Below are 57,671 nucleotides of genomic sequence, written 5' to 3' on the forward strand. Positions count from 1 at the left end.
ACTGAGGATCAGAAAGCTTGTTTGAATCGATGTATTTCATCCGCAGATTATGCACGAATGCTAAGAAATCCGGAGTGCAAATATTAACCAAAAAGAAGATCGTTTTTTGATTTATGAAAGAGATCTAATATTTCCAAGAAATTCTGCCAAGTGCTTCACTAAATTGTGATTTTTTGTAGTTTTAAAATTGAGCTGCCCGCCTAAACAAGGTTAAGATATAGTCAACAAGCAGTTTAGCCTGATCTAAAACTGCTTAACGGGGTAATGTTGCAAGATGCAATCTCAATTTTCATGGAGTTGGTTTAAAAATGATAAGTAAGCAAATTTTAGGGCAGGGTCTGTTAGTAGGTACTATGATCATGGCATTAACAGGGTGTGATAAAAAACAGGAACCCGTTAAGGCAACCGATGCACCTGCAGTACAACAAGCAGAGGCTAGTAACAAACATAAAAGTGAAAATGACCTATATATTGAGCGGTTAAATAAGGATGTTAAGGTTGAAAATCCGGATGCACTGCTGGATGAAGTGAATCAGGAAGCCAAAACTACCCCTTAAATTGGTAAGTTGTGCTTTATTTAGCCGTTAATGATTGATTTATGTTGAGTGCGGCTGAATATTGATCAATGAGGGCTTGCTCAAGCGGCCAGCTTTTTGTAATATGGCGACCTCGTTGCGGTGAGATGGGTGAGTGGCTGAAACCACGTCCCTGCTAAGGACGCATACCTGTTATGGGTATCGAGGGTTCGAATCCCTCTCTCACCGCCAATTTTATAATGTTTGCAAAACTTGATGTGTTTAATAAAACGACAGATAGTTAGCAAAAATTAAAAAGAAGTTGACGAGGCGCAAACTGCACTGTAGAATGCGCGACACAAAACGACGCGCCCATAGCTCAGCTGGATAGAGCACCAGGCTACGAACTTGGGGGTCGGGAGTTCGAATCTCTCTGGGCGCGCCATCTTCTTTCTTTAAAGAAGAAATAAATTAAAATAATTTACTGTCTAGTTCTATTGTTTATTCAAATTTTAAAATTAATTCCTCTTATTTAGCACTTATATATTCCTAGTTAACGAGCTCATTAATCCTATTTTTAAAATCTAATAGCCAGATTCATCACAACTTTTAAAAATTCTGATGATTCGCGTGTTGGCTTTTGTAACCCAAAGTCTTTTTTAGACAACTGTATATTGTTTAAAAAATATCCTGATGATAATTTTTCCGCAGTTTTCATGGAGCTGAAACTGGAAAATTATATGAAATACAATCAATCATGCTTAAAAAACACGCTATTTACCACGCTGGGCATAAGCGCTTTGGCGCTGCTGGGTAGTCAGGCTGCTTTGGCCGCCACCTCTAATCTAAATACACCGCCCAATAGCCAGCAGGTCTTTTTTGTGGGCAATAACTGGGATGGCACGGTGACGGTAATTCGTCCTTCTCAGGATTATGCCAGAATTGGTGTCATCAATATGGTGCCTGACCGGGCAGCACGCCTGCGGGAAATCTACCTGAACCCAGTCAAGCTGGTTGCCTATCAATATATCCGTAATACAGCAGGCGAGGGTAATGATCAACTGGTTGATGCCATGTATTCCACGCCAGATGGTCAGTCTGTGGTAGCCTCACGTCCCAGTTTTGCCGATGTGGTGTCCATTAATATTGCGACTGGCCAGATTAACTGGCGCACGCCGGTAGAAGGTTTCCGCGCTGATCACATGGCCGTGTCGCCTGATGGTAAGCGGGTGGCGGTGTCTGCTTCATCCGGCAATGTGGTGCAGGTGCTAGACATTAATACGGGCAAGGAGCTGGGTCGTTTTGCCACGGGCGACAAGCCGCATGAAAACATTTTCTTTAATGGCGGTAGCAGAATTTTAAACTCAGCAATTGGCAATGTGGAAACTTCACTGGATGCGCCCTGGCAGGATTTCACCAAGGGCAAGCGCTTTATTACTATTGCTGATGCCAATACCTATCAAATTATTAAAAAAATTGATTTTCGTCCAGCACTGGATGCAGCGGGGCGCAAGGACTTGTCCAATGCGGTACGGCCAGTGGTATTTAGTCCGGATGAAAGCAAACTGTATGCACAGGTTTCATTTTTTAACGGGCTGGTGGAGTATGATTTAAATCAGGACAAGGTGACACGGATTGCGCAATTGCCGGGTAGCAGCACCATTCCATCTGACCGCAGCAAGTGGGTGAATGATTCACGCCATCATGGCTTATCCATAAGTGGTAATGGTGAAAAGCTTTGTGTAGCAGGCACCATGGATGACTATGCCACCATTGTTGATCGTAAGACGCTAACGGCAGGCAAGCTGATTGGTGCGGGCAAACCCTACTGGGCTACCCAAAGTCCGGATGGCAAATACTGTGTAATTTCTGAGAGTGCAAATGATGTGGTTACCGTCATTGATTTTGAGACGGGTAACAAGATGCTGAGTGTGCCAGTGGGCAATCATCCGCAACGGGTTCGACTGGGTTATGCGCCCGCAGGCTGGTCAACGCGCTAATATAAAAAAGCTGGTTTATTCAGACAGACTGCATGTCTGTTTGAATAAACAGCATATTAGCGAGCACGGTCCATGGCATGCTGTACCGGAAACGATGATTGATATGGAGTATAGATAGTTAAAACCGCAAAAGCGGCCCAATTCATAAACGCTTGCAGTGCTGATCGCAGGTTATATAAAAGTTATGTGGGTTGATGGGGTGATTTTGCCTTTGCAAATGTGCGTTCCGGCTCGCCAAACAATCGGTCAAAAGCCCACTGAAATATAAAGGTATAGACCATAATCACTATCGTAAACCCAATGTCGGCAATAATGGCCTCTAGCAGGCTGATCTCAAGAAAATAAGCAATGACTGGCACGCCCACTACCAGCAGGCCGCCCTCAAAACCCAGAGCATGTAGTAAACGCTGTTTAAGACCTCGGGTATACCAGCCTTGCCGTACTTCCCATTTTTCAAAGCCATAGTTAAAAATCATGTTCCACAGCAGGGCAAGGATAGTCAGGCTCATCCCGAGCGCTGCACTATCCATGATAGCTTGCTTAAAACCTAGTGTCATAATAGGGATAAATAAACTTAGCAAGATGATTTCATAACTGATGGCCTGAATCACTCGCCGCTTAAGACCTTGCATAATTGCCTCTTGGATAAAACATGAGTGCTATTTTAAATAGTGTTATTTGATAGAAAAAGTGATTAACTTTCAGAAAAACTGAAAGGTTGATGCTATGAATGTCAGTAAGGAGCTGTTAAGCGTCTTTTTAGCAGCTATGGAAAAAGGCTCATTTTCAGCTGCAGCGCGCTATTTAAACCGCGCACCTTCAGCGGTAAGTATGGCAATTTCCAATCTGGAAGCAGAGTTAAACTTAAACCTGTTTGAGCGTAGCGGGCGTGAGCCTGTTTCTACTAAACAGGCACATGCTCTGGCTGCACAGGCACGCTTTCTGGTACAACAAATGCAGCAGTGGGAAGCGCAAGCATTGGCGCTATCACAGGGACTGGAAAGCAAGCTGAGTCTTGCTATTGAACCAGAATTGTTGTCCATGCACTGGGTAGATTATATTGCGCCAGTCGCCGCGCGTTTTCCGGCGCTGGACATTGAAATTATCACCGCGCCACATGAGGATGCCATGCACATGCTGCATGAGGGCAGAGTGCAACTCGCCTTGTTATATGAGCGCAGTGAGTTTGATGGCCGTGAAAGTTTTCGCGAGGTATTTAAAGAAGAACTGGTTGCGGTGGCTGCGCCCAGTCATGCCGTGTTGCAGCAGGCAGAAATGATTCATATGGACCAGCTAATGAACACGCGGCAAATTGTAGTGGCCAGCCGGGACAAGCCCCATCAGGCACCACGTTTGCTATGGTCGCATGTGTACTGGCGCACGGACAGCCATATTGCTGCTTTGAATTTAACCCTAGCAGGTCTGGGCTGGTCGATCTTACCACGCAGTTTCGTGGCACCTTATGTGGAAACCCGGCAATTGTATGTTCTGGAAATACAAAACCTGACCAATAGTTTTCCCCTGTGCATAGATTGGGTATGGTCACGTGAGCATACGCTGGGCATGGCGGCACAATATCTGGTCAGTCTGGTGGATCAGAAGCTGTAAAATGAATCTTTACTAAATCACGTAGCTGGTGGTGAAAAATAATTAAGCTGAACTGCGAACGGCTACAGCTTTTAGTGTAAAGCTTGGGTATGATTTGCGCATAACTAAAGGATTAAACACGGATATCTCGCAACGATGAATAAAACAAGCGCGGTGGCAGGTGCAGTGGTGGTAATCAGTGCAGGCTGGCTAGGGACTACCTGGTATAGCAGCCATCACATGGAAACCTATTACCAGAATACCATCCAGAAATTTAACGCCACCACCTTAAGTCCGGTCAGTATTAAACTTACGTCATTTAAGCAGGGCTTTTTTCAAAGTCGCGCCAACTGGGAAATTAGCCTGACGCTTGATCCCTGTCATCCTGACAATGCCATGGTGCTTACTGGGTATGATGAAATCCGCAATGGTTTTATTCCGTCATTAGGCTGGGCCAGTATTGATAGCCATATTATCTGGCCTGATAGTGTAGAAGCTAAGATTCGTGAAGTATTCAAGGGGCAGGAGCCTTTGACTATTCATTCACGGGTCAATGTGCTGGGCAGTATCAATACCACGCTAAAAAGCCCAGCAGCGCAATGGCAGGGCAAAGCCGTTCAGGTCAACTGGCAGGGCATGCAGGGCAGCCTTAAATTATCACCATCCAACAAAGTCAAATTTGATATCAGGGCACCCAAGTTACTGGTCAAGAATCTGGCTTCTAATAGCGACAGTATTTCTTTTGATGATTTGCGCTATCAGGGCGAACAAAAATCAGGGCAATCCAGATTACCGTTGGGCACTACCACGTTTTCACTGGACAGCATGCAGGCCAATCTGGCACAGCAGCAATGGGGCTTTCGTGATGTGAAGCTGAGCAGCAAGAATCAGGTTAACAAGGAGATGCTCTCAGCCGAGGCGAGTTATAAAGTGGATAAAATCCTGCTGGGTGAGCAAAATATTGGCAATTTTAAGGCCAACCTGTCACTGGGTCATATTCCGGTACAGGCTGCCCAGCAAAGTTATGTGGCCTTTAACCGCCTGCAACGCCAGTGCAACCCATCGGCTCAGGATATGTTAAAAGCACTTGAACCTGTGCTTAAGGAAGGTTTTCAGGTGAATTTAAGTCAGGCAGACCTGAATTTGTTCAAGGGTAAGGCACAAGCCAATGCACTGATTGTGATGCAGCCAATTGCAGCAGCATCCCAGCAGTCACCACAGCACATCCTGAAAAAAGTCATGGCCAATGGCAAAGTGCAGGTTTCTGACCAATTGCTAAGCGGTGTTTTTGAGCAGGTTAGCCAGCTCAAAGGTCAGCCGATTAGTCCGGCAGAAGCAGCCCAAACCGTGCAAATGCTCATGCAGGGTATGCTGCAACAGGGTTACTTTACCAAAACCGCGACAGGCTATCAGGCCACTTTTGCCTTAAGCGATGGCCAGCCCAATATCAATGGCAAGCCACTGGGTAATCGCACAGCAACAGGTGAGCTTTCAGCTACTCCGGCACCTGAAACGCATAAAACAGAAATGCATGAAACAGAAAGTATGCTGTCTGCTGCTGAGTAATGGGTTGTTAAAAAGCAAAAAGCTCAGAATGTTCTGAGCTTTTTTATGGGTAAAAGCAGGGTGGCAAGTGCGGTCAGCTATTAGCTAACATGAATGCCAAACAGGCCCAGCGCCTGTTCCGGGCCAAAACGGTACTGCGCATTACAAAACTGGCAGTCCATCTTGATTTCATTTTGCTCGTCCAGCAGTTCCTGTACAGTTTCCTGTCCCACCTGACGCAAAGCCTGTTCACAGCGCTCACGCGAGCATGTGCAACCAAAACTCAGGTTTTCCTGTTCCGGCAGGCGCACTTCTTCTTCGTTATACAAGCGGTACAGTACTTCCTGTGAGGGCAGGTAAATCAGCTCATCAGCTTTTAGGGTATTGGTCAGCAAAGTCAGACGCGGCCACAGGTCTTCATCCACCAGGGTTTCTTCTTCGTCATTGCGCGGCAATAACTGAATCAGCAGGCCACCCGCTTGCTCACCATCACAGGCTAGTGCTAGCCGGGTCGGGATTTGCGCAGACAGGTCATAATACTGGGTCAGGCATCCGGCCAGACTTTCTGCTTCCAGTGGCACAATGCCCTGATAACGCTCGCCATGTTCAGGTTCAATATTAATAAATAACACGCCATCTTTAAGTGTGCCCAGCGCCACATTGCCATTGTCGGCCTGCATTAGCACCGGATCATCATTCCATTCGGCCAGCGCACGTAGTTCGCCCAAATGATTGCATTCGGCCATGGCCCACTTGAGTGAACCGCTGCCCTGAATTTGCAGGCTCAGGCGACCCTTGATTTTCAGGGTGCTGGCCAGCAAGGCACTGCCCGCCAGCAATTCGCCCAGTAACAGCTCAATGGCTTTGGGGTAGTCACGCTGCTTGAGGATGGTGTGCAGAGTTTCTGCCAGATGTACCACCTCTCCACGCACAGGGCTATGTTCAATAAAAAAACGCTGACGAATATCGGTCATATTAATTCTCTCCACATGCAGTGTTTAATGGAGTTGCGGCTACTGAAAATCAAGGGGCCGATGACTGCTGACTTCTTTAGTGAGCAGAGTAATTGTGGGATATCTCGTCAATGATTGTTACTGATGTTTGCTTTCTGGGCCATGCTGGATATTCACGTCCCTGTTTTCCATGTCCATTTTGCGTGCTGTACGCATGTCGCTATCAAACAGGCTTTCCAGCTCCACCATGGCGGCACGGCTGCTTTCAATCAGTTGCTGTTCATCCTTGTAAATGGTTTGCTGATGACGCAGCAGGCTTTCATCATGCTCGCGGAACAGTTCAATCCCATCAAAGGCTTTTTTGTTATCAATGCCCAGACTCACCAGCGCCTCATAGGACATGCCCAGCGCAGACAAATAGGTTTCACGCCAGATGTGTTCTACACCGGCTTCGCGCAGGCGATACACATGCTGGCGATCCCGGGCGCGTGCCAGAATCTTGATGTGCGGATAGGCACGTTTGATGTACTTGGCCACTTGCGTGCAATCTTCCACTTCATCCATCGAGAGCACCAGCAGGCGTGCCTGAGCAATACCAGCCGCACGCAGGATTTCCGGGTTTTTGGGGTCGCCATAATAAACCGCATTACCAAACTTGCGCACAAAATCGACCTGATTGATATTTTTATCAATGGCAGTAAATTCAATGTTGTGCATACGCAGTAACCGTCCCACAATTTGTCCAATGCGGCCAAAACCGGCAATGATGACGCTATGCTCATTGTCGGGAATCTGGTCATATTTGGGCGAGACCTGCCGTTTTTTAAAAATCGGTTCGCCCCAGCGTTCCAGCACAAAAAAGGCCAGCGGGGTTAGCATCATCGACAGCGTGACAATTAAAGTCAGCGGTTCAACAATGCTGCGCTCCACAATCTGATACTGGCTGGCACTGTTAAACAGCACGAAGGCAAATTCGCCCCCCTGTGCCAGTGCAATGCCGAGCCGGATACTGGTTGACCATCGATAGCCATTTAAATGGGCAATAATGGCTAGCGTCAAAAACTTCAGCGCCATTAGGCCCAGCGCACCGCCAATAATAATCCATGGAATTTCACGCAGTAAATCCAGCTGGACGGTCATGCCAACAGTCATAAAAAACAGGCCCAGCAGCAAGCCCTTAAAGGGCTGAATACTCGCTTCCAGTTCATGCCGGTATTCCGAATCGGCCAGCAGCACGCCGGTTAGAAAAGCACCCAGCGTGGTGCTAATGTCCAGCAGGTTCATCAATTGCACCACCGCCAGCACAATAAACAGGGCAATCGCGGTAAGCAGTTCAGCGGCATCACTTTTGGCAATAAAGCGGAAAAAAGGCCGCATGACATAACGGCTAAACAGGAACAATCCTGAAAAAGCCGCCACAATGGCCGCAAAATGGGCAATGCCATGATGGGTGTCATTCATACCACTTATCAGCGGCAGTAAGGCCAGCAGCGGAATGACGGCCATATCCTGAAACAGTAAAATGGCAAAGGCTTGCCGCCCATGCGTACTGACCAGTTGCTGTTTTTCAGCCAGTAATTGCAATACAAACGCAGTGGACGACAGAGCCAGACCAAAACCAATCACCAGACTGGCATAAAAGCTTAAATCCAGAAACAGCCAGATCAGGGTGAGCAGCAGGGTTGCCGTAACGCCCACTTGCAGGCCACCCATTACAAAAATGGAACGGCGTAGTTCCCACAGGCGTTGTGGTCGTAATTCAAGGCCAATTAAAAACATCAGCATGATGACGCCGTATTCGGCCAGATGCATGATGGATTCGGGGTCGCGCTCAACTTTTAGGACATAAGGGCCAAGCAGAATGCCGGTAAACAAATAGCCCAGCACAGTGGCCAGTCCAAGGCGTTTGCCTAAAGGCACCAACAGCAGGGCAGCGCCCAGAAAAATTGTTATTTGCAGTAACAGCGGCATTGTCGTCATAACAACTAAAACATCTTTTATAGCAGTTTAGCGGCAAAGTTGCGGTAAAAATATGAAAATGGTCGCAAATTTTTGCTGAGGTTTAACCCAAGGCTGGCTTGATATCACTATATTGAGCTTAACTCATCTCCTGGGCATCAATGTCAATGCTACAGCGCACGCCACGACGTTCCGGCAGTTTACACACCTGTAGCCACCAGTGACCCAGCAGGTGATGCAGCAGACGGCGATCCTTACAGAAAATCAATGCGTGGGCTCGGAACACACCAGCCCGGCGTTCCATTGGTGCTGGCACTGGCCCCCAGATTTCAAGCGGTGGCTTTTCCAGTTGTTTTGCCTCAGGCTGGGCATACAGCAGGGTTAACACATGCTGTAGAAATTGCAGTGATTTTTCCGCTTGTGGGGTTTCAGCACGGATCAACGCGCAATAGCGATACGGTGGCAGCAGCATGGCCTTGCGTTCGGCCATGCAGGTTTTGGCAAAGGCAGCATAGCCCTGCTGGATTAAAATTTGCAGCAGCGGATTTTCTGGCTTAAAGGTTTGAATCAGCACCAGCCCGGCTTTTTGCCCACGGCCTGCACGCCCAGCCACTTGCATGATCAATTGTGCCGTGCGTTCCGGGGCACGAAAATCCACATTTAAAAAGCCGCCGTCCACATCGAGAATGGCCACCAGCGTGACATGCGGAAAGTGATGCCCCTTGGCCAGCATTTGCGTGCCCAGCAAAATGGCGCCTTTTTCCTGATGCGCGCGCTCGTAAATCCGCTCCCAGCTGCCCACCCGGCTGGTACTGTCGCGATCCACCCGCAGTATATCCGTATCGGGGAATAATTCCTTTAAACCCTCTTCCAGCCGCGCCGTGCCCATACCCGTTGGTGTTAGTGTCGTGGACTGGCAGGAGGGGCAAGCAGCGGGCAGGCGACTTTGATAATTGCAGTGATGGCAATGCAGGTGTTCGCTGGGCTGACGGTGTACGGTCAGGTGTGCATCGCAGCGCGGACAATCAGCCTGCCACGCACATTGTGGACACAGCAGCACAGGGGCATAACCGCGCCGGTTTAAAAAAATCAGTACCTGTTCCTGTTTTTTTAAACGCTGCTTGATGGCATCAATCAAATCACGGGCCAGGCCATGCTCGCGCGGCTGGTTTTTCAGGTCTATTAACTGGATTTTGGCCAGTGCAGCATTGCCGGCGCGCTGGGTTAGTTTCAATGACAGCAGCTTGCCTTCTTCAACCAGATGCAGGCTTTCCAGACAAGGGGTGGCCGAGCCTAAAATCACCGGACAGGATTCACGATGGCCGCGGCACAGTGCCACATCACGCGCGTGATAGCGAAAGGTATCCTGCTGCTTGAAGGACACATCATGTTCTTCATCAATAATAATCAGCCCCAGCTTGGGCATGGGTGTAAACACAGCCGAGCGCGTACCAATCACAATTTGTGCCCGGCCGGTTTGTGCGGCTTGCCACGCCTGCAAGCGCGCCACGTCGGTTAGGTTGGAGTGCATGGCCACAATTTCACACTGAAAACGTGAGCGGAAACGATCCAGTGTTTGCGGCGTTAAGCCAATTTCCGGCACCAGTACCAGTACCTGCTGGCCTGCTTCCAGCACAGGTTGCATGGCTTGCAGGTACACTTCGGTTTTACCGCTACCCGTGAGGCCATCCAGCAAAATGCCCTTAAAGCTAGCCAAATGCTGCTTGATGGTATCAATCGCCAGTTGCTGTTCATCATTTGGAATAAGCGGCAGTTCGGCCAGTTTCACCGGATGCGTCTGATGCTCGGTTTTTTGCAAAAAGCATTCGGCCAGTCCTTTTTCCTGCAACAGTTGCAACTGCTTTTTACTGGCACCCATCAGCAGTAGAGCACTTTCAGGCGCGCCAGGTTCATCGTGCAGTTTTAGCAGGTCAAAGGTTTCTAGTTGTTTTGGCGCACGCTTAAGGGCTTCGCGTTCGGCAGTTGCAGTTAAGCGCCAGTATTGTGCCAGCAGATTGTAAGGACGACCCTGACGCAGCAGCGTAGGCAGGGCACAACTGATTACTTCGCCAATTGGATAATGATAATAGCTGGCTGCCCAGTGCAGGAGTTTTAGCATAGATTCCGGTAGCAGGCTTTCATCATCCAGCACCGTATGAATCGTTTTAAGTTTGTCAGGCTGAATGCCGTCATTGGTGGCTTGCCCCAGATAAATCCCCACCAGCTCACGCTTGCCAAACGGTACGCACACCCGGCAACCCGGTGCAAACGGCCATTGCGCCAGCAAAGCATCCGGCACCAGGTAGCTAAATACATCAAACAGCGGCACGGGCAGCGCCACCTGAATAATGATGGGTCCTTTTGCAGGTGTCTCATCTGGAACAGCAACGTGCCCTAACAAATCTGGCTGATCCTGATTTTTTGTCTTTTGTGCATTGCCTTCAGCAGTGTTTTGGGTAAAAACCTGCTGTCCAAGTGATGTCATTAAGCTACTCCAGTTCAGGGCATTTTATGCTGAATTGCAGTCGTGGGAAAAGCGGTTTTCCAGCGAAATGGATAGCAGGTTGGTTTGGTAAAATGTGCGTGAATCCGGATAATTTGAGACAGTGCCAGCAAAATCAGCAGGCACAGCTCAATTGACGTCAAGAGCCACAGCGCTTGGCTTAAGAAAAATAATTTTATGGCTGGCAATGTCTTTCTATTTGCTTATAAAGCCACCATAATCCATTCCATCATTCTGGATTGATTTGAGCAATAACCGCAAATGCCTGCATATCAGTTTACTGCTGTAGACAGTATCGGAAAGCAACATAAAGGTGTGCTGGAGGGGGACTCTGCCCGCCAGATTCGCCAGCAGTTGCGTGATAAAAGCTGGATGCCGGTACTGGTCGAGCCGCTTGAGGAAAACAAAACCAGTAGTGGCAGCCAGCGTTTTTTTCAAAAAGGCTTAAGTGCCTATGATCTGGCACTGATGACCCGGCAGTTGAGCGTATTGATTGCAGCCGGCATACCCTTGGAAGAAACCTTGCGCTCGGTGGCACGGCAAACTGAAAAACGCCATGTGCAAAGCCTGCTGCTGTCGGTGCGCGCCAAGGTGATGGAAGGTCATTCGCTGGCACAGGGTTTCCGGCAGGCAGGCAAGTTTCCACCACTGTATATTGCCACCATTGCAGCGGGCGAAAAGTCAGGCCATCTGGATCTGATTTTAAACCAACTGGCGGATTACACCGAAAACCGCTTTGCCATGCAAAAGAAAATTCAGGGTGCCATGATTTATCCGGTGCTGCTGATGGTGATGTCGTTTGCCATTGTGATGGGCCTGATGACCTATGTGGTGCCGGATATTGTCAAGGTGTTTGCCAATACCAAGCAGGCGCTGCCATTTATCACCCGTGCGCTGATGGCCATGAGTGCGTTTATCCGTGTGGCCTGGCCATTTTTGCTGGTAGGAACCATTGCCTTTGTGGTGGTGCTGGTGCGGTTTGTACGGACAGAACCGGGTCGTTATGCGCTGGATCGCCTGACCTTGCGCTTGCCGTTGTTTGCCAAATTGAGCAAAGGCATTAATTCCGCCCGCTTTGCCAGCACATTGTCGATTTTGACCCAATCCGGCGTGCCACTGGTTGAAGCCCTACATATAGGGGCTGCGGTATCCAGTAACTGGCTGATCCGTGATGCCGTACAACAGGCTGCCGTTAAAGTGACCGAAGGCGGCGCACTGGCCACCCAGCTGGAGCGTAGCGGCTATTTTCCACCCATGATGGTACAAATGATCCGCAGTGGTGAAGCCTCTGGTGAGCTGGACAATATGCTGGCGCGTGCTGCCAACATGCAGGATCGTGAAGTGACCACGCTGATTAGTACGTTGCTAGCCCTGCTGGAACCACTGATGCTGATTTTTATGGCCGGTATTGTGCTCACCATTGTGATGGCCGTCATGCTGCCGATTGTGAATATGAACAATCTGGTTTGATGCTGTTAAAGATTGTATGGTTCGAATCGCAGGTCATGGCATCTGCCAGAATTTAGGCTACAATCAGCCAAGCTCAACATGGTTCTATTTTGCATAAGCATATCTTGAACCCTTGTATTTTGGAAAAACAGAGTAATGAAAAAATCGATAACTAAAGGCCGTTATGCCATGCAGCGTAGTGCCCAGCAAGGCTTTACCTTGATCGAAGTGATGGTGGTGGTGGTGATTTTGGGTATTCTGGCGGCCCTGATTGTACCCAATGTCATGGGCCGTGGTGAAAAGGCCAAGGTAGACACCACCAAAATTACTTTGGCCAACGTGGCCAGTGCGCTGGATCAGTACAAGCTGGATAACCAGAAATATCCGACCACGCAGCAAGGCCTTGATGCGCTCATCAATCAGCCTGCTGGTGCCAAAAGCTGGATGGCTGGCGGTTACTTAAAAGGTGGCATGCCAAAAGACAGCTGGGACAACGATTTGCAATATGTATCGCCGGGTTCCAGTGGCCGTCCGTATGACCTGTATTCCTTTGGTGCCGATGGCAAGGAAGGCGGTGAAGGCAACGATGCTGACCTATATTTTGAAAAGTAAACTTAGAAAACTGGTTTAATAAGTTCTTGTTTTACTCAAAAAGCTGCTCACCTCAAGCAGCTTTTTTTATTAGCCAAAATGCAACTGAAAGCCGGAATCATTCTTGTTTTTAAGGCTGCCTGAATTCTTGAGTTTGTCTAAGTTCTTAAAAGCACCCAGTTTCTTAGCCATGATAGTCACAAAATAAAAGCCAAAAACTAAACCAGAACAATAGGCTTAGGCTAGTGCTTACGGAATAATAGCTTTACAACAAAAGCTGCATTATCAAGGAAAGTAGGCATGAAAATTTTCTGGCTTCATGATCAACTGGATCAGTTGCATTGGCAGGTATTAAAAAATTCCTTGCTGACTTTACTGTTGTTGCCACTGATAAATCTGGGGCATGACTTTATTCAGCAGTTCCATAAGGCTGACCAGATTGTGGTTTATTTTTATGCGCTTAGTTTTGCCACAGTGGCTTTTATTCTGGCTTTTTATGGTGCGCTAAAAACGCTGCATATCGGTTTAGCCCTTACAACCAGTCGGTTAGAGCAGTATATGCTTTATGGCTATCGCCATTTGCCCATGCTGTGCTTAGCAGGAATTTTGATTTATTTCAGTTTGTATCTTTTTTAAAAGAAATGTAATTTATTTCAAAGGGTTGCAACTAGTTAAATGTATTTCAGCTTTTACAAGTACTACTAATTATAAAAAATTATTATGATTCAATCAGTTAACTCTACCTTTAAAATAAAATCAACCTAAAAAATAAAATTTAATCGGAAAAAACGATTAAATCAAAAAATAATTACTGTTTGAACAATTGTAAAACTGGGCTTACTCTTAGCCCTGCATCCACTCTTACCATACATTGAAACTTAGGGAGCACGATTAATGAGCTTGATTAATACCGAAGTAAAACCATTTAAAGCGACTGCTTATCACAACGGCAACTTTATTGATGTATCCGAAGCTGACCTGAAAGGCAAATGGTCGGTTGTATTTTTCTACCCAGCGGATTTTACCTTTGTTTGCCCAACCGAGCTGGGTGATCTGGCCGACAACTACGAAGAATTCAAGAAACTGGGTGTAGAAATCTATTCTGTTTCTACCGATACCCACTTTACCCACAAAGCCTGGCACGACACCTCTGACGTAATTGGCAAGCTGCAATACCCAATGATTGGCGACCCAACCTGGACACTGGCCCGTAACTTTGATGTACTGATTGAAACTGATGGTCTGGCTGATCGTGGTACATTCGTGGTTGACCCGGATGGCAAGATTCAGATCGTTGAAATCACTGCCGGTGGTATTGGCCGTGATGCTCAGGAACTGCTGCGCAAGGTAAAAGCTGCCCAGTACGTGCATGCGCATCCTGGTGAAGTATGCCCAGCCAAGTGGAAAGAAGGTGATGAAACACTGGCACCTTCCATTGATCTGGTTGGTAAGATCTAAGCTGGCTTAATCAATTGATCCATACATTGTGATCAGTTGATGGCATAGCTTGAAATAAAAATCCGCCTTGCATGGGTTACCAACAAGGCGGATTTTTGTTTTTAGGCATTTTGATTTAATAAAAATTTTAGGTGGATTTTTAAGCCTGTTTTGTAGCAAGTACTTGAAGATAGATTGCTGTGCTTATACATCCCTCTATGGGAGCACCCTGCCAGTAAATATTTTATAAAATTAATTCATCTAGAAATTCGATTAATTTTATAAAATTATTCTGTTTTACCAATCATGAAAGCTGGTCTAAGATAACCCTATTGAAGAATTAACTGCAACTTTGGAGATTGATAGATGTTAGAACAAGCTATTAAAGACCAACTGGCCACCTATTTACAGCGTCTGGAAGCCCCCATTGAAATCGTGGCTTCATTGGATGAGTCAGATAAAGCAGGCAAGATTCGTGAGTTTGTGACTGAGGTTGCCAGCCTGTCAGATCAGGTGACTGCACGTTTTGATGGCACAAACAGCCGTCGTCCCAGCTTTGGTATTGCAAAAATCGGTGAGCAGCCACGGGTACATTTTGCTGGCTTGCCCATGGGCCATGAATTCACTTCGTTAATTCTGGCATTGCTACAGGTGAGTGGTTATGCGCCCAAGATTTCTGATGAATTACTCAATCAGATTAAGGCACTGAACTTAAGCTCCAATCTGGAAGTGTTTGTATCCTTAAGCTGCCATAACTGTCCTGATGTGGTACAGGCGCTGAACCTGATTGCCATTTATAATCCCGGCACACAAGCCACCATGATTGATGGCGCGTTTTTTCAGCAGGAAGTAGAACAGCGCCAGATTCTGGCAGTGCCAATGGTATTTAAGGATAGTGAACAGTTTGGTCAGGGTCGCATGACGCTGGAAGAAATTGTCACCAAGCTGGATGCCAACAGTGGAGCGCGTGATGCTGAAAAAATCAATGCCAAAGACGTATTTGACGTGCTGGTAGTCGGTGGTGGCCCGGCAGGTGCAGCCGCTGCTGTGTATGCCGCACGTAAGGGCATCAATACTGGCGTAGTGGCAGAGCGCTTTGGCGGACAGGTGCTGGATACGCTGGCCATTGAAAACTTTATTTCCGTAGCAGAAACCGAAGGACCAAAACTGGCGGCAGCCCTGGAACAACACGTGCGTGCTTATGATGTGGATATCATGAACCTGCAACGTGTCAAACAGCTTAAAACCGGTGATCTGGACGACTTGATTGAAATTGAGCTGGAAAATGGCGCAACCTTAAAAAGCCGTACTGTGATTTTGTCGACTGGCGCACGCTGGCGTGAAATGAACGTGCCGGGTGAGGAACAATATAAAACCAAAGGCGTGGCATTTTGCCCACACTGTGATGGTCCGCTGTTTAAGGGCAAGCGTGTGGCCGTCATTGGCGGTGGTAATTCTGGCGTGGAAGCGGCCATTGACCTGGCCGGTATTGTAAAAGAAGTCACCTTGCTGGAGTTTGATGGCAAGCTGCGTGCGGATGCCGTGTTGCAAAAGAAACTCGCCAGCCTGCCAAACGTGCGGGTGATTACCAGTGCACAAACCACTGAGGTGCTGGGTGATGGCCAAAAAGTCACCGGTTTAGTGTATAAAGACCGTATTGGTGATTCACTCAATACCATTGAGCTGGAAGGTATTTTTGTGCAAATTGGCTTATTGCCTAACACCGACTGGCTTAAAACCAGTGGCGTTGAGCTGTCCCCACGCGGCGAAATTGTAGTGGATGCGCGTGGTGAAACCTCAGTGCCTGGTGTGTTTGCAGCGGGTGATGCCACCACCACACCGTACAAGCAAATCATTATTGCAACCGGTGAGGGTGCCAAAGCGGCGTTAAGTGCCTTTGATTATTTGATCCGTAGTAATTAGAATTAGTTACTGAGATAACTAAGCTGGGTAATGTGCCCAGCTTAATTTTTATAAGAAATGGAAGCATAATTTATGACAGAAATAATAAAGTTATTCCATTTGGGATTTTGGCGCTTTGAATTAGTTTTTCTGCTAATAGTTCTTGGAATATTTTTAAATTATTTTTCCATTAGAAGGGCTTATCAAAAGTATCCATTAAATCAAATGGGAAATAAAGTGATTTGGGTTTTTGCATTTTTATTTGGAGGATTAATGGGATTATTCTTATATGAAGTTAATAGTAATTTTGTGTCTTATATCTCACTTTGCTTATGGGCACCTTATATGTCAGTTAGAAAAGGTTTCTACAGTATAGGAAGATAGTATGGAGATTTTTTTAGCTTTATCCAATATTGGTATTACAATTCTTTTGATCCTATTTATCTATTATTTTATAACAAATAAATATGCTGATTACTTTGTTATAAGCTCACTCATATTGATCTGGCTGCTTAGCTTTATTTTATATATGGTGGAATATCCTATTATAAGTAAACTATAAAAAATATAGTTTTTAGAGTGTAGGGTTTCCATGTACCATAGCTGAACGTCAAGTTGTGTCTTAATGATCTTGTTAGTTAAATGACGCACATGTATAAATCATTACAACAATAACAGCCGTGAAGAAAATCATGCATGCTCATTTGCCCAGTATAAATCTTGATGCATTACCAAAAATTCTAAAACCACTGGAACAAGGCCTTCAAAACAGCTTAAAGCCTTATCTTGCGCTTGAAGCCGAGCTGGCTAGCCAGCTTAGCTTATGGCAAAGCAAGTTTGGGAGCTTGCCATATTTTCCAAAAGATCAGGCTTATCCTGTAGATAGTGAAGGCACGCCACTGATATTACTGGCACAATTTAATTTTGCTGAATTGCCCGCACTGGAAAATTTTCCCGAGCAAGGCATTTTACAGTTTTATATTGCCGCTGATGATGACTTGTATGGTGCTGACTTTGACCAGCCGTTTAATCAGGATGGTTTCCAGGTGCTGTATTTTGAAAACGTGATCGCGGATGAAAGCCAGCTAATCAGTGATTTTAGCTTTTTGCCGCAGCAGGAAGATCGTTTAACGCCCTTTACTAAACAATACAGTTTGCACGCCACGCTCAAGCAGGCACCAGTTTCTTTAAGTGACTTTTCATTTGCCCGCTTTATGCAGCGTGAGCCTTATGGCGGTGATGACGCTGACCAGTTTTATGAAACGTACCATGACCATTTTGGCAGCACTGGCCATAAACTTGGGGGCTATCCGTTTTTTACCCAGGCTGATCCACGGCAATATGACGAGAACATTCAGGACTATGTTTTACTGTTCCAGATGGATAGTGATTATGACTATCAGGATGGCGAGCAGGGGAAGGATATTATGTGGGGCGATGTTGGTGTGGCCAACTTCTTTATCCGGCCAGAAGATTTAAAAAATAAGGATTTCTCCAAGGTACTGTACAACTGGGATTGCTCATAACAAGCCTGACACGCTTGCCAGAGTCTTGATTGGTACAGGGCTTAGTCTCAGGAGCGGGACTGATAAAACCACCAGCCCGCATACAGGGCGGCAAGCCATAGCACAATGATAGCTGCTGCGCCCACATAACTGACTGGTCTGGCTTGCTTGTTGGTGATCCATTGCTCTGCCTGTATCCGGCATTCATCAATGATGGGTGGGGGCAGTAATTTAATTGCCAGCCAGATAAAAGCAGGCAGTAGCAGCACATCATCCAGATAGCCCAATACAGGAATAAAATCAGGAATCAGGTCAACCGGGCTTAAGGCGTACGCCACAGTGATAATACAAAGCAGCTTGACCAGCCACGGCGTTGCAGGATGGCGCTGGGCAAACCAGAGCATAATGACATCACGTTTTAGACGCTTGGCCCATAATTTAATTGAATTAAAAAATGTCATGCTTTGTGCCTTTGCTGGTTATGGTCATTCTACCAAGTCATCGCGGTTTGTAAAATTTTAAGCGGTTAAATCTTGTTGATAAAATAGCCCACTTAATTATTTTTAAGCATGGATGATTTTTATCATGGATCACTGATGCTGCACTGGAAAACTGCATAGCAATAAAAAAGCCAGACAGTGGGTGTCTGGCCTTAAAAAAGCGCTGGTTAAAAGAGCACAGCTTTTAGTGATAAAAGCCTAAGATTAAACCTTGGCCTTAAGCCTGTGCGGGCAAATCAAACCACAGCAAATGCGCATCAGTATCGGCAATAATTTCGGCATTGCCTTCAAACACAATGGCATCCCCGGTTTGCACCACACTGTCATTGACCCGAACCTTTCCTTCAATCACATGCAGGTAATTGAGGGCTTTTTGTGGTGCCAGTGCCAGGGTTTTGCCTTCATGAAGGTAAGCCGCTGAAATGACAGCGTCCTGACGGATAAACAGCGGGGTATCCTGCGTTGGCGATACAATATGATGCCACTGGTTGGGCTGATCCCTTGGATCAAGCTTTACCTGCTGGTAAGTTGGCTCAGCATTGCGCACATTGGGATATAGCCAGATTTGTAGCAAATGCACCGGCTGGTCAGTGGCGTTCATTTCACTGTGCTGTACGCCTGTTCCTGCGCTCATCAGTTGCCATTCACCCGCAGGAATATGCTCAATGTTACCCATGCTGTCCTGATGGCTTAAGCGGCCAGACAACACATAGGTCAGGATTTCCATGTTGTCATGTCCGTGGCGGCCAAAACCCTGATTGGCAGCAATAATATCTTCATTAATGACGCGCAGGGCAGACACGCCCATATAACGTGGATCTTGCCAGCTGCCAAACGAAAAGCTGTGTTTGGTGTCCAGCCAGCCCGCCTTGATATGACCACGATTTTCGCTTTTATGAATATAGCTGTTCACCTTGTTCTCCGGACTATTTATCGTTGCGATAAGTCTATTATGCGGATATTAAATCAGGCGACAAGGTACATTTTTGCAACGCTGCGTTGAAGCAATGTTTAATGATTGGCAACAGATTTAGGGGTTAATTGGAGAGGATTCATTTTTTAAGTTTTATGTTATATTATAACATTTGTGATTTAATGACGATCAATGCCATGCTAAAGCCGATTGTGCAGGCAAGCGCTATTCAAGCCGTACCAACCCATATCATTACCGGTTTTTTAGGCGCCGGAAAAACCACAGTGCTGAATGGCTTGCTGGCACAAAAGCCAGTAGGTGAAACCTGGGCAGTGCTCATGAACGAGTTTGGCAAAATTGGCGTGGATCAGGCGTTAATTCGCCAGCAGGATGGAATTGCCATTAAGGAAGTGATCGGCGGTTGCCTGTGTTGTACCAGTCAGTTGCCCATGCAGGTGGCACTATCCCGGCTGTTGCAGCAAACCAAGCCGGATCGCCTGTTTATCGAGCCCACGGGTTTGGCGCATGCTGATCAATTGATTGACCAGCTTGGTCAGGCGCACTGGCAAACCAGCCTGCAATTACAGGCTGTGGTATGTGTGGTTAGTGCAGCCATGTTGCTGGACGCGCGCTATCGCCAGCACAGTATCTTGCTCAGTCAACTGGAAGTGTCAGACATTTTGCTGGTTTCACACGCAGATGAGATGCAGCCAGCACATGAACAAGCCATGCAGCAGCTTATTGCGCAATATCCCAAGTTTGAGCAGCAGGTTTATCTGATTGAGCAGGGCAGGCTGGACTTTCAATATATTAACTATCGCCCTGCACATCACTCTATACAACCACGACCTTTGCTGAATCCGGTTATTGTTGGTCAAAAGCCTATTGGCCCCAAGTCTTTTGGCCATAAGTTGCTTGAATTAACCGAGCAGCCAGCAGATTCCAGTACCAGTGCGCTGGAACCGCCCTTTCATTATGTAGAGCAGGCCATAGGCCATGAGGTGGCAGGCTGGTGTTTGCCTGCCGTATGGCAATTTGAACAAAAGGCCTTAATTGATTGCCTGTTAACCGCCAGTAACTGGTTACGCATTAAAGGGGTGGTGCATACTGAGCAAGGCTGGATTGCCATTAATTTTAGCCCAACTCAGCTGAATTATCACAGCCATGACGGGTTTGGTGATAACCGACTAGAAATTATTGTTACCACTGAAAATAGCACAGAAAAATCAAGCAATACCACGGATTGGCAGACGTTTGAGCGCAAGTTACTGGCCTGCCTGCGCTCACCACAGGTTGAACAATTGATGCCTTAGTGCTTATTCAGCATAGGCATAGGCGCCGCCTTTTTGCAGGGCACGCTGGTAGGCTGGGCGCGCATGAATTCGATTGAGGAAATCCACCAGTCTTGGATATTGTTGCTTAAGGTTGGTGCGCTGGGACGCCGCTTCGAGTGGAAAACTAAGCTGGATATCTGCTGCTGAAAACGTATCGCCCACAAACCAGCCGGATGGTTGCAGTTCATTGCTTAAATAATCCAGATGCAGTTTTAATTGCGGATCAATATAAGCACCCAGCACCCGCTCAGTAATCTTGCGGGCAATCGGCCGTGCAAAAAATGGCATTTTCTGTTTGGGAATCTGGTTAAAAATTAGTTTCATTACCAGCGGTGGCATGGCAGAGCCTTCTGCATAATGCATCCAGTAATCATAACGGATGCGTTCCGGGGTATTGTCGGCAGGCATCAGACCGCCATTTCCGTAGGTTTTTACCAGATAATCAATAATGGCCGCGGATTCTGCCAAGGTGATATTTCCCATGGGATTGCCATCATCGGTAATTACAGGTGATTTGCCTAGCGGATGCACGGCTTTCAGTTCTGGCGGTGCCAGCATGGTTTTAGCATCACGCTGGTAAAACTTGATCTGGTAGGGAATCTCCAGTTCTTCCATTAGCCACAAGATTCGCTGCGAGCGAGAGTTATTCAAGTGATGCAGGGTAATCATGGTGTTGTCCTATTTTTGGTTCTGCGCTGTGTGGCAAATTAGCGTCGTCGTGGCGAACTACTGCGCTTCACCCAACCACCCAGCAATAACAGCAGACCACTAATAATTAAAATCGGCCAGTCGCCAAAACGCATGTAAGGGGTACTGCCCTGCATGGCTGGCAAGTCACCGCGTAATACCCCACGCACGTCCTGCTTGAGCATACGTTCAATGTGGCCTTGTGGATTGATAAAGGCTGTTACGCCAGTATTGGTGGCACGGATAAACCAGCGCCCATTTTCCTTAGCACGCATTTGTACCATTTGCAGGTGTTGCCACGGGCCATCAGTACCCGTAAACCAGGCATCATTGGACAGTGTCACCAGAAAATCACTGCGCTGTGCATTGTTGCGGGTCAGGTTGGGATAGGCCACTTCATAGCAAATCGCAGCAGCCAGACGATGTCCTTTCACATTTAATGGCTTTTGATGACTGCCACCTGCGCTAAAGCTAGTCATGCTCACGTCATTTTTAAGCGAGGGCAGTACCCATTTTAGGGTACCTGATAATGGCACATATTCACCAAATGGCACCAGTCGCTGCTTTTTATACAAGCCATGCGAGTCCTTGCCAGCCGCCATAATGGCATTATAAAACTCATCATAGCTGTTGGTGGCCGGGTTATAGGTATTTAATTCGGCATACGGAATACCAGTCACCCATGCGGAATTGGACTGCGCCGCATGCTTTGCTACGGCATCAATAAACGGTTGCACATCGGCCTGAAACAAAGGAATGGAGGATTCCGGCCAAACCACCAGATCACGTCCCCATTCCTTTTGGCTTAAGGTGGCATAAATGGCCAGTGTTTCGCCCTGATATTCCGTCAGCCATTTTAAATCTTGTGGAATATTGCCCTGAATCAATGACACCGTTAGCGGTGTAGACTTTTTTGGGCTGGTCCATTGCACTTGCCCCAAACCAACGGCAATCACCACTAATAACAGAGAAGGCAAAGCCCAGAACAGGCGGCCTCTGGCAATTTCTATTAAACTGGCAGCAATAAAAATTACCACAAACGATACGGCATAAATACCAGCCAGCGGCGCAAAATTATCCAGTTGATAAGTAGTAAACGCATACCCGGCAAACAGCCACGGAAAGCCGGTAAAAATCCAGGTCTTGGTCCATTCGGCAAACACCCACAGCGGGGCAAATGTGAGCGGGCTATGGCCAAAAAATCGCCGATACAGTGCTGCCTGAATTGCATTGAACAGGCCCATGCCAAGCCCCACAAAAGCAATCATACCAAGGGCCAGCGGCATAGGCGTATCGCCATACACATGAATCGAGGTGTATAGCCAGAATCCACCCACCGTCCATAAGCCAAAACCATAGCTTTGACCAATCCAGAAGGCCTGTTTGGTGCTACGGTTATTGAGCAGCACATAAAAAATGGCAGGAGAAATTAGCGCAAACCACCACCATTCATACGGTGATAGCGATAGTGGCAGCATGGCACCAGCCAGCAGCGCAAAAATCATGGCACTGATTAACGGCAGTTTGGGATCATTGGCACTTTTGCGGGATTTGCTGTTTTTTTTATTTAAGCGTGCAAATACATTTCTCATGCTTTTACAGCTCTAACCAGAATGATGCTGCGGGCATCCGCCTGCAAAATCTTGAACGTCCACTCATTCAGGTTGACCACCTGGCCTTCCAGATCGCTCACGCGACCAATTTCCTGCAACAGCAGGCCGCCAATGGTTTCCACCTCTTCAGTGGAAAACTCTGCACTTAATACATCATTAAAATGCTCAATCGGGGTTAAGGCCTGTACCAGCCAGGCACCAGAGACTTCATGGTCTGGCACGATATATTCGGCCAATGGGTCATCAACATCATGCTCGTCTTCAATCTCACCCACAATTTCTTCCAGCAGATCTTCCAGCGTGACGATGCCAGATGTTGTCCCGTATTCATCCACCACAATGGCAATATGGGTTTGGGTGTGCTTGAGCATGCGTAGCACCTGATCGGAACGCGCGGTTTCTGGCACAAACACCGGCTGGCGCATCAGGCTTTTCACATCAATCAGCTGGCCAGTCTGACCCAGCACGGGCAGCAAATCCTTGGCCAGCAAAATACCCACCACAGTGTCCTGCTCGCTGGCAGAAAACACCGGGAAACGGGAATGCGCCGATTCAATCAATACCGGCAAAATATCCAGCAGGGCGTCGTCTTCAGACAGACTCACAATAGCAGGGCGCGGCGTCATGATTTCGCGGATCTGGGTGGCAGGCAAATCCAGCACGCCTTCCAGCATATCCACCGTATCAGGCTCTAAAAACCGCCGTGAATCGTGTACCAGCTTCATGAGTTCATCACGGGTTTCCGGTGCCGTGGATAGCCACTTTTTCAAGCCACGCATTGTCCACGATGAGCCTTGCGGTACGGTATCCCTCACCTCAGCCATTTTTAAATCTCAAGTCAAAAACAAAAAAAGGATGGGCTATCATAGCCGAGCCTGCTGGTTCTTGCATTAAACTTGTTGCCTAAACCGTATGTACTCGGTAAGAGGCAGTGGGCATTGGCACGCTGCCATAAGCGCACGGAAATTTACAAATGATTAATGCTATGATGGCAGGCATGTTCAACCTGTCAACCTAAACCTGTCCAATTGATCATGCCTGAAAACTCTTCAAACCCTGCCGACAACCTAACCCTGGATAACGCCCATCTGGATAGCATTCATCTTGACACCAGCGGGCTAAATTGCCCTGAACCTGTCATGATGCTGCATCAGGCCATGCGAAAAAGCCAGTCTGGCCAGATCATTCATGTCGTGGCAACTGATCCTTCAACCACGCGTGATATTCCCAAGTTTTGCCTGCATCTGGGCCATGAACTGCTTGGCCAGCACCAGCAGGACAATAACGGAAAGACGCAGTATCTGTTTGATATCAAGAAAAAATAAAGGGCACAGCTTTACCAGATTATGCTGTTGGCAATATATACGCCTGAATAAGCCACATGATTTATCAATAAAGTTTGTAAATAAAGGCTGGTTTTTACCAGGCTTGGCAGATAGGCAATTGACCTGCTGTCATGGTTCATCCACTATAATCCGATCATGTGTTCGGATTCAATTGGGGTGTTTTATGGTTAGAAAGCCACAGCAAACCCGTGCCAAAATCACTGTTGATGCCATTATTGAAGCAGGATTCATTTGCATGGTGGAGCGCGGCATGGAGGGCACGACCACGCGGCATATTGCTGAAATTGCTGGGATTAGCGTGGGTTCACTGTACGAATACTTCAGGAACAAGGAAGCAATTTACGCGGCTATGGGTCGGCATTTCACTGATGAAGTGCTGATGATGCTCAAAAATGTTGCCCCATTGCTGGTTCAGGTGGAGCTGGAACAGGCGCTTGAAATCATGTTTTATGAGTTCAGTAATTTGCTCAAGCGTGACAATGAGCGTTACCTGAAATGCGTGCGTTATGTGGGCGCATTGGAATATGAGCAATACGTGGACAAGATGGAACAGGGCCTGATGGAACTGATCATGCGTTATGTGATGAACAATCCCAAATATCTACGCGTACCGAATATTCCGGCAATGGCCTACATTTGCATCAATAGCGGGATTTTTCCAATTATCCGTCACCTGATTATGCCCAATCCCAATATCAGCTTTGATGACATGATCAAGGGTGTGACCCGCATGATTGTTAGCTATGTCAATGCTGAACTGGCTGAAAGTGCCAAGAACACTGAACAGCAAAACTAGCGCAGGCAAGGGCAGTAGCTCGGAGCACAGCATGGATAAAGCCCTGCAACCCGTTCACTCCCGGTGCCAGCATGATCAACACGCTTACCAGCAGCACCATTACCAGCAACATGGCTATCTAGTGTTGCCGCAACTGTTAAATCCACTGCAAATTAGCCAGCTTCACCAAAGTGTTGAACCCATTTATACGAAATGGCTGGAACAAAACCAACCTAATCCGGGTTTTGATCAACGGGTGAATATGCATTCACTGACCTTGCCCAAGTATTTTGCAGGGCAGCCTGAACAGCGACTGGCATTTTTTCAGCAGTTGTCCTGCAAGGTTTTGGTTGATACTTTAAAAGCAGTGTTTGGCGAAGAGTTGTATTTTCACAATACCCAACTATTTTTTAACCCTGCTGATCCACAAAAACACAACTACTGGCACCGTGACCTGCAATACAGCCCCATTCCTGAGGTGCAGCAACAGCAGGCACATGCTGAACTGACTTCACTGCATGTACGTATTCCACTACGGGATGAAACCGGGATTGAGCTGATTCCGCGTAGCCATCAGCAGTGGGATTCAGACCTCGAAAGCAAGGTCCGTTTTGCCAAAGATGGCTACCAGCAGCACGATGATTTACCACACAGCCAGCTTATTAGCTTAAAGCAGGGTGATGTGCTGGTGTTTAATGCCCAAATGATTCATCGTGGCCGCTATGATTTTAATGCCGAGCGGCTGGCACTGGATCTTTGCATTGGCACACCGCATCCACTGATTCAGGGCTTTCGGGATAGCGCAGTACAGCCCACAATGGATGAACTGGCGCAGATTAAGAATAGGGAATGGTTTATGGAAGCGAAGAAGTTGGAATAGAAAGCTGATTAAAACTGACCTTCACAAGGTTCACCATCATTATCGCCATCCATCTTTGTACCCGGACAGTGATTAATAAAAAAGACTGCTTCTTCGTACGAGTGCATTTGACTGCAATGCTGACGACCATCACAGGTGAACTGGCTTGGTTGAGCTGCTACAGCTTGAGTTGATGTAGAAAGAGATGAAGTTTCAGGTTGGGAAAGTTTTGAAGGGGTAACCAGAGTAGGTTCCTGCTGCGCCAATTGATAGCGCTGATATTTTCCATAAATAGTATAAATAATGCCAATGACTACAAGTATCCCGATCAGGAGTGACACAAGACTCGATACGTTACCTGTTGTTGGGGTTCTCTTTGTATTAGAGTTTATCTTGACCTTTGATTTGTGTGTTATCGGCGTAATATCAAGCCTCTCAATATATGCTGCTTGAGGTTTTCCCAATTGCCCTGTGGTAATCTCATAACGAATTTTTTCACCAATACGCGGTGTGACGCTATCTTTTGGAAAGGCACTAATGTGAATGAAGATATCTTTGCCTCCGTCATCAGGGCGAATGAAACCAAAGCCCTTTTCAGGGTTCCATTGTTTTAATATGCCTTGCTGACGCATCGTCTTTCTCATTAAATATTTAAATATAGTATTTTAAAATAAATTAAGGCTGTCCTGTGGCTAAGTTTGAGTCATAAAAAAGCCCCAACCATTGTTGAGGCCTTTTTCATATCCGAATTACATATTCGGATATGAGGTACGACTAGCAAAGCATTACTTTGCCGTACCGCAAGAACAATCCTACATATTTGGATACTAATTACATGTTGGGGTAATTAGGACCACCACCACCTTCTGGAGTTACCCAGGTGATGTTTTGTGATGGGTCTTTAATATCACAGGTCTTGCAGTGTACACAGTTGGCCGCGTTAATCTGGAAGCGTGGCTGGTCTTTGTTGGCACCGCCATCGTTCACAATTTCATACACGCCAGCCGGGCAGTAACGCTGTGCAGGCTCAGCCCATTTCGGCAGGTTCACTTCAACCGGAATATTCGGATCAGTCAGTTTCAGGTGCGCTGGCTGATTTTCTTCATGCACGGTGTTGGAAATAAACACAGACGACAAACGGTCAAAGCTGATTTTACCATCAGGCTTTGGATAGTTGGGCTTGTGGTTGTTTTCCTGAACAGTTTGCAAAGACTTATAGTCCGGCATCAGGTCACGCAGCGTGAACGGAATGCGGAAAATATTCTGATCAATAAAGTTAAAGCCGCCGCCCACAAATGTACCAAACTTGTGCATGGCCGCACCAAAGTTACGGGACTTGAACAGCTCTTCACGCAACCAGCTATTGTTGAACTTGTCGGTGTAGGCAGTGACTTCATCACCAGAACGACCTGCCGCCAAGGCTTCAAATACTGCTTCGGCGCACAGCATGCCGGATTTCATGGCAGTGTGAGAGCCTTTGATTTTGGCAAAGTTCAGGAAGCCTGCATCATCACCAATCAGGCAGCCGCCCGGAAAGGTCAGTTTAGGCAGGGCATTTAAGCCACCTTTGACTACGGCACGCGCACCGTAGGAAACACGCTTGCCGCCTTCCAGATATTGCTTGATAACGGGATGGTGTTTCCAGCGCTGCATTTCTTCAAACGGATAGGCATGCGGGTTTTTATAGGACAGATCCATGATCATGCCCAGTGTCACCTGATTGTTTTCAGCATGATACAACCACCAGCCGCCACTGGAACCAGTTTCAGTCAATGGCCAGCCTGCACCGTGCATGACCAGACCTGGCTTGTGCTTGGCAGGATCAATGTCCCACAGTTCTTTAATGCCAATACCGTAATGCTGTGGATCAGAATCCTTGCACAAATCAAACCGGCTCATCAGGCGCTTGCCCAGGTGGCCACGGCAGCCTTCAGCAAAAATAGTGTATTTGGCCAGCAGTTCATAGCCGGGTGCAAAGTTATGGGTTGGCTGACCATCCTTGCCAATACCCATGTCACCCGTTACCACGCCACGCACACTGCCATCTTCATGGTACAGCACGTCAGCCGCAGCAAAGCCCGGGAAAATGGACACTTCCATTTCTTCGGCTTTCTGACCCAGCCAGCGCACCACGTTGCCAAGGCTAACCACATAGTTGCCAGGGTTGTGCATGGTTTTTGGCACGAAGAAATGCGGCATTTCCACGCTTTTTTCATCAGACAGCAGGAAATAGGTTTTGTCTTCAGTCACCGGAACATTCAGCGGCGCACCCTGTTCTTTCCAGTCCGGAAACAGCTCATTCATTGCACGCGGTTCCAGAACGGCACCTGATAAAATGTGAGCACCGACTTCGGAACCTTTCTCTACCACACAAACCGATAGTTCAGGCATGTTTTTTTCAATTGCCAACTGGCGCAGGCGAATGGCAGCAGACAGACCAGCAGGCCCTGCGCCCACGATGACCACGTCAAACTCCATCGCTTCGCGTTCGATGTGTTCCATGAAGGACTCCTCACATGATAAGGGTGGCAACCGTGAGATGCTCAATAAATGCCAAGCATGATCCGGAGCTGCCATGAGATATAGTGAGACACAAAAAAGGTGTGTCTTAAATATTGTCCTATAGTATAAAGTTATTCACGGGTTTAAGCCAATTGGCAATGCGTTGATTATTTAGTGTCAACTTGGACATATTAGACAATGAATGAAGTAAATCACCCTCAAACTCCATCAGAACAGCCGTCAGTTGACCCACAGCACAAGCACGTTGCAGCGGGTGACAGCCTTAGCAAAATCGCGGCTTTACTCAAAAATTATGACGGACAGGACAAGCGTCCTATCCCACCGCTTGAGCAATGGGATCCGCAATTTTGTGGAAGTATGAACTTGACAGTCAAAGCCAATGGCGAATGGTGGCATGAAGGTTCGAAAATCAACCGGGAACGGCTGATCCGGCTATTTTCCACTGTGCTATGGCGTGAAGATGATGGCCAGTATTATCTAAAAACGCCGGTTGAAAAGTTGCTGATTGAGGTAGAGGATGCTCCTTTGCTGGTCACCCGCATTGAAAAGGTCTGCACCGATGGTAAGGATTATCTCACCTGCATTACCCAAACCGATGATGTGGTGGTGATTGATGAGCAGCATCCGGTATTCTTGCGGGAGTATGCGGGCGAAATACGGCCCTATATCAATGTACGCTGGAATCTGGATGCCCTGATTCATCGCAATGCTTTTTACCATTTGCTGAATGAAGGTGAGTTTCTGGAGCAGGATGGCCAGACTGTTGTAAAATTCAGCAGCGGTGATTTTGAGTTTTGCTTAAATAGTGAGGCGCTGGCAGAATAGCGCAAATGCTTAATGGCCTGACGGGTTAGTAGCTGGATCTCTGGTACAGCTTTGATCTTGATTTAAGAGGAGATTAAAGCAAACCGTCGAAGTATTCAGTGACTTGCCAAACAAAATAGTCCTGATCAATTGCTGGCTTGTATCCAGTTTCCTTAACGTGCAAATGCTGCGCCTATGAAGTCTACGCTTACCGATTTTTCATCTCCTGCCGTTGCTGTCAATCCCTTAGAGCGCAGCGCAGCTCCCATTGGTGTGTTCGATTCTGGTATGGGTGGCTTGTCCATTGTGCAGGAGTTGCAGGCTTATTTGCCGCAGGAATCCATTATATATCTGGCCGACACCAAGCATGTGCCGTATGGCGAACGCAGTGATGATGAAATCTGTCAGCTCACCACACAGGCGGTGCAATGGTTGCATGCGCAGGGCTGCAAGGCGGTGGTGATCGCCTGCAATACTGCTTCTGCTTTTAGCCTGACGCCATTGCGTGAACACTACGGGCCGGGCTTCCCAATTATTGGGCTGGTACCAGCGGTTAAGCCTGCCGTGCTAAAAAGTCGCTCAAAGGTGGTAGGTGTGCTGGCAACGCCGGGAACCCTGCGTGGTAGTCTGCTCAAGGATGTGATTGCTGAGGTTGCGGTTCCTGCACAGGTACAGGTCTTGACAGCGGTCAGTCCGGCACTTGTGCCTTTTGTCGAGCAGGGCGAACAGGACAGCAAGGCCTGCCAGCAGGAATTGGAGCGGATTTTGCGGCCATTGCAACAAGCCGGGGCAGATCATCTGGTATTGGGCTGTACCCATTATCCATTTTTAAAAAACAGCATCCGTGCGGTATTTGGGGAACAGTTTGTACTGGTGGATTCTGGGCTGGCGGTTGCACGGCAAACCGGACGGGTACTTACTGACCAGCGGTTAAATAATGGGCAGATGCAGACGGCTGGCACTGAAATTGAAAGTGCAAAGCAGCCGGTAGTTAAGTTACAATGCTATGTGACCGGAAATGCGAATACTGCGCAACCGGTACTCAACAGTTTAATAAAATCGTTTTCACCTGTTTTCATCTCAGTGCAGCAGGCAGATATTGAATTCATGGCCGCCAGTTGCGTCGCGCAGCATTGAGCGGTAGACTGCCCAGCATTAAGGAAGTAAGCATAAATTGCTTGTAAATACCGCTATTGGGATGAAAGTGACCATTTTTGCAAGGAACTTGCAGTATAATGTGATGAATATCACGTGCTAACGCGGTATGCACTGATGGGTGATTTAGCAAGGATGTCGTTATGATTGACAAACGCTATCATGTTTTTATCTGTACCTCTGGTGTAGATATGCAAGCTGAACGCGTTGTATTGTCACAGGCGCTTGTCAGTCAGGGTTTTTTTTCTTGGGGTCTGGAACAGCGTACACCGCTCACCACGGCATTTGCCCGCCGCCAGATTGATGACTGTGATTATTTTGTGCTGCTGCTGGGCGGGTGCTACGGCGACCTGTCTGCGTCTGGTGTTAGCTATATGCACCTTGAGTACATTTATGCAGTGACCAAGCAAAAACCAATTCTGGTGCTGATGCATGAAGCGCCGGACAGCCGTGCGCCAGAATTACAGGAAAAAACCGGCGAAGGGAAATCCAAGTTCAGTGATTTTCGCCAGCAGCTCCAGCGTGAGCGCGATGTGGTGGTAAGCTACCGCAACATGCGTGATCTGGAAATGGCAGTGCGCCATGCCATGCCGCAAATGATTGAGCGTTATCCTTCCGCTGGCTGGATTCGTCCGCAAAATACCCAGAAACTTCAGGAAGAAGTTGACCAGTTGCGCCAGAAAATTGCCCAGCTGGAACTTAAAAATAATGTGTTTCGTGAAGAAGCCATCCAGATTCCGCGTGTCCATCCGGATGAGCTGTTTTCCTTTGATTATAAAGTACATGCTTATCAGGATGGCAATTTCAAGGAGCTGCGTCCCCAGCGCAAAATGAAGTGGGGGGAAATTCTTGCAGTGCTGGGTCCCGGGTTTAGTCCGGCAGCGCCTGAAGAAAACTTTTCCCGCGTCATTAACGAGTTTTTAAACCAGACCTCGCTGGGAGACGTGCGCCAAGTCATGCCGCGTGCACACGCCACTGCCCGTAGCCAGATCAACATCCGGGCGTTGCATACCATCAAGATGCAGCTCAAACATAACAACTGGATTGTGCCTTCCGGGCGTGATAATCGTCAGCGCTTGCTTTGGGAACTGACCCCACAAGCTGAAAAAACCTTAATGACCATGAATCAGGGCAAAAAAGCCATTTAGCCAGAAACTTATAACCGACCAGTATTTTTATAATTAAATAGACTTTGTATTATTTGCCATTAAAGCTTTTGTAATTTTAGCGCAGCCTTGCTAAGTTTAGATGACTTATTCCAGACAAGTCATACTGTCCATGCCTGTTTCTACCAAGCCTGTACTCTCAACCTCTGTTTTATCCAGCGCTATAGCGTCCAGCGTTACAGTATCTAAGCCACGTGTGGCTGTTGTGCTTATGAATCTGGGCACGCCAGATGCGCCGACACCTGCCGCAGTTCGCAAGTTTTTAAAGCAGTTTTTGTCGGATCAGCGTGTGATTGAAATTCCCCGGTTACTATGGGCCATTATCCTCAACCTGTTTGTGCTGCCATTTCGGCCCAAGCGAGTGGCAAAAGCCTATGCCAGCATCTGGCAGGATGGAGATTCACCTATGCGGCTGATCCTGCAACAGCAGGTCGATTTGCTGGCCGAGCGCTTACAGCAGCGTTTTGCGCATGTGGATGTTCGGGTATTACCTGCCATGAGTTATGGTGCCCCCAGTACTTATGGTGCACTGGATCAAATCAGGCAGGCCGGGATTGAGCATGTGATTGTGCTGCCGTTGTTTCCCCAGTACTCCGCCACTTCCACAGGGGCAGCAATTGATGCGGTTAATCAATGGACTTCAAAGCAGCGGGATATGCTATCGATATGCGTTATCAAGGATTATTACCAGCACCCGCTGCTGATCAAGGCACTGGCGCAAACTGTGCGGGAATATCAACAGGAGCACGGTCAGCCAGACAAACTGCTGATGTCTTTTCATGGTATTCCAAAGCCGTACGCCGATAAGGGCGATCCTTATCCCGAGCGCTGCCACGTCACGGCCAGACTGGTAGCACAGGCACTAGGTTTGACTGATGAGCAGTGGGCCATTAGTTTTCAGTCCCGCTTTGGTAAGCAGGAATGGGTTAAGCCCTATACCAGTGATTTATTACAGCAATGGGCGGCAGAGGGGGTACGGGATATTCAGGTAATTAGCCCAGCATTTTCTGCGGATTGCCTGGAAACACTTGAGGAGCTAGCACTGGAAAACCAGCATATTTTTCTGCAAGCAGGCGGCAAATCGTATCATTACATTCCAGCGCTTAATGCCCATCCCGTGCATCTGGACATGATGGAAGCGCTCACTGCGCCATTGATTGAAGGATTCCTAAATTCAGGGATTGTATCTGGCACCGAGCCTGTGCATTGCGCTGCTCAGACCTCTAGCCCTGACCTTTAAGCGCTTATAAACCTGTTGCTGGTTAAGCCAGCACGCTGTTAAAACTGTTTTTTGTTAAGAAATTGACCTGTAGAGAGAAAAGATAGCCATGTTGCACTATCAAATTCTGACCGTAACGCCCTTTGCGCAAAACTGTACCCTGCTGTGGGATGATGAAAGCCGCGAAGCCGTGCTGATTGATGCAGGCGGGGAGGCGTCGCGGCTCAAGCAGGCCATTGAACAGTTGCAGCTTAAGCTGGTCGCCCTGTGGCTAACACACGGCCATCTGGATCATGCCGGGGCAGTGGGTGAGCTGGCACAGTATTATCAGGTACCAGTTATTGGCCCACATGCAGAAGATGCATTCTGGCTGGACGCGCTGGAGCAGCAGTCAAAGATGTTTGGCTTTCCCGTGCCACAGCCCGTGGTAGTCAGTCAGTGGCTAGAAGGAAATGAAACGTTGTATCTGGGCCAGTATCCAATTGAAGTACGGTTTACGCCCGGCCATACCCCAGGCCATGTGGTGTTATATAGCAAGGATTTAAATCTGGTATGGACTGGCGATGTGCTGTTTGCAGGTTCGATTGGCCGCACTGATTTTCCGCGTGGTAACCATGCGCAACTGATTGCTTCAATCCAACGCGAACTTTTTAGCCTGCCGGATGAAACCCGTTTTATTGCCGGTCATGGGCCAATGGGCACAATTGGGCAGGAAAAACGAACAAACCCGTTTTTGGCAGGCCGTGCGGGTTAATAGCATGTAACATTTTGTCATTAAATATTTTTTTACAGGTGATGTCGTTTTTAAAATTGTGTAAGTTACTGGTAATTCATCAAAAAACCTATACTCTAGGTTTATTAAAAATTTTTAAAATGTCATCTGACTGGAGTAATGAGATGAAACACCTGCTGATAAAAAAACTGTCGTTCAAACAACTAGTACTGGCTGCTGTGGCATCTGGTACTGTCATCCTAACTGGCTGCCAGACCAATCAAGCGATAGATACCAAGGTGCCAGTGGTCAAAAATGGCGAGGTTAAAGCAGTCAAGGTAAAACCCATTGCTAGTTTCCTGATTGAAATTTCACCGCGTAAAGCCTTGTGTGACAGCATCAACGGCGGCCAGATTGAATGCCTGCAATATCGCAACCGTTATGAAAACAACTTTAATCCGTTGAAAACCAATATTGAAGGCTTTAATTTTGAACCCGGCTATTCCTATATTCTTGATGTCAGACAGGATGTGATGCAAAATCCCGCTTCTGGCCAACTGGAAACCAAATGGGTACTTAACCAGATTATTTCTAAATCCGTTGCGCCTCTGGCCAATTAACCAGATTTATTTTGAAAATAAAGAAGGCTAAGAAAGCTAGCAGTTAAAAATTTATTAAGAAAAATGCTGTAAGTTAATATACTAAGGTGATGACTCCTGTTGGCAATGACAGGAGTTTTTTTATTGTCAGGACTTATTCGATAATATCTCAGCAAAACAGCATCTTAAATATTTTATGGATTAATCACTCAAATCATCGTCAGCCTTGGGCTCTGTATGTTCAGGTGCAGTGGGGCTGGCAATCTTGTAATCTTCATTGGCCCATGCTCCTAGGTCAATCAGTTTACAGCGCTCCGAGCAAAATGGCCGCGAGGGGTTGTCATGCCATAGGGATGGCTTTTTGCAGTGTGGGCATGGAAAGGTAACAGGCTTGGACATGATGCGTACAAGTTTTTGGTCATGGAAAACACTAGTGTAAAAGCTTGAGATTTTTTTGCAATGTGGAGTTCTGTACAATGTTCCTACCGCCTGTCAAAGTCTTGCTAGACTGTGCGCAATGATAAGCACTTATTTAGCTACGCTACTACAAGGTTTTGCTGCCATATTAAAGTTCAACATACTTATAAAACGTAGCTATACAATGTATCTGGCGCCTGTTTATAGCAAGACAAACCTGAACAGCACCATAGGGCAGGTCTAGGAAGAATTGAGGGTGGTGAGTAAATTTGCCGCTAAACTGTTTTAGGAAATTAACCATGTCTGCGCGTTTATTTCAGCCCCAATACCTGCAAGCGCCGCGCAATTTTGTGCTGCCGCAGTTTAGTCAGGCCATTTGCCTGGAAATCGGTGCAGGCATGGGTCGGCATGCGATTCTGTTTGCGGAGCAAAACCCTAACAAAATCTTGGTGGCGGTTGAACGCACCAGCGCAAAATTCAAGGTGTTTGCCGCACGCCAGCAGGATCACCAACTGGAAAATTTATATCCGGTACATGCCGATGCCATTCCGTGGGTGGTGCATGCCTTATTGCCACAAACGGTTGAGCAGTTATTTCTGCTATATCCCAATCCAGAACCGAAAAACCCGGCGCAGCGCTGGCTGAACATGCCATTTTTTGAATTTTTATTATCGCGCTTGCAGGACAATGCCCGCATTACCCTTGCCAGCAATATCCCGGCCTATCTGGATGAAGCAGCTAGCCAGCTTGAGCAGGTCTGGAAATTGCCTTTTGTGCGGCAGGCCATTGCACCTGATTCGGCACGTACCCATTTTGAGGTGAAATATCTGGCGCGTGGCGAGCCATGTGAAGAATTGATAATTACCAAGCCAGCCGGATATCAAACCCGTTTTGATAGTTATATCAGTCCTGTGGCGCGCTGTTGATATGCCTGAAAATACTTGTTCATCAAGCGACTTACCGATAGTCATTGTGGGTGCCGGGCCAGCCGGACTGATGGCAGCAGAAGTACTGGCTCAGGCTGGGCATAGGGTGCAGGTCTATGAGCAAAAGCCTTCGGCAGCACGCAAATTTTTGATGGCTGGGAAAACTGGCCTTAATATTAGCCATAATGAAGTCTTTGAGGCGTTTGTGCAGCGTTATGACCAGCCAGACTGGCTCAAACCCATGCTGGCGGCGTGTGATGCATGCTGGATTCAGGACTGGATGCAGGGTCTTGGTATTGAATCCTATGTTGGTAGTTCCGGGCGGATTTTTCCGGTAGAAATGAAAGCCGCACCCTTATTGCGTGCCTGGTTAAACCGGTTAAAAACACTGGGGGTAGAGTTTTTTTACCGTCATCGCTGGACAGGCTGGCAAGATCAGCAACTGGAGTTTTTGCATCATGATCAATTAATTACAGTACAAGCGAAAGCTGTGATTCTGGCCACTGGTGGCGGTAGCTGGGCAAGGTTGGGCAGTGATGCTGCATGGATTCCCTTATTGCAGGCGCAGAATGTAGACATCGTTCCGTTGCAGCCATCCAATGTGGGCGTAGTGGTCAACTGGTCGGACTTTATGCAGCCACTGGCTGGGCAACCCCTTAAGCGCATCAAGGCCTGGGTACAATCAGATAATAGTCAGGAACGCAGGGTTTATCAGGGTGAAGCCGTTATTAGTCATTACGGGCTGGAAGGCGGACTGATTTATCGCTTGAGTCGTGAATTGCGTCAGCAGTTTAATGCGTGCGAGTCTGCCTGTATTTATCTGGACTTGTTGCCAGATCTGGAGGAGGTTGTACTGGCACAAAAATTAAAGCCAGTTGCCAAGCAGTCACTAAATAATATCTGGCGCAAGGCTGGACTGGATCAAATCAAAGCAGCGTTGTTACGCGAAGTATTGGCCAAGGCAGACTGGCAAAATCCGCAATTGGTGGCAGCCATGGCAAAATGTTTACCTGTTCAGGTTAAGGGGTTTCGGCCTATTGATGAAGCCATTAGTACCGCAGGTGGGGTAAGCCGTACAGCACTGGATGAGCAATTAATGCTTAAGCATAAAATTGGTGTGTTTTGCTGCGGCGAAATGCTGGATTGGGATGCACCAACTGGTGGCTATTTGCTGACGGCCTGTTTTGCAACCGGACGGCAGGCAGCGCAGGGCGTGATGCACTGGCTTGCTCAGGGATAGCGCTAAAAATGAGTTAAAAAAAACGGCAGAACGATAAATTTTGCCGTTTTTTTAATAGGCTAGTTGGGCATAAAGCCCAAGAAACCAGCCTGGATTACGGTTTGTTGACTGACTGATTTTCGCTACTTACCACTTTTTCAGTCAATTCATCATCGCGCGTAGCATCTGTTGCAGGATCAGCCGCGCCGTGACCATCAAGTATATGCTTGTCGTTGTCATGTTCATGTGTGGTGCTGGCATGAATATGGTCTTCTGCACCTGTAGCCGGTTCATCTGCTGCTGTTGATGTGTTTTTCTCATCAATGAATTCGGCAGGATTATCGGCAATGTGATTGGCATTACTTTCAGCAATTTCCGATGCACTGGCTGAGGCTAAGCCACTTGCATTAATGTTCGCGGAAGATAAGCTATCCGCAGTATCCGCAGTATCCGCAGTATCCGCAGTATCCGCAGTATCCGCAGTAGATGATGACTGTGACGTTGCTGGTTCACTGCTAGCACTGGTTGTATTTTTTTCTTCAATAAAGGCCGCTGGATTATCAGCTACATGCTCGGCATTGGCTGCCGTGAGTTCGGCTGCACTGGAATTGGCACTACCACTGACATTAGCTGGATCAGCACTCGGCGTTGAATTTGTAATACCTGTACTGGTATCAGTAGTTAAATCAGCACTCTGCTCAGGCGTTTCCAGGCTGGTTTCGGTTTCTGAGCTAGCAGGCTCAGGTAAGGCGGTGCCATCAGTCACACTGTCATTATCGGTATAATAAGTGGTTTCAGTGGCCATGCTGCCTGAAGAACCCGGTGAAGGTGGAATGACCTGTTGTTTCACTGCTTCTGCTTCCCGTATGGCCTGTTCCGCTTTTTCATCCAGTCGGGCATCATCCAGCGTGGTTTGATTAGCCACTGTGGTTTCAGCAGTTGGCGCTACTACATCTGCTGCAGTTGACCCACTTTTGCTTGATCCGCTGTGCTGATCGACACTGCCATCGGCATCTTTAGGCGCACTGGGTTCGGCAAAGTTTTCGGTATTTTCGGACAGTTTGTCACTGGGTTCATTCACCAGTGGCGTCGCACCCGGCTGTGCATCTACGGGTTGCTGGCTGGCAGCTTCTGTTATCGCAATTTCCTCAAATTCGCTACCACCGTTTGCATATAGCTGGGCAGCCTGTGCATTAATATCATCAATATTGGCTTTTGGGGTTAATGCATGGCCTTCAAAATGTATCCCAGCCCAGCCATGATGTATAAACTGGCGAATATTCTGGTGATCTGTGCCGTCCGGATTGTCTTTCACGGCCTGATAATGCTCGGCAAACAGCGACAATGTATCAAGCTGGTTAAAATTATTCAGGTGCGCAAAACAAAACACCTTGCAACTGCCCTGATTTTCGCCGGCTGCATTTGTCTGTGAGCCATTTTGAAATGCGGTTGGTTCAAAATCATAACGGGCATCAATAAATTTCAGCACTTGCTTAAAATTGATTTTATGGTGTGCCAGGGCATTTAATAAAGCCGAATTGGGTGCGTACATTAGGGTTTCTCCTCAAAGCCAACCTTTTAATTTGATTATGTTTTCAAAAATTCTTTAGTATCAAACCGCAAAACCCGGCCCGAGTGTGTATTGGATTTGCAAACCAGTCCTGCGCTTTAGCAGCTTTCTGAACAGCAACAGTTAACTGAGGTAACTTGAGGTAATTTGATCAGCATTCAGTTGCAGATTATTGATCAGGTCATTAAGAAATTTTATAAGTAGGTAGGTTGGAATGACTTACAATAATCATGCTGCGTCTTGTTTGATGCTGTCGATATGATTCACTGTCGAACAAAAACCGAAAAAACAATGGAGATGTCAAAAAATGCCTTCCTTGCTACCGCGAGCTGAGCAAAAAAATATTTTAATTACCGGCGCATCCAGTGGTATTGGTGAGGCGCTGGCCTGGGCCTGTGCCAAGCGTGGTATGAATCTGGCGCTGGTTGCACGTCGGCTGGATCGGCTGGAAAATCTGGCGGAACGCATTCGCGAGCGCTATCAGGTGCAGGTTGAGGTTGCTGCCTTAAATATTTGTGAAAACGAAAAGATCATGCCAATTTTTATGGGCTTTAGTGAGCTACTGGGCCGTATTGACATTGTGGTGGCCAATGCCGGAATTTTAAAAAGCCGCAAGGTGGGCGATGGTCGTATTGATCGCGATGCACAGGTGTTTGAAACTAATGTGCTGGGTGCGATTGCCACCAGTGAAAGCGCTATTAGCCTGTTCCGCATGCAGGGACGGGGCGGGCATCTGGCAGTAATTTCATCTTATTCGGCGTTTATGCCACTGCCCAGTGGTGCAGCCTATTCAGCCAGCAAGGCCGCGGTAAGCAGTTATTTTAATGCTGTGCGTGCGCCTTTATTGCGTGAAAATATTAGCCTGAGCCTGATTTATCCGGGGTTTGTCAGCACTGATTTGTTGCAGGGCTTTAACTCGCATGGTCTGCCAATTATTGCCAAGGCCAAGGATGTTGCTGAGGAAATCCTGACGGCAATTCTGGCCAAAAAGAAAAATGCCATTGTACCCAGATTGCCGTGGGCAGTGCTGTACCAGATGCAAAAGCTGGTGCCGAATGCGCTGCTGAATAGTGTGCAAAAATTCCTGTAAATACTAAAACCAGCAAGCTGATCTAGGTACAAATCTAACGGCTTGCTGGTTTTTGTGTTTTTTGGGATGTTTAGACTAGGTATTGGCTGATGATCAGGATAGCGTGGAAAAAATAATGTTGCATCCGTTGCTGCTAGTTGCCATTGGCGGTGCGCTGGGTTCAATGGCCCGTTATGGTTTGTCGGCGCTTATCGTCCGTCAGGTAAATCCAGTTGATTTTCCATGGGGAACGTTTGGCGTTAATATTCTGGGTTGTCTGTTAGCGGGTATTTTTCTGGTGGCAGCGGAGCAGTTACCAGCGGTAAATCAGGAAGCGCGCCTGTTTATTGTGACGGGCTTGCTGGGTGGTTTTACCACATTTTCAGCCTTTGGCATTGAAACTTTAAGCCTGATTCGGCGTGGTGAAATGCTCATTGCCTTTAGCTATGCCAGCTTGAGTGTGATTATTGGGGTATGTGCCATGTGGCTGGCTTACAGTACTATTAAGGCCATATTAAGCTAATGCTTTGATAACTCTTGCTAAATAAACGCTAAAGATTAAATTTTTTCACTCAACAGGGTTCTTGCTATTGGTCGGATTGACCTGATTATGGATAAAACAAGAATTGCTCTTATTTTAAATAAAATATAAAAATCAATATCTTAAATACTAAATGAAATATGGCCTGTAAGTAACGGTTAACAGGATATTCAAATATTTTTCTTTATTTATCGATAGCTTAAGCCTGTGTTTTTCATTTAGGGGAAGATAATGCCACAGGATTCCAAAGGATTAAACAATGATGTCCAGCAAATTATGGCACGCCAGTGGGACAGACGCCAGCTTCTGGGCTATGGGGCAGGGGGTACTGCCGCATTATTACTGGCTGGTTGCGGCGGCAGTTCAGGGGACAGTAGTACTTCCAGTACGGTAGCCTCGTCTGGCAGTGCATCAAATAGCATAGATACTACTTCAGGCAGCACCGACAGTACAGGCGCCGTCAGCAGTTGTGGCAACATTCCGGAAGAAACCGAAGGGCCATATCCGGCAGATGGTTCCAATGGGGTTAATGTGCTAACCCGCTCGGGCATTGTACGCAGTGACATTCGCACCAGCCTGAATACCGGCAACGTGGCTCAGGGTGTTCCATTGAGCATTGTGCTAAAACTGGTCAATACCAATAATGCCTGTGCTGCGCTGGAAGGCTATGCAATTTACCTCTGGCATTGCAACCGGGACGGTAACTATTCGCTGTATTCCAGCAGTATCGCCAGCGAGGATTATTTGCGCGGCGTGCAACAAACCAGTGCCGATGGGGTGGTGACATTTAGTTCAATTTTTCCGGCTTGTTACGATGGCCGCTGGGCGCATATTCACTTTGAAGTCTACCGCAGCCTTGATGCAGCCATGACGTACCGCAACAAGATACGCACTTCACAACTGGCCATGCCACAGGATATTTGCCAAACCGTGTATGCCAATGCCAGTGGCTATACCGCGAGTCAAAGCAATCTGTCGCGTGCCAGCCTGAGTACTGACAATGTATTTCGCGACGGCTATTCCCTGCAATTGTCCAGCGTTACTGGCAGTGTCACTGCGGGCTATGTGGCAACACTAATTGTGGGGGTAGCGGTATAACAGGAAGGCGTAGCTTTCTCGACCAGAGGTTCTACCCTTTATTCTGGTCGAGCTTTTTAATGTTTCATGCAAGGGACAATTAAAATTTAATCGTTGTCTTGATCAATCGTCGTCTTCATCACCACGGGTATCAAAGGTTTTGGCGGGATCAATGCCTTGATCCTTTAAATCCTGTATCTTTTCTTCCAGCGTGCGAAACTGCTGCGCATCACGCATTTTACGGATATCGTCATCCACCGTATGCTGCAACTGTTCCAGCGACTGGCTGTCAGGTGTTTGTGGGTTATGGTTAGTCATATCAAATCAATCCTCAAAAAAATTATGACGTGGTCAGGTTGGTGATGCTGGACTATGCAGCGGCACCACTTCTTCCAGCAAAGGCTTAAAGTTGTCTTTGACTTTCAGGTTGATCATGTTCCAGTAATGGCCGGAAATGGTGCGGTTCAGCATCATGGTTTCGGGCGATGGCTGGAAACTGTCCCAATATTTCAGGGATTTTTTCAGTAATTCCACGGCATCATGGTGTGCGGTATTTTTGGCAAAGTCGTATTCACCATTTAATGGGCTAATTAAAATATCAATCCATTGCTGGTAAAACTCTGCCGGAATCTGGCCGTTATAGTTGCGCACATGCAGTTCGCGCAGGGCTTGTTCCAACGCTGGAATATCATGGCTAAAAGCGGCACGAACCAATTGCTTATTGATGTTCACAAGCTCAGGCGATAAGGTTTTGGTACTGCCATAGTCATACACCACCACGGAACCGTCAGGCCGAAAGGCAAAGTTGCCCGGATGCGGATCACTATGAAAGCTATGCAGGAAAAATACTTCCTGACTGATCAGGCGAAACAGGCGCTCGCCCAGTTCATTGCGCAATTCCTGTGACCACGTGCTTGCGGTTTCAATAGATTCACCCAGTTCTTCGCTTAAGGTCAGCACCCGACGGGTTGAATAGGCCGGATACACTTTGGGAATAATCACCTTGCTATCCAGTTGCTGGTGAAACGTTGAAAACACTTGCAGGTTATGCGCTTCAATATTGTAATTTAGCTCGGCTGTCAGGCTGTCCCGCATTTCATCAAACAGCTTGTCTTGTAATTTTTTATCAATCTTGAATACACCGGCCAATCGCAATGCCAGTCGTACCTGCTTTAAGTCACTTTCACAGGCTTCATCCACGCCCGGATATTGCACTTTCACCACCACGCGCTCACCAGTGGGCAATACGGCACGATGCACCTGTCCAATGGAAGCTGCGGCAAATGGTTCACTGTCGATAGATGCAAAAATCTGATCCAGCGGTTTGCCCATTTCGCGTTCAATCTGGTACTGAATAGTGCTAAACGGCACTGGTGGCGCCTGTCGTTGCAGCTTGGCAATGGCTTTGGCCACTTCGGGCGGGAAAATATCCTTGTACTGCGAGGCAATTTGCCCCACTTTCATCACCGCGCCTTTCATCTCGCCCAGTGTATCGGCAATTTTAAGGCCAATGTCTTCATACAGTCGGGATTTGGCCGCGAGTTTTTCTTCATCGTTGGCATTAAAGGACTTAATGGAATTACTGACGGCCTTGCCGGCAATACTGGCGGTCATGCCAGCCAGCTTGATAAAACGGCGGCCGGGTGTACTGGTTTTTTCAGCCACAACTTTAACCTTAATAAAACACGGGAATAAGGCAGTGTGGCACGCACATTCAGCCCTGCCAAGCCCCAAAAAATAGTGTTTTTGTTGGGCTGTGTGAGTGGATGTGGCTAAATGTGTTTAGCTGGCTCGGAAGCATTCACAGTTGCTGCCAAACGCTGGAATAGCAGTTTTTGCCGATGCCGCAGGCGAAAGCTGAGTAGCACGGCAGCAATGGTCAGACCGATGACCAGCCCAGTCCAGAAACCCGCTGCGCCGTAAGGCAATATCCGTGACAGCACAATACCCAGCGGCAGCGCAACACCCCAGTAGGACAGCAGGGTAATCCACATTGGCCCCTGCGTATCCTGCATACCGCGCAAACAGCCTGCCGCAGCCACTTGCCAGGCATCGGACAACTGGTAAATCAGGGCAAACAGCAACAGGCCGGTTGCTGCCGCCTGTACAGTAGCATCCGTAGTATAAAACCCGGTGATTTGTGCACGAAACAGCAGCATGATCAGCATCCCTAACAGTGCCATGCTGGTGGCAAACATAAAGCCCAGCCGTTGTACATACTGCATGGCCGACCAGTTTTTCTCGCCATACAATTGGCCCACCCGAATAGTGAGTGCCATGCCCAGTGACAGCGGCGCCATAAAAAACACTGAAGTGACCGAAAGCGCAATCTGGTGTGCCGATACCACAATTTCACCCAGCGGACTTAAAATAATGGCTGCAATACTAAACAGGCTAACTTCAAAGAATATCGCCATGCCAATTGGCGCACCCAGTGCAAAAATTCGCCTGATCATGGCAGTGTTAAAGCGGCTAAACTGCTGAAAAATCTTAATCTGCTGATAGGTTTTTGACAGGCTTAAATAAATGGCCAGCACAATCAGCATGATCCATTGAATACTGGCCGTAGCAATGCCGCAACCTGCACCGCCCAGCTTGGGCAAGCCAAACAAGCCATGCATAAACACATAGTTGAGCGGAATAATACCCAGCAAACCCAGAATACTAATCACTGTGACTGGCCGTGGATGACCCAGTGCTTCGGTATAACCGCGCAAAGTGGCATACAGCGTTACGGCTGGCATGCCAAAGGCAATGGCATGCAAAAAGAAACTGGCTTTGGGTTGCAGGTGCGCTGGCACATCCAGCAGGTTAAAGCTTAAGGGAGCAAGTTGTAACACGGCAAAACCAGCCAGTCCCATAATTATCGCCAGATACAGGGCCTGCTGGGTAATCCAGGGAATTTTATGAGTTTGCCCGGCACCCTTGGCTTCTGCCACCAGTGGGGTAGTGGCAATCATTACACCTGCCATAAACAGCACGACGGGCAACCACAAGCCTACCCCAACAGCCACCACGGCCAGATCAGTGGGTGACATGCGCCCGGCCATGACTGTATCAATCAGGCCAAACCCGGCTTGCGCTATCTGGGTAATCAAAATTGGCCACATCAGATGAAACAGGGTGCGGACTTCATGGCGTCGGCTATCAGGCTTTAGCATTTTGTAGCTGTATTTGGTCGATGACCCTGACATGGTTTTTCTACATCATATAATCAGGCGTTATTGTAGCCGGATTTAGGTGGCCTGAGTGGATTGCAAACAGCTAATGCTCCAGAAGCAGGCTTATGGATTCACTAACACAGTATAGGGCTACAATAAAAAACCTGCTGTGTTAACCTGTTAAGGCAAGCACAGCAGGCTATATTTAAATTAGCACTACCTGTTTAAAACGTAGTTTTAATACGCTTAAAGGCCACTGGTTTATTATTTTCATCAAACAGCTGTACCACTAAAATATATTCCTTGCCACTTTCTACCATATTGGCTGGAATGGCTGTCGCCAACAAGCGCAAGTCATTGGCAACCTGCTGGTAAATAATGCCGTTTGAATTACTATCCCCGATGGCAGCTTCATTGATTACATTAACAAGCACCTTGCGCGCACTGGTAGGGGCATTGCTCCAGCTAATAATCCGGTTCAGTTGTTTAATATCAAAATTAGTCGGGAACACTGTATTTTCTGGATAAAGCGTCAAACTGCCTTTGCGGGCCAGCGTGAAGGTTTGATCGCCGGTAATACCGCAATCATTGATGGTACGCTCATCATTCTTATCGTTGGCATTAACCGTATAATCACCGTCATAGCGATTGTCACTGCGCTTATAGTCCACCTTAAAGCTTAAGGCGATTTTTCGGGTGTCATAATTGCTGGAATCAGAATCCAGATCGCCCTCGGCTGCACCTGTAATATAACTGGTGAATTTTGATCCACTCACGGGAAGACTGCTTACTCCGCCGCCCTGACAGTCAAAGTAGCGAAATGACATCCGGCCTTTAATTTTACCTGTACCTCCGGGGGCATCCACATAAATGCCGCCAACGGTAGGATCAGGGTCGTTCACATCCAGACTTTCAGCATAGTAGCCAAATAAATGACCGCCCGGCTGGTCTTGTACGGCAGGGCCAAGATCATCACCACTACCGCCGCAACCAGTTAGTGCCGCAGCCAGCAAGCCAGTGGTTATCATTAAACTGAGTTTTGTTTTTTGCATCATTCAGGTTCTCGTATTACTACAGAATTAAATTGAACGTAGTCTAATAGAGAACATATCAGCCAAAGGTAAGTGTAGACCTAAGGTTTGTATGAGCTTGGCTAAACCCTGTTATAAAGAAATTAATACTAGTATTTCACTGTTAACACTAGCCCTGCCATCACCATGAGTGCCCCGGCAATGCGTTGCCAGTTAATGCTGTGCTTTTCAAAACCCAGCCAGCCAAAATGATCCAGCACCAAGGATGCCAGCAGTTGCCCGCACACAATAACAATCGTCAGATTCACTGCGCCTAACCGTGGCGCCAGAATAATTGAAACGCTCACGCCAAAAGCACCCAGCAAACCGCCCACCCATAACCACAATGGCATGCCCAGCAGGTGCTGCAACTGTGGCCTTGAATCAGTTTGCAGCACGACCACAGCGCCCAGAATCACAGTACCTACCAGAAAGGAAAGGAATGCGGCCTGATAGGGCGAGTTGACATACTGACGTAACTGGGCGTTAACCCCGGCCTGACTGGCCAGCGCAATGCCACCCGCCAGTCCGAGCATTAATAATGTACTGAGTTCCAGTCCTTTCATGGTGGCTTTTACCTGATGGCTTTTGTCTGATGGTGATGATGTGGCGGCAGTTATATCGTCATATTGATGTGGTTTTAGATACCATTATGCGCTGGGTTTACGCAACATGATGGCCTGCCACTGTGCGGGTGTTACTGGCATGAGGGACAATCGACTCCCTGTTTTTAGTAGTGGCAGGTCTTCCAGCTCCGGCATTTCGCGCAAGATGGACAGTGGCAAAATCTCCGGCCATTTTTCAACAAATTCCACATCTACACCCGTCCAGCGCGGCTTATCCAGCGTAGATTTTGGATCATAATAACGGTGTTCCGGATTGAACTGGGTTGGGTCGGGATAACCACCTTTGACAATTGTCATTAGACCTACGATGCCCGGTACTTTACAATTGGAGTGGTAAAACAGTGCCTGATCGCCAGCCTGAATTTGCCGTAAAAAGTTACGAGCCTGATAGTTACGCACGCCATCCCACAATGCAACACCGCGCTGTTGCAAATGGTCAATGCCAAAGCCTTGTGGTTCAGATTTCATTAGCCAGTAGGCCACGTTGAGACTCCTAAATTGACAGTCACGTCCAGTTTGCACGATCCGGTTTTACTTGAGCCAGCAGTCATTCCGCTAGCCCTGTACATTCACATGCCGTGGTGTGTAAAAAAATGCCCTTACTGCGATTTTAATTCGCATGCCTTGCCAAAAGTGCAAGGAGTTCAAGAGGCTACATCGATTGTTGATTTGCCAGATAGTGCCTTGCCTGCCGAACTTGAGCAAGCGTATTTACAGGCCTTAATACAAGATGCAGCACAACAGCAACCATTGGCACAAGGCAGATGCATTTCCAGTGTATTTATTGGCGGTGGCACCCCTTCGCTAATTTCCGCCAAAGGTTACCAGTGGCTGTTTAAGCAGTTAAAAGCCCTGTTTGACTTTAGTGCCGATTGTGAAATTACGCTGGAAGCCAACCCCGGCACACTGGAACACCAGCCCTTTGCCGATTATCTGGAAGCAGGAATCAACCGCTTGTCACTGGGCGTGCAAACGTTTGACAGTGTACAGTTGCAGCGTCTGGGCCGTATTCATAGTCAGGATGACGCCATGCAGGCCATTACCCGCGCGCGTGAGGCAGGGTTTAACCGCTTAAATGTTGATTTAATGCATGGCCTGCCAGCCCAAACCGAGGCACAGGCGCTGCATGACTTGCACACCGCCATTGGTCAGGGTGCAACCCATGTGTCGTGGTATCAGCTCACCATTGAACCCAATACGGTATTTTTTAGAACCCAGCCGGTGTTGCCAGAAGATGATATTCTGGCCGATATCCAGCAGGCCGGGGAAGCAGTGCTGCACAATCATGGTTATGTGCAATATGAAGTGTCGGCGTGGGCCAAAGAGCAGCCTTGTCGGCATAACCTGAATTACTGGCAGTTTGGGGATTATCTGGCGATTGGTGCGGGAGCGCATGGCAAAGTGACTCAGCCAGAGGGCATTTACCGTTTCCAGAAAACCCGGCAACCCAAGGATTATCTGGACCAGCAACCCGCCAGCATGCTGAACTGGCAGGCCATTGCTGCCGATGACATGGCATTTGAATTTATGATGAATGCCTTGCGGCTAAAAGAAGGGGTACCCAGCAGTTTTTATAATACCCGCACTGGCTTGTCATTGGATAACCTGCAACCCATATTGACTAAGTTGCGGCAGCAGGGCCTGCTGGTTGCCGATGAGCAGCGCCTGCAATGTACCGCACAGGGATTTAATTATTTAAATGATGTGCTGAGTGAATTTGTTATGGATTAGCCCAAACCCATAGCCATAAAAAAGCCGCTTCACTGTGATAGCAGTTACAGTAGCGGCTTGTCTTCAAACAGTTCTTCCTGTTCCGGTTCAATCAGCTTTTGATGCAGCCATTCACGCCAGACCGCCAGCAAAATTGCCAGAATCACCGGGCCAATAAATACGCCCACCATGCCAAAACTGGCCAGACCACCCAGTACGCCAAACATAATCAGTAAGAATGGAATTTTGGTTGCGCCGGAAATCACCAGTGGCCGGATAATATTATCCACCCAGCTCACCACACATAAACCCCAGACTGCCATGCCAGCCGCTTCCCAGGTATGACCCTGCGATAACAGCCAGATGGAAACACCGCCCCATGAAAATGGTGTCCCAAATGGAATCAATGCCAGCAGGAAGGTTGCAAAGGTCAACACCACCGGATTGGGTACACCTGCCACCCAGTAGCCAAGACCAGCCAGCAAGGCTTGCGCCAGTGCTGTGAGACCCACGCCATATACAACCGCGCGCGTGGTTTCACCAATGGCATGCAAATAGCCATGCACCCGATAACCAATAATCTTGTTAAGGGCCATGCGCACCTGATCCAGAATAAAAGTGCCATCCCGATAAAAGAAAAACAGGGTTAGAATCGCCAGCGTGAGCTTGAAAATATTGCGGCTAATTTCACCCAGCACCACGCGGCCATAGCCAATATGCCCCTGCATCCAGCTGCGAATGGTGCTGGACAAATCATGTGGATGTGCATTGAGCTGGGCCACAAAGCGCGACATTTCCTTGCCAATGATGGGAATATGCTGGACAAAATCCGGTAAGGTAATACCACCGGCAAAAATCTGGCGTTGCAGATTCAGGTATAAATCGCGGCCTTCATGCTGCAACAGGAAAATAGCCATAATAAACGGTACGCCAATCACCACGCTTAAAATGGTTGTCATGGTCAGCGCGCTTAAATTATGCCGATAGCCAAAAGTGCGCAAAATCGCCTGATAAATTGGCCAGGTGATATAGGCCAGAATGGCTGCCCATACCACCGGCACAATAAAAAATTTTAAAACCTGAAAGCTAAGCAGCATTAGCCCAATAAACAGGCCAAGTAAAAGCAGGCGTTGAATGGCTGAAACGTCTTGCACACCAGTCTCATTATGCTGAGGGTTATGCAGCTATGTTAATCGAACTACATGCCTAAACAAGCGGGAAAATGAAAAATATCTATGAATCCTCCAGCCTGAGCACATGAATTTGTATCCGCTCTAAACCGACAACAGTGCAATATTGGTGATCAGGAGCGGTTTAAAGCAACAGTAATCTAGGCATACCATGTGGTAACAGGACCGGCAGCAGGCGGTTCCAGCTGGTTAAGCAGCCCATGCCATTGGGCCTGCATGAGTTGATACTGTTTCTGATGATGATCAAAAATACTCAAGCCCTGTGCCGCCAGTTGCGGATAGGCGCTGCGCTCGCTAATCCAGCCCAGTGGTACAAAATCCACTTGCCTGAAAAAATCCTCAAGCTGCTTGCTGCCAATGGATTGCGCACGCACCCGGTTGGCCAGCAAATGCAACTGGACCTTGCCTTTGCGCACACGCTTTAAGTCTTCAACATGCTTTAAAAAACGCCGGGTGCTGTCCACATCAAAAAACGAGGGTTGCACGGGAATAATCATGGCATGGGCAGTGGCCACCAGTTGTGCGGCGTGCTGGTCGGTGAGTGATCCCGGCGCATCTACTACCAGCCAGTCGACCTTTTTTGGAGTATCGCCAATGCTGTCGTCATGACGCCAGTCCAGCCCAATAATTTTACTGGCGTGCTCTGGCCGCAACTTTAGCCATTGTAGTGAAGACTTTTGTACATCGGCATCAGCCAGTGCTACTTTGTTACCCCGTTTTGCCAGAGCGGCTGCCAAAGTAATGGCAGTAATGGTTTTGCCGCAGCCCCCTTTATGATTGGCCACCAGAATCGTTTTCAATGATTTTCCAGCACATAATTAGGTTTATTCAATTGTAATGAAAAAATATGACATTTTCGTGAAAACCACAATGAAATTTGAAACTTGGCGTGTCGTGAAATTTAAAATCTTGCTGTTTTTGCCCTATGGACTGGTTATGATAACAGGACAAAATATCCAGTCTGCATTGCAAGCTGGTTGAAGCCAAACCAATAAGGCAATCCAATAAGAGAAATCATCATGGAACGTGGATTTTACCTGCTACTCGCGCTGGCCATTGGTTATGCAGCATGGTCGCACTGGCTTAAGCCCTCACCACATCTGGATCAATGGACCACTGGTGCAGGCACACAGGCTGCTCAGGGCGTACAGGTGAAAGAACTGGAAGCTTATTCCGGTGAATTCCGCATTTTAAGCCGTGAAGATTACAGCAGTGGCACCGAAGCGCAGTTTTCACCCGTGGATTTTGCAGTGGGCTGGGGCAATATGGCCAAGCCGGAAGTCTATTCGCAGATTGATATAAGCCAAAGTAACCGCTGTTATCGCTGGCATGTGGATCATGAGCCGCCCATTCCTTTGCGCGAAATTGAAACCCACAGTGCCAACATGCACATTATTCCCGCCAATAGCGAAGTGGCCAAACAGCTAAAAAAGGTGAAGCCGAATGATATGGTTTATCTGCAAGGTGCGCTGGTTGAAATTGAAATGAGCAACGGCTGGCACTGGCGCAGTTCCTTGTCGCGTGAGGATACGGGTGCAGGCGCCTGTGAACTGATGCGGGTGGATCAAGTGCGCTGGCTATAGGTATTTTTATTGAGTGGATTAACTTACGTCCAGCATCTGAATGCTGATTAATTTTAAGAAAACAAAAATAAGCTGAATTAAAAAAAGATTACTTATCAATGAGTAAAATTTATCATTAGGCGGTTTTATCAATAAGCAACTGTTAAAAATACACAGTTTTCAACGATAAGCAGCTTTTAAAAATAAACAGTTTCGCAAAAAAACAGCAATCCGTTACAGCTTGCGGAGATTTCTGCGCATTTCATGGAATTTTTTAGGTTTTAATGAATAAAACTTCTCCTAACTTTATTGTCGTAAATTCCAGTATGAGGACAAAGAAACCAGTGCGATCCCTGCAAAGCGTTTTGCAAATTGGCAGCATTTTACTGTTGAGTGCTTTAGGCGGCGTGTCTGTCGTAACTACGCCTGCACTGGCCAATCGGCCTGCTGCTCAGTTTAATGGAGCCCAGCTTAATAGTGCGCAGTTTAACATTGCAAAAGGCTTGGCGCCTGCACAAAATCAGCAGGTTAAAGTGCTGGATCAGTTTGCCGGCAACTTTCGTATTCTGGGACGCAAGGATTATCAAAATGACCGGGAAGCGCAGTTTTCTCCAGTGGATTTTGCCGTGAGTGAGGGACTGCTGGCCAGCAAGTATTATTATCCCTTGATTGGTGTGCGGCAGGATAACCGATACCTGACCTGGAGCATGAGCAAGCTGCCCTTGCCACCCAAAAAAGCCATGCAACTGGTATCCAATATTCACATTATCCCAGCCAATCCCAAAATTGCCGCTGAGCTAAAGCAGGTGAAACAGGGCGATCTGGTGAATTTACGTGGTGATCTGGTCGAAGTCGATGATCATGGCTGGACGTGGCGCAGTTCACTGTCACGCACCGATGTCGGCGATGGCGCGTGTGAGCTGTTGCGCGTGCAATCCATTCAATGGGTTGAGAAATAAATATAAAGTTTATTCATTGCACGAGCTGAGATAGCGCTTTTGGTAAATCGGGATGCTGAAAATTAAAGCCCGCCTCAATTAAGCGTTCCGGCATAATTCGCTGGCTATCCAGAAACAAATGCGACATTTCGCCAAACGCCAGTTTTGCCATAAAGGTAGGCATCGGTAGCCATGCAGGTCGGTGTAGCGCATGTGCAAAATCCTTGGCAAACTGCGCTTGCGTGACAGGAGTAGGCGCCACCAGATTCACCGGGCCTGCAATCGGATGCTGCATCAAAAACAGTACTGCTTTGATCCAGTCATCACGGCTAATCCAGCTCATCCATTGTTGCCCCGAACCAATCTTGCCGCCAAAGCCCAACTGGTAAATAGGTTTTAGGCGTGCAATCATTCCACCAGAATGATCCAGCACCACGCCAGTGCGCAGCAGAGTGGTCGAAATCCCTAGTTCCTGTGCCTGTAATGCGCATTGCTCCCACTGCTGGCATAGTTCATGGGTAAAGCCAGCGTGTGCCGTACTGGTTTCGTTCAGCACATTATTGTCATGCGAGCCATACCAGCCAATTGCCGACCCGGATAAAAACTGCTGTGGCTTCACTGCCAGTTGCTTAAACCAGTTAATTAAGGCTTGCGTGGTTTGCAGGCGACTTTGCAATAAATCGGTTTTGCGTTGCTCGCTCCAGCGCTTGTCAGCAATGCCAGCACCCGCCAGATTAATGACAATATCGGCATAGCCAATGCTTTCCAGTTTTTTTAGCGTAGTGACGGTGAGCAAGGGATGCGATAGGGGAAACTGTTCAGGCTGGCGACTGGTGACGGTAATGCTGTGCTGGTCTTGCAGCAGGCGCTGAATGAGGGCTGTGCCGAGAAATCCGCTACCGCCCGTGATGAGGATGTGCATGGTATTTGCCTAAAAATTATAGATATTTGAAAATGTAAACTGCTTACAGCTATAATCAGCACTACTATTTATTATAATAATACGAATTTAGAATTTATGTTGGACAGAAGTACTCTTGTCTATACTATTCATTAATTTTTTTGGTTTTTAAATTTACAAGAATGAAAAATTAGGAACATATAATTTATCATCTTGCTATAACCAAGATAAAGGTGAACTATTCCTGTTAGCATTCAATTCAATATGTCGAAGCTTAAAATTTATTGATTAGATTTGCCATAGTTAAATCTAGCAGATTGTTTTGCTTTATCACAATTTCTTGTAAATGTTGGATTCATTTCATTTAAAGGATTTGTCAACCATATACCTTCAAGGTTCCTTCTTACGGCTTCATTAAACAATGGTAAATATAAACTTGACATGTAGCTATAGAAAATTTTTGCTCTTTTGACTCTTAAGTCTATTCTGGAAACTATATTTCTTTCATCAGAAATATCCTGAGAAAGTTTTTTTAAATCATTCCAAATATCTGTATTTGAAATAAAAGTATCCATAAGAATATTTTCGATAAAAGTTAAATCTCCTAACAGATTTCTAATTATATGTCCCCCTAATCTACTAGGATAATAACTACTGTTTATTGTAGCTAATTGATGAGATTTAGTATGGACAAACCTAAGATTACATAAGTCAGCTAATACTTTAAATGTGTCAGTTTCAGAAAAACCAAGCTCATGTAAGTTTTTTCTAATATCAGGACCACTTAAAGAATTTGGCCCTGTCATGCTACTATTTTTTACTAAAGCTGCCAAAATAAATAATCTGAGTAGTTCACTGTTGTTTTTACCTAATCTCGAATCTAAAGGATTTCCAATTACTGAAAACTCTTCTCTATATACCATCTGATTACCTAAGAGTATTGATCTAAAAGCTTCTTGTACTGGAAGTCTATAATCACCTTTAGTTTGATACGTATTTAAGGCTTTTGCAGGATCACTATATCCATGCGCTAAAAATTCTCTAGTCATTCTTAAAGCTAAACGTACATCATTATTTGCTAAAACATCAATTCTTTCTCCAATCTCAGTTCCCAATACTGAACTCTTAATTAAACCGATAAATAAAGAGAGATCAGGAGTAGTAAATTTTGCACCATTATTAGCTATAAATTCCCCTCTTTTATCTTTTAAGAGCTGTTCTGTTAGAAAGAATCTTTTTGATATAACTGCTGGGATCTCAGGTGGTTCAATATGAATTGGATCAAAATCAAAAGCATCAAAAGTAGGAGAATTACGATGATTCACATAAGTAGATTCACGCATTGCTATAATAAGATTTAAATTTAATCGTCCAGCTAAAGCAATTGAGTCAGCAAAAATATCAGATTGAACAGAATCCTGCTCAAATTGATCAACATTATCAATCACTAAGAAAATAGGCGCTTTCTGAGTATAATAGGATAAAATTTTATTAACATATGGATCAATATTTTCATAGTCGTTTAAAATCATTTCACTTATTTTGCCATTAAATTTTTCTTCATTTTGAGATATTAAAAATAATGGTCCATTACGCAAAGATTCAATATCTTTCTCATAGGCAGGTTCAATTGTTTTTTTATAATCTTTTAAAAAAGAATCTCTTGTAATATAGGAGAAAATATTTTGATATATAAATTTTATTGGTGATTCATTTTGTGAAAAGTTACGAAAATCAATCTGTATCCATTGGGGGAAAGGTTTCTCTGGGGTTTCTCTAAAAAAAGCTGATGCTGTGATTCTTTTCGTATATTCAAGAAAAGTTGTTTTACCTGTTCCTACGCTACCTAGAATTAATATCGCTAAAGGGCGAGATTTAGATGAAGCTATTTCTAGAGAGGATTTTAAAGCCATAGATTCCTGCTTTCTCATAGGGCGCTTAGGCTGTGACTGAAATAGAGGTTCTTTTTTTTGAAGATGCATTCTGACTTTATTATCGAATTTTTGTCTATCAGCATTTTTTACATAACATTTTTCTAATAAATTAGTATCTGTGTCGATAATTGAATCAGAAAAAGCTAAAGTAACTTCATTTTCTATAAGTGGATAAATTGGATTTTGGTGACGTGAACGAGAAGTCCTAAAAAAGCAATTAAGTCTTCTCTCTTCCAATTGATCTATAGCTCGCCCAAGAAGTTCATTCGCTAAATTTCCTTCTATTACCCCTTCACGAGATAATAAACTATAAAAATAGTCAGCTTCTTCTCTTAAAGCTTGAGATAGACTTTCAAAAATAATTGCATACGAGTCAGCAAAAGGAATCTGATCTGTTCTAATAGCAGGAAAAATAATCCATTGATCTCCATTGGTTACTATTGCAAAAGGAATAGACTTTTTTCTACAGTAGTCACGTGCTTGTATGATAGCTTGGCCACCTTCTCCGTGCATTAAAGACCCAGTAAGTTTTGACCTTCGTCTATGTGGTGTGTTAAAAAGAACTTTTCCAACTCTTTTTGCCTCTATAAGTAAAGAAGAGTTTGCTGTTTTAATAATGTAGTCAGCATAAGTAGTTAATCCATCTTCACTGACTCGTTCTTCATAACTAATATCAGCATCATCCCAGCCTAAAATATTTTCTATAATTTTATCTATAACTTTTTTTCGTGTTTCTGCCTCATTAACATCTTTTTCTTTTAAAGTATTAAAAGTTTCCAATACTTGACTTATATAGTCTGTCATTTGAAATCTGCACTTTAATTTGTTGATTTAAAGAGTAAACCCTACTATTTCTAGCAGGGTTTATAACTATTATCAACATTTAACAAATAACTTATTGCAACACACTTACATCCGCCACACTAATAAACAGCGCACGTAACTCGGCCAGCAAGCGCAAGCGATTTTGCTTAACCGCCGCATCATCAGCCATCACCATTACGTTATCAAAGAAGGCATCAATCGGTGCGCGTAAGGTGGCTAGCTCAGTCAGGGCAGGAGTGTAATCATGCGATTGCAACAATGGCGTAACCACCGGGGAAATGGCTTGCAATGCCTGATATAGGTCTTTTTCAGCCTGTTCAGTCAGTAAGCTGGCATCCACATGACCATTCACATTGCCTTCTTTTGCCAGAATATTGGCCACGCGCTTGTTGGCAGCAGCCAATGCCTGAGCTTCAGGCAAGGTTTTAAAGTGACTTACGGCTTTAATGCGATAGTCAAAATCCAGTGGTGACGCGGGATTTAAGCCTTGTACCGCCTGAATCACATCAACACTGACGCCCTGATCTTCATACATGGCACGGTAACGGCCTTCTACAAATTGCAGCGCATCGGCCTGTGCCTTGTGGATATCTTTCAACTTATCCCCATAGCCTTGAACCGCCAGTTCAATCAATTGGCTTAAGGAAATAGACAACCTGTTTTCAATCAGCAGGCGCAAAATACCAATAGCCGCACGGCGCAAGCTAAACGGGTCTTTGTTGCCAGTTGGCGCTTGACCAATGCCAAAAATACCCACTAAGGTATCCAGACGATCTGCCAAAGCCAACGCAATACCTGTACGGGTTTGCGGTAATTTATCACCTGCAAAGCGTGGCAAATATTGCTCGGCAATGGCATTGGCCACTTCATCCGGTAAGCCTTCCAGCTTGGCATAATACGTTCCGGCAATACCTTGCAACTCTGGGAATTCACCCACCAGCTCAGAAGTCAGGTCGCATTTGGCTAATAAGCCTGCCTGCTGGGCGGCAGCTTCATCACCATTGGTTAGCTTGGCAATTTCACTGGCTAGCTTGGCAATACGCTCGGATTTGTCCCATAGCGTGCCCAGTTGCGCCTGAAACACCATGTTGGCCAGTTTGGTTTGGCGGCTGGCCAGTGGCTGTTTCTGATCCTGCACAAAGAAAAACTCGGCATCCGACAAACGTGGACGCACCACCTTTTCATTGCCTTCAATAATCTGGCTGGGGTCTTTGGAATCAATATTGGAGACCGTAATAAAGTAAGGCTGTAGCTTGCCTGCTTCATTGACCAGGCAGAAATACTTCTGGTTGTCCTGCATGGTAGAAATCAGTGCTTCCTGCGGCACGGCCAAAAAGCGCTCTTCAAAACTGGCGCGCAAGGCTACTGGCCATTCAACCAGTGCAGTCACCTCATCCAGCAGGTCGGCTGGCACAATGGCCTCTGCATTAACTTCATCAGCCAGTGTTTTGACTTGTGTAGAGATAATGCCCTGACGCTCATCAAAATCAGCAATTACATGCGCCGCACGCAGGCTTTCCAGATAATCATTGGCATGGTTTAGGGTAATGGCTTGCGGGGCGTGGAAGCGATGACCAAAGGTCTGGTTACCTGCTTTAAAGTCCTGAATGGTAGCGTCAATGATTTGATCATCTTTTAGCAATACCACCCACTGGACTGGACGCACAAATTCAGTCCGGCTGGCGGCAGAGCGCATGCGCTTGGCAATCGGCAAATTATCCAGTGCGGTTTGCAAAATGGCAGGCAACAGGCTATCTACGCTTTGGCCTTTAATGTCTTTATAAAAACAGACTTTTTCCATTTTGCCAGCATTAAAGCGCGACACCTGATCAGCGGTGATACCCTGACCACGCAGGAAACCTTCTAATGCTTTGGTGGGTTTGCCATCGCTATCATAAGCAGCTTGTACTGCTGGGCCATCAAAACGCTTTTGGCTATCGGGTTGTGCTGCATCCAGATCAGTAATTTTTAAGGCCAAGCGACGTGGGGCAGCGTAGGCATCAATGGCAGCAAAATTTAAACCTGCTGTAGTTAAGCCTTTTTCCACTTCGGCTTTTAAGGAATCACGCAGGGTTTTTAGGCTTTTGGGTGGCAGTTCTTCGCAGCCCAGCTCAAATAAGACCGTATGTTTAGACATTATTGCTCACCCTGTTTTTCTTGTTGCTGTTTGGCATTGCTCAATAAGGCTTCTGCATCTTCGGCTGCTTTTAGTTGCGCCAGCACTTCATCACGCAAATGCGGTGCTGCCATCGGGAAGCCCAGCTTGGCACGGGCCTTCACATAACTTTGCGCAATCGCACGGGCAAGGCCACGCACGCGCAGAATATAACGCTGACGTTCAGTCACCGAAATGGCACCACGCGCATCCAGCAGGTTAAAGGTATGCGAGGCTTTTACCACCATTTCATAAGCAGGCAGCGGCAACTCGGCAGCCATCAGCGTGTTGGATTCTGCCTCATAAAAATCAAACAGCTCAAACAGTTTGGGCACATTGGCATGTTCAAAGTTATAAGTTGATTGTTCCACTTCATTTTGATGGAATACATCGCCATAGGTCACAGTGCCAAACTGGCCTTTAGTCCAGACCAGATCGTAAACCGAATCCACGCCTTGCAAATACATGGCCAGACGTTCCAGTCCATAGGTGATTTCGCCAGTCACGGGATAGCATTCCACACCGCCCACTTGCTGGAAATAGGTAAACTGGGTCACTTCCATGCCGTTCAGCCACACTTCCCAGCCCAGACCCCATGCACCCAGCGTTGGTGATTCCCAGTTGTCTTC

At 46.9% G+C, this 57,671-nt stretch carries 53 protein-coding genes, 2 tRNA genes and 1 pseudogene (1 of these 56 running past the window's edge); 31 read left to right on the forward strand and 25 right to left on the reverse strand.

Annotated features, from left to right (window positions below; translation table 11 throughout):
• Nucleotides 1-359 precede the first annotated feature (359 nt).
• The 4 genes from E2B99_RS10270 to E2B99_RS10285 all read left to right on the forward strand — a co-directional run bounded on the left by E2B99_RS10270 (nucleotide 360) and on the right by E2B99_RS10285 (nucleotide 2,515).
• Nucleotides 360-557: a hypothetical protein gene (locus tag E2B99_RS10270; RefSeq protein ID WP_134244862.1), complete on the forward strand. Its 198-nt coding sequence runs from the start codon at nucleotides 360-362 to the stop codon at nucleotides 555-557.
• 119 nt (nucleotides 558-676) lie between these two features.
• A tRNA-Ser gene (locus E2B99_RS10275) sits at nucleotides 677-767 on the forward strand.
• A gap of 116 nt (nucleotides 768-883) precedes the next feature.
• Nucleotides 884-960: transfer RNA gene (locus E2B99_RS10280), tRNA-Arg, on the forward strand.
• Between the two features lie 295 nt (nucleotides 961-1,255).
• Nucleotides 1,256-2,515 carry a YncE family protein gene (locus E2B99_RS10285; protein WP_134244863.1) on the forward strand — a complete coding sequence of 420 codons (1,260 nt, stop codon included), beginning with the start codon at nucleotides 1,256-1,258 and terminating at the stop codon, nucleotides 2,513-2,515.
• 182 nt (nucleotides 2,516-2,697) lie between these two features.
• Here E2B99_RS10285 and E2B99_RS10290 read toward each other — a convergent pair whose 3' ends face one another.
• Nucleotides 2,698-3,147 carry a PACE efflux transporter gene (locus E2B99_RS10290; protein ID WP_134244864.1) on the reverse strand — a complete coding sequence of 150 codons (450 nt, stop codon included), beginning with the start codon at nucleotides 3,145-3,147 and terminating at the stop codon, nucleotides 2,698-2,700.
• Between the two features lie 94 nt (nucleotides 3,148-3,241).
• Between E2B99_RS10290 and E2B99_RS10295 the strand changes: the two genes are divergently transcribed.
• Both E2B99_RS10295 and E2B99_RS10300 read left to right on the forward strand, forming a co-directional pair.
• Nucleotides 3,242-4,123, forward strand: a complete 882-nt coding sequence (locus tag E2B99_RS10295) for a LysR family transcriptional regulator (RefSeq protein ID WP_134244865.1) — start codon at nucleotides 3,242-3,244, stop codon at nucleotides 4,121-4,123.
• 135 nt (nucleotides 4,124-4,258) lie between these two features.
• Nucleotides 4,259-5,668, forward strand: coding sequence for a YdgA family protein (locus E2B99_RS10300; protein WP_134244866.1), 1,410 nt, complete (start codon nucleotides 4,259-4,261; stop codon nucleotides 5,666-5,668).
• An 80-nt stretch (nucleotides 5,669-5,748) separates the two neighbouring features.
• Here E2B99_RS10300 and hslO read toward each other — a convergent pair whose 3' ends face one another.
• The 3 genes from hslO to E2B99_RS10315 form a co-directional block, all read right to left on the reverse strand.
• Complete coding sequence (gene hslO, locus E2B99_RS10305; protein WP_134244867.1) at nucleotides 5,749-6,621, reverse strand: Hsp33 family molecular chaperone HslO; 873 nt, start codon at nucleotides 6,619-6,621, stop codon at nucleotides 5,749-5,751.
• Between the two features lie 117 nt (nucleotides 6,622-6,738).
• Complete coding sequence (locus E2B99_RS10310; RefSeq protein ID WP_134244983.1) at nucleotides 6,739-8,571, reverse strand: monovalent cation:proton antiporter-2 (CPA2) family protein; 1,833 nt, start codon at nucleotides 8,569-8,571, stop codon at nucleotides 6,739-6,741.
• Nucleotides 8,572-8,698: 127 nt separating this feature from the next.
• Entirely contained in the window at nucleotides 8,699-11,044 is a 2,346-nt protein-coding gene (locus E2B99_RS10315; protein WP_134244868.1) for a primosomal protein N', read from the reverse strand.
• Between the two features lie 279 nt (nucleotides 11,045-11,323).
• On the opposite strand from E2B99_RS10315, the gene gspF reads away from it, so the two are divergent.
• The 7 genes from gspF (at nucleotide 11,324) to E2B99_RS10350 (ending at nucleotide 17,967) form a co-directional block, all read left to right on the forward strand.
• On the forward strand, nucleotides 11,324-12,532 hold the full coding sequence (gene gspF, locus E2B99_RS10320; RefSeq protein WP_134244869.1) for a type II secretion system inner membrane protein GspF: 1,209 nt from the start codon (nucleotides 11,324-11,326) through the stop codon (nucleotides 12,530-12,532).
• Nucleotides 12,533-12,667: 135 nt separating this feature from the next.
• Nucleotides 12,668-13,123 (forward strand): type II secretion system major pseudopilin GspG, encoded by a 456-nt coding sequence (gene gspG, locus E2B99_RS10325; protein WP_276320936.1) that lies wholly within the window; start codon nucleotides 12,668-12,670, stop codon nucleotides 13,121-13,123.
• A gap of 279 nt (nucleotides 13,124-13,402) precedes the next feature.
• Nucleotides 13,403-13,738: a hypothetical protein gene (locus E2B99_RS10330; RefSeq protein ID WP_134244870.1), complete on the forward strand. Its 336-nt coding sequence runs from the start codon at nucleotides 13,403-13,405 to the stop codon at nucleotides 13,736-13,738.
• A 258-nt stretch (nucleotides 13,739-13,996) separates the two neighbouring features.
• Entirely contained in the window at nucleotides 13,997-14,560 is a 564-nt protein-coding gene (gene ahpC / locus E2B99_RS10335) for an alkyl hydroperoxide reductase subunit C (protein WP_134244871.1), read from the forward strand.
• 345 nt (nucleotides 14,561-14,905) lie between these two features.
• Complete coding sequence (gene ahpF, locus E2B99_RS10340; RefSeq protein ID WP_134244872.1) at nucleotides 14,906-16,462, forward strand: alkyl hydroperoxide reductase subunit F; 1,557 nt, start codon at nucleotides 14,906-14,908, stop codon at nucleotides 16,460-16,462.
• A 72-nt stretch (nucleotides 16,463-16,534) separates the two neighbouring features.
• The gene (locus E2B99_RS10345; protein WP_134244873.1) at nucleotides 16,535-16,825 is read left to right on the forward strand and encodes a hypothetical protein; all 291 of its coding nucleotides are present in this window, start codon (nucleotides 16,535-16,537) and stop codon (nucleotides 16,823-16,825) included.
• Between the two features lie 308 nt (nucleotides 16,826-17,133).
• Nucleotides 17,134-17,967: a YwqG family protein gene (locus E2B99_RS10350; protein WP_134244874.1), complete on the forward strand. Its 834-nt coding sequence runs from the start codon at nucleotides 17,134-17,136 to the stop codon at nucleotides 17,965-17,967.
• A gap of 47 nt (nucleotides 17,968-18,014) precedes the next feature.
• Here E2B99_RS10350 and E2B99_RS10355 read toward each other — a convergent pair whose 3' ends face one another.
• Nucleotides 18,015-18,407 carry a YkvA family protein gene (locus E2B99_RS10355; protein ID WP_134244875.1) on the reverse strand — a complete coding sequence of 131 codons (393 nt, stop codon included), beginning with the start codon at nucleotides 18,405-18,407 and terminating at the stop codon, nucleotides 18,015-18,017.
• Nucleotides 18,408-18,663: 256 nt separating this feature from the next.
• Nucleotides 18,664-19,359 carry a pirin family protein gene (locus E2B99_RS10360; protein ID WP_134244876.1) on the reverse strand — a complete coding sequence of 232 codons (696 nt, stop codon included), beginning with the start codon at nucleotides 19,357-19,359 and terminating at the stop codon, nucleotides 18,664-18,666.
• A 182-nt stretch (nucleotides 19,360-19,541) separates the two neighbouring features.
• Between E2B99_RS10360 and E2B99_RS10365 the strand changes: the two genes are divergently transcribed.
• A complete protein-coding gene (locus tag E2B99_RS10365) occupies nucleotides 19,542-20,672 on the forward strand; it encodes a CobW family GTP-binding protein (protein ID WP_240687806.1) in 1,131 nt (376 codons plus the stop codon).
• A 3-nt stretch (nucleotides 20,673-20,675) separates the two neighbouring features.
• On the opposite strand, the gene E2B99_RS10370 is transcribed toward E2B99_RS10365, so the two are convergent.
• Genes E2B99_RS10370 through E2B99_RS10380 form a run of 3 tightly spaced genes read right to left on the reverse strand, consistent with a single transcriptional unit; the run spans nucleotide 20,676 to nucleotide 23,817 of the window.
• Nucleotides 20,676-21,362: a glutathione S-transferase gene (locus E2B99_RS10370; RefSeq protein WP_134244877.1), complete on the reverse strand. Its 687-nt coding sequence runs from the start codon at nucleotides 21,360-21,362 to the stop codon at nucleotides 20,676-20,678.
• Nucleotides 21,363-21,400: 38 nt separating this feature from the next.
• Entirely contained in the window at nucleotides 21,401-22,972 is a 1,572-nt protein-coding gene (gene lnt, locus E2B99_RS10375) for an apolipoprotein N-acyltransferase (RefSeq protein WP_134244878.1), read from the reverse strand.
• Nucleotides 22,969-23,817: a CBS domain-containing protein gene (locus tag E2B99_RS10380; protein WP_205669671.1), complete on the reverse strand. Its 849-nt coding sequence runs from the start codon at nucleotides 23,815-23,817 to the stop codon at nucleotides 22,969-22,971. The genes lnt and E2B99_RS10380 overlap by 4 nt, the downstream gene beginning before the upstream one ends.
• A 210-nt stretch (nucleotides 23,818-24,027) precedes the next feature.
• On the opposite strand from E2B99_RS10380, the gene tusA reads away from it, so the two are divergent.
• The 3 genes from tusA (at nucleotide 24,028) to E2B99_RS10395 (ending at nucleotide 25,994) form a co-directional block, all read left to right on the forward strand.
• Complete coding sequence (tusA, locus tag E2B99_RS10385; protein WP_134244879.1) at nucleotides 24,028-24,318, forward strand: sulfurtransferase TusA; 291 nt, start codon at nucleotides 24,028-24,030, stop codon at nucleotides 24,316-24,318.
• A 184-nt stretch (nucleotides 24,319-24,502) separates the two neighbouring features.
• Nucleotides 24,503-25,135 (forward strand): TetR/AcrR family transcriptional regulator, encoded by a 633-nt coding sequence (locus E2B99_RS10390; protein ID WP_134244880.1) that lies wholly within the window; start codon nucleotides 24,503-24,505, stop codon nucleotides 25,133-25,135.
• A 31-nt stretch (nucleotides 25,136-25,166) separates the two neighbouring features.
• Nucleotides 25,167-25,994 (forward strand): phytanoyl-CoA dioxygenase family protein, encoded by an 828-nt coding sequence (locus E2B99_RS10395; RefSeq protein ID WP_205669672.1) that lies wholly within the window; start codon nucleotides 25,167-25,169, stop codon nucleotides 25,992-25,994.
• A gap of 8 nt (nucleotides 25,995-26,002) precedes the next feature.
• Here E2B99_RS10395 and E2B99_RS15010 read toward each other — a convergent pair whose 3' ends face one another.
• Both E2B99_RS15010 and E2B99_RS10405 read right to left on the reverse strand, forming a co-directional pair.
• Nucleotides 26,003-26,605, reverse strand: coding sequence for a cold shock domain-containing protein (locus tag E2B99_RS15010; RefSeq protein WP_134244987.1), 603 nt, complete (start codon nucleotides 26,603-26,605; stop codon nucleotides 26,003-26,005).
• Nucleotides 26,606-26,804: 199 nt separating this feature from the next.
• Complete coding sequence (locus tag E2B99_RS10405) at nucleotides 26,805-28,475, reverse strand: electron transfer flavoprotein-ubiquinone oxidoreductase (RefSeq protein ID WP_134244882.1); 1,671 nt, start codon at nucleotides 28,473-28,475, stop codon at nucleotides 26,805-26,807.
• Nucleotides 28,476-28,673: 198 nt separating this feature from the next.
• On the opposite strand from E2B99_RS10405, the gene E2B99_RS10410 reads away from it, so the two are divergent.
• The 6 genes from E2B99_RS10410 (at nucleotide 28,674) to E2B99_RS10435 (ending at nucleotide 34,172) form a co-directional block, all read left to right on the forward strand.
• Nucleotides 28,674-29,321 carry a DUF1285 domain-containing protein gene (locus tag E2B99_RS10410; protein WP_134244883.1) on the forward strand — a complete coding sequence of 216 codons (648 nt, stop codon included), beginning with the start codon at nucleotides 28,674-28,676 and terminating at the stop codon, nucleotides 29,319-29,321.
• Between the two features lie 174 nt (nucleotides 29,322-29,495).
• Nucleotides 29,496-30,437, forward strand: coding sequence for a glutamate racemase (gene murI, locus E2B99_RS10415; protein WP_134244884.1), 942 nt, complete (start codon nucleotides 29,496-29,498; stop codon nucleotides 30,435-30,437).
• 161 nt (nucleotides 30,438-30,598) lie between these two features.
• Entirely contained in the window at nucleotides 30,599-31,603 is a 1,005-nt protein-coding gene (locus E2B99_RS10420) for a DUF4062 domain-containing protein (RefSeq protein WP_134244885.1), read from the forward strand.
• Nucleotides 31,604-31,703: 100 nt separating this feature from the next.
• Complete coding sequence (hemH, locus tag E2B99_RS10425; RefSeq protein ID WP_276320937.1) at nucleotides 31,704-32,861, forward strand: ferrochelatase; 1,158 nt, start codon at nucleotides 31,704-31,706, stop codon at nucleotides 32,859-32,861.
• An 88-nt stretch (nucleotides 32,862-32,949) separates the two neighbouring features.
• A complete protein-coding gene (locus E2B99_RS10430) occupies nucleotides 32,950-33,594 on the forward strand; it encodes an MBL fold metallo-hydrolase (protein ID WP_134244886.1) in 645 nt (214 codons plus the stop codon).
• Between the two features lie 143 nt (nucleotides 33,595-33,737).
• Nucleotides 33,738-34,172 (forward strand): DUF4377 domain-containing protein, encoded by a 435-nt coding sequence (locus E2B99_RS10435; RefSeq protein ID WP_134244887.1) that lies wholly within the window; start codon nucleotides 33,738-33,740, stop codon nucleotides 34,170-34,172.
• A gap of 180 nt (nucleotides 34,173-34,352) precedes the next feature.
• Here the strand turns inward: E2B99_RS10435 and E2B99_RS10440 are convergent, their stop codons facing one another.
• On the reverse strand, nucleotides 34,353-34,550 hold the full coding sequence (locus E2B99_RS10440) for a DNA gyrase inhibitor YacG (RefSeq protein WP_134244888.1): 198 nt from the start codon (nucleotides 34,548-34,550) through the stop codon (nucleotides 34,353-34,355).
• 317 nt (nucleotides 34,551-34,867) lie between these two features.
• Between E2B99_RS10440 and E2B99_RS10445 the strand changes: the two genes are divergently transcribed.
• Both E2B99_RS10445 and E2B99_RS10450 read left to right on the forward strand, forming a co-directional pair.
• Entirely contained in the window at nucleotides 34,868-35,494 is a 627-nt protein-coding gene (locus E2B99_RS10445) for a DUF938 domain-containing protein (protein ID WP_134244889.1), read from the forward strand.
• Between the two features lies 1 nt (nucleotide 35,495).
• Complete coding sequence (locus E2B99_RS10450; protein ID WP_134244890.1) at nucleotides 35,496-36,734, forward strand: TIGR03862 family flavoprotein; 1,239 nt, start codon at nucleotides 35,496-35,498, stop codon at nucleotides 36,732-36,734.
• Between the two features lie 1,192 nt (nucleotides 36,735-37,926).
• Here E2B99_RS10450 and E2B99_RS14925 read toward each other — a convergent pair.
• Nucleotides 37,927-38,265, reverse strand: a pseudogene (locus E2B99_RS14925) (HopJ type III effector protein); the annotation flags it as partial.
• Nucleotides 38,266-38,590: 325 nt separating this feature from the next.
• On the opposite strand from E2B99_RS14925, the gene E2B99_RS10460 reads away from it, so the two are divergent.
• The 3 genes from E2B99_RS10460 to E2B99_RS10470 all read left to right on the forward strand — a co-directional run bounded on the left by E2B99_RS10460 (nucleotide 38,591) and on the right by E2B99_RS10470 (nucleotide 40,991).
• Complete coding sequence (locus tag E2B99_RS10460; protein ID WP_134244892.1) at nucleotides 38,591-39,373, forward strand: SDR family NAD(P)-dependent oxidoreductase; 783 nt, start codon at nucleotides 38,591-38,593, stop codon at nucleotides 39,371-39,373.
• A 115-nt stretch (nucleotides 39,374-39,488) separates the two neighbouring features.
• Nucleotides 39,489-39,875: a fluoride efflux transporter CrcB gene (gene crcB, locus E2B99_RS10465; RefSeq protein WP_134244893.1), complete on the forward strand. Its 387-nt coding sequence runs from the start codon at nucleotides 39,489-39,491 to the stop codon at nucleotides 39,873-39,875.
• Between the two features lie 249 nt (nucleotides 39,876-40,124).
• Complete coding sequence (locus E2B99_RS10470; RefSeq protein WP_134244894.1) at nucleotides 40,125-40,991, forward strand: hypothetical protein; 867 nt, start codon at nucleotides 40,125-40,127, stop codon at nucleotides 40,989-40,991.
• 102 nt (nucleotides 40,992-41,093) lie between these two features.
• On the opposite strand, the gene E2B99_RS10475 is transcribed toward E2B99_RS10470, so the two are convergent.
• The 6 genes from E2B99_RS10475 to E2B99_RS10500 form a co-directional block, all read right to left on the reverse strand.
• Nucleotides 41,094-41,288: a hypothetical protein gene (locus E2B99_RS10475; RefSeq protein ID WP_134244895.1), complete on the reverse strand. Its 195-nt coding sequence runs from the start codon at nucleotides 41,286-41,288 to the stop codon at nucleotides 41,094-41,096.
• 33 nt (nucleotides 41,289-41,321) lie between these two features.
• A complete protein-coding gene (locus E2B99_RS10480; RefSeq protein WP_134244896.1) occupies nucleotides 41,322-42,635 on the reverse strand; it encodes an ABC1 kinase family protein in 1,314 nt (437 codons plus the stop codon).
• A gap of 107 nt (nucleotides 42,636-42,742) precedes the next feature.
• Nucleotides 42,743-44,164: an MATE family efflux transporter gene (locus tag E2B99_RS10485; protein WP_276320938.1), complete on the reverse strand. Its 1,422-nt coding sequence runs from the start codon at nucleotides 44,162-44,164 to the stop codon at nucleotides 42,743-42,745.
• A 191-nt stretch (nucleotides 44,165-44,355) separates the two neighbouring features.
• Entirely contained in the window at nucleotides 44,356-45,186 is an 831-nt protein-coding gene (locus E2B99_RS10490) for a hypothetical protein (RefSeq protein WP_134244897.1), read from the reverse strand.
• Between the two features lie 125 nt (nucleotides 45,187-45,311).
• A complete protein-coding gene (locus E2B99_RS10495) occupies nucleotides 45,312-45,767 on the reverse strand; it encodes a DMT family transporter (protein ID WP_134244898.1) in 456 nt (151 codons plus the stop codon).
• A gap of 84 nt (nucleotides 45,768-45,851) precedes the next feature.
• The gene (locus tag E2B99_RS10500) at nucleotides 45,852-46,310 is read right to left on the reverse strand and encodes an EVE domain-containing protein (protein WP_134244899.1); all 459 of its coding nucleotides are present in this window, start codon (nucleotides 46,308-46,310) and stop codon (nucleotides 45,852-45,854) included.
• 15 nt (nucleotides 46,311-46,325) lie between these two features.
• Between E2B99_RS10500 and hemW the strand changes: the two genes are divergently transcribed.
• Complete coding sequence (hemW, locus tag E2B99_RS10505) at nucleotides 46,326-47,558, forward strand: radical SAM family heme chaperone HemW (RefSeq protein ID WP_276320939.1); 1,233 nt, start codon at nucleotides 46,326-46,328, stop codon at nucleotides 47,556-47,558.
• Between the two features lie 44 nt (nucleotides 47,559-47,602).
• Here hemW and E2B99_RS10510 read toward each other — a convergent pair whose 3' ends face one another.
• Nucleotides 47,603-48,691, reverse strand: a complete 1,089-nt coding sequence (locus E2B99_RS10510) for an AI-2E family transporter (RefSeq protein WP_276320940.1) — start codon at nucleotides 48,689-48,691, stop codon at nucleotides 47,603-47,605.
• Nucleotides 48,692-48,867: 176 nt separating this feature from the next.
• Entirely contained in the window at nucleotides 48,868-49,527 is a 660-nt protein-coding gene (locus E2B99_RS10515) for a ParA family protein (protein WP_134244900.1), read from the reverse strand.
• A gap of 219 nt (nucleotides 49,528-49,746) precedes the next feature.
• On the opposite strand from E2B99_RS10515, the gene E2B99_RS10520 reads away from it, so the two are divergent.
• Nucleotides 49,747-50,310: a hypothetical protein gene (locus tag E2B99_RS10520; RefSeq protein ID WP_134244901.1), complete on the forward strand. Its 564-nt coding sequence runs from the start codon at nucleotides 49,747-49,749 to the stop codon at nucleotides 50,308-50,310.
• A 410-nt stretch (nucleotides 50,311-50,720) separates the two neighbouring features.
• Nucleotides 50,721-51,248: a hypothetical protein gene (locus E2B99_RS10525; protein ID WP_430981476.1), complete on the forward strand. Its 528-nt coding sequence runs from the start codon at nucleotides 50,721-50,723 to the stop codon at nucleotides 51,246-51,248.
• A gap of 13 nt (nucleotides 51,249-51,261) precedes the next feature.
• Here the strand turns inward: E2B99_RS10525 and E2B99_RS10530 are convergent, their stop codons facing one another.
• From E2B99_RS10530 to glyQ, 4 genes are all read right to left on the reverse strand, one after another.
• Nucleotides 51,262-52,149, reverse strand: a complete 888-nt coding sequence (locus E2B99_RS10530) for a TIGR01777 family oxidoreductase (RefSeq protein ID WP_134244903.1) — start codon at nucleotides 52,147-52,149, stop codon at nucleotides 51,262-51,264.
• A gap of 260 nt (nucleotides 52,150-52,409) precedes the next feature.
• Nucleotides 52,410-54,866: a P-loop NTPase fold protein gene (locus E2B99_RS10535; protein WP_134244904.1), complete on the reverse strand. Its 2,457-nt coding sequence runs from the start codon at nucleotides 54,864-54,866 to the stop codon at nucleotides 52,410-52,412.
• A gap of 91 nt (nucleotides 54,867-54,957) precedes the next feature.
• On the reverse strand, nucleotides 54,958-57,024 hold the full coding sequence (gene glyS, locus E2B99_RS10540) for a glycine--tRNA ligase subunit beta (protein WP_134244905.1): 2,067 nt from the start codon (nucleotides 57,022-57,024) through the stop codon (nucleotides 54,958-54,960).
• Nucleotides 57,024-57,671: the 3' portion of a glycine--tRNA ligase subunit alpha gene (gene glyQ / locus E2B99_RS10545; RefSeq protein WP_134244906.1), read on the reverse strand. It continues 357 nt past the right edge of the window; only the last 648 of its 1,005 coding nucleotides appear in the window; its start codon lies beyond the right edge, outside the window; it ends in the stop codon at nucleotides 57,024-57,026. Before glyQ ends, glyS begins: the two co-directional genes overlap by 1 nt.

This window comes from Alkanindiges illinoisensis (assembly GCF_004377485.1).
Classification (GTDB): Bacteria; Pseudomonadota; Gammaproteobacteria; order Pseudomonadales; family Moraxellaceae; genus Alkanindiges; species Alkanindiges illinoisensis_A.

Excerpts from the sequence above, each read along its gene's own strand:
- E2B99_RS10440 (WP_134244888.1), bottom strand. The coding sequence starts at position 34,550 with ATGTCCAAGCCTGTTACCTTTCCATGCCCACACTGCAAAAAGCCATCC.
- lnt (WP_134244878.1), bottom strand. The coding sequence starts at position 22,972 with ATGAGAAATGTATTTGCACGCTTAAATAAAAAAAACAGCAAATCCCGC.
- E2B99_RS10445 (WP_134244889.1), top strand. The coding sequence starts at position 34,868 with ATGTCTGCGCGTTTATTTCAGCCCCAATACCTGCAAGCGCCGCGCAAT.
- E2B99_RS10270 (WP_134244862.1), top strand. The coding sequence starts at position 360 with ATGGCATTAACAGGGTGTGATAAAAAACAGGAACCCGTTAAGGCAACC.
- hslO (WP_134244867.1), bottom strand. The coding sequence starts at position 6,621 with ATGACCGATATTCGTCAGCGTTTTTTTATTGAACATAGCCCTGTGCGT.
- E2B99_RS10405 (WP_134244882.1), bottom strand. The coding sequence starts at position 28,475 with ATGGAACACATCGAACGCGAAGCGATGGAGTTTGACGTGGTCATCGTG.
- E2B99_RS10520 (WP_134244901.1), top strand. The coding sequence starts at position 49,747 with ATGGAACGTGGATTTTACCTGCTACTCGCGCTGGCCATTGGTTATGCA.
- E2B99_RS10380 (WP_205669671.1), bottom strand. The coding sequence starts at position 23,817 with ATGGCTGAGGTGAGGGATACCGTACCGCAAGGCTCATCGTGGACAATG.
- gspF (WP_134244869.1), top strand. The coding sequence starts at position 11,324 with ATGCCTGCATATCAGTTTACTGCTGTAGACAGTATCGGAAAGCAACAT.
- ahpC (WP_134244871.1), top strand. The coding sequence starts at position 13,997 with ATGAGCTTGATTAATACCGAAGTAAAACCATTTAAAGCGACTGCTTAT.
- murI (WP_134244884.1), top strand. The coding sequence starts at position 29,496 with ATGAAGTCTACGCTTACCGATTTTTCATCTCCTGCCGTTGCTGTCAAT.
- gspG (WP_276320936.1), top strand. The coding sequence starts at position 12,668 with ATGAAAAAATCGATAACTAAAGGCCGTTATGCCATGCAGCGTAGTGCC.
- E2B99_RS10365 (WP_240687806.1), top strand. The coding sequence starts at position 19,542 with ATGACGATCAATGCCATGCTAAAGCCGATTGTGCAGGCAAGCGCTATT.
- E2B99_RS10310 (WP_134244983.1), bottom strand. The coding sequence starts at position 8,571 with ATGCCGCTGTTACTGCAAATAACAATTTTTCTGGGCGCTGCCCTGCTG.
- E2B99_RS10535 (WP_134244904.1), bottom strand. The coding sequence starts at position 54,866 with ATGACAGACTATATAAGTCAAGTATTGGAAACTTTTAATACTTTAAAA.
- E2B99_RS10345 (WP_134244873.1), top strand. The coding sequence starts at position 16,535 with ATGACAGAAATAATAAAGTTATTCCATTTGGGATTTTGGCGCTTTGAA.
- E2B99_RS10300 (WP_134244866.1), top strand. The coding sequence starts at position 4,259 with ATGAATAAAACAAGCGCGGTGGCAGGTGCAGTGGTGGTAATCAGTGCA.
- E2B99_RS10470 (WP_134244894.1), top strand. The coding sequence starts at position 40,125 with ATGCCACAGGATTCCAAAGGATTAAACAATGATGTCCAGCAAATTATG.
- E2B99_RS10285 (WP_134244863.1), top strand. The coding sequence starts at position 1,256 with ATGAAATACAATCAATCATGCTTAAAAAACACGCTATTTACCACGCTG.
- E2B99_RS10390 (WP_134244880.1), top strand. The coding sequence starts at position 24,503 with ATGGTTAGAAAGCCACAGCAAACCCGTGCCAAAATCACTGTTGATGCC.
- E2B99_RS10410 (WP_134244883.1), top strand. The coding sequence starts at position 28,674 with ATGAATGAAGTAAATCACCCTCAAACTCCATCAGAACAGCCGTCAGTT.
- E2B99_RS10475 (WP_134244895.1), bottom strand. The coding sequence starts at position 41,288 with ATGACTAACCATAACCCACAAACACCTGACAGCCAGTCGCTGGAACAG.
- E2B99_RS10490 (WP_134244897.1), bottom strand. The coding sequence starts at position 45,186 with ATGATGCAAAAAACAAAACTCAGTTTAATGATAACCACTGGCTTGCTG.
- E2B99_RS10395 (WP_205669672.1), top strand. The coding sequence starts at position 25,167 with ATGGATAAAGCCCTGCAACCCGTTCACTCCCGGTGCCAGCATGATCAA.
- E2B99_RS10315 (WP_134244868.1), bottom strand. The coding sequence starts at position 11,044 with ATGACATCACTTGGACAGCAGGTTTTTACCCAAAACACTGCTGAAGGC.
- E2B99_RS10355 (WP_134244875.1), bottom strand. The coding sequence starts at position 18,407 with ATGACATTTTTTAATTCAATTAAATTATGGGCCAAGCGTCTAAAACGT.
- ahpF (WP_134244872.1), top strand. The coding sequence starts at position 14,906 with ATGTTAGAACAAGCTATTAAAGACCAACTGGCCACCTATTTACAGCGT.
- E2B99_RS15010 (WP_134244987.1), bottom strand. The coding sequence starts at position 26,605 with ATGCGTCAGCAAGGCATATTAAAACAATGGAACCCTGAAAAGGGCTTT.
- E2B99_RS10460 (WP_134244892.1), top strand. The coding sequence starts at position 38,591 with ATGCCTTCCTTGCTACCGCGAGCTGAGCAAAAAAATATTTTAATTACC.
- E2B99_RS10530 (WP_134244903.1), bottom strand. The coding sequence starts at position 52,149 with ATGCACATCCTCATCACGGGCGGTAGCGGATTTCTCGGCACAGCCCTC.
- E2B99_RS10420 (WP_134244885.1), top strand. The coding sequence starts at position 30,599 with ATGATTGACAAACGCTATCATGTTTTTATCTGTACCTCTGGTGTAGAT.
- E2B99_RS10295 (WP_134244865.1), top strand. The coding sequence starts at position 3,242 with ATGAATGTCAGTAAGGAGCTGTTAAGCGTCTTTTTAGCAGCTATGGAA.
- E2B99_RS10370 (WP_134244877.1), bottom strand. The coding sequence starts at position 21,362 with ATGATTACCCTGCATCACTTGAATAACTCTCGCTCGCAGCGAATCTTG.
- E2B99_RS10435 (WP_134244887.1), top strand. The coding sequence starts at position 33,738 with ATGAAACACCTGCTGATAAAAAAACTGTCGTTCAAACAACTAGTACTG.
- E2B99_RS10330 (WP_134244870.1), top strand. The coding sequence starts at position 13,403 with ATGAAAATTTTCTGGCTTCATGATCAACTGGATCAGTTGCATTGGCAG.
- tusA (WP_134244879.1), top strand. The coding sequence starts at position 24,028 with ATGCCTGAAAACTCTTCAAACCCTGCCGACAACCTAACCCTGGATAAC.
- E2B99_RS10495 (WP_134244898.1), bottom strand. The coding sequence starts at position 45,767 with ATGAAAGGACTGGAACTCAGTACATTATTAATGCTCGGACTGGCGGGT.
- hemH (WP_276320937.1), top strand. The coding sequence starts at position 31,704 with ATGACTTATTCCAGACAAGTCATACTGTCCATGCCTGTTTCTACCAAG.
- E2B99_RS10485 (WP_276320938.1), bottom strand. The coding sequence starts at position 44,164 with ATGTCAGGGTCATCGACCAAATACAGCTACAAAATGCTAAAGCCTGAT.
- E2B99_RS10290 (WP_134244864.1), bottom strand. The coding sequence starts at position 3,147 with ATGCAAGGTCTTAAGCGGCGAGTGATTCAGGCCATCAGTTATGAAATC.
- glyS (WP_134244905.1), bottom strand. The coding sequence starts at position 57,024 with ATGTCTAAACATACGGTCTTATTTGAGCTGGGCTGCGAAGAACTGCCA.
- E2B99_RS10350 (WP_134244874.1), top strand. The coding sequence starts at position 17,134 with ATGCATGCTCATTTGCCCAGTATAAATCTTGATGCATTACCAAAAATT.
- crcB (WP_134244893.1), top strand. The coding sequence starts at position 39,489 with ATGTTGCATCCGTTGCTGCTAGTTGCCATTGGCGGTGCGCTGGGTTCA.
- E2B99_RS10450 (WP_134244890.1), top strand. The coding sequence starts at position 35,496 with ATGCCTGAAAATACTTGTTCATCAAGCGACTTACCGATAGTCATTGTG.
- E2B99_RS10430 (WP_134244886.1), top strand. The coding sequence starts at position 32,950 with ATGTTGCACTATCAAATTCTGACCGTAACGCCCTTTGCGCAAAACTGT.